The sequence below is a fragment of the Mesorhizobium sp. WSM3868 genome, assembly GCF_002294785.1.
GTDB lineage: Bacteria > Pseudomonadota > Alphaproteobacteria > Rhizobiales > Rhizobiaceae > Mesorhizobium.
In genome coordinates, this window is sequence record NZ_NSGB01000017.1 from 1 (window position 1) to 57,671 (window position 57,671).

A 57,671-nucleotide genomic window follows, 5' to 3' on the forward strand; every position below is an offset into this window, starting at 1 on the left:
TTGATGGTGAGGTTCGGAGCCGCGCCATCCTTGGCGAAAGCGATCGTGCCGTTGATATCGCCGGTCGCCGTCTGGCCACCTAGCGCCGCCAGCGGACCGACATCGGGAACGGCCAGCGTTAGCGTGCCAACCGGCAGGAACGCTTCGTCAAGCGCGAGGTCGCCCGAAACCTTGTTGTCGCCGAGTGCAAGGCTAAGCCCCCTGATCGCGCGCTTGCCGGCGGCAGTCACCAACGACGCCTCGATGTCGAGCGGCTGTTCCTCGACGCTGCCCGTCAGCGAGATATCGGCCGAGGGGTTGGCGATGTCCGCTTTGCCCTTCGCCGAGAGCTTGATGTCCTTCACCGTGCGGCCGGCCGCCGTCAGGCTCGCGCTGTCGGCCGACACCGAGAAATCCGGCGCCCAGCGCGGACCGCTGGCGGTCAGCGCGAAATTGACCCCGCCGGCAAGCGGCGTGCCCGCCAGCGACGACAGCGCCGATACATCGCCCAGCGTTCCCTTTACGTTTGCCTGGATGTCCGAGCCTTGCGCGCTGGCCGTGCCGCTGGCGCTGAGCGAGCCCGAGGTGAGCTCCAGCTCGTTGGCCGCGAAAGCGCCTTCCGGATCCCGGGTCGCGGTAGCCGAGAATTTCACCCGGTCGCCAAGCAGCGAGCTGATCTGCGGCGGCAGCGCCTTCGATACGGCGTCGGCGTTCATTTTCAGCGTCATCGACAGATCGGCGAGCGAGACGCCGGCGGTCAGCGCGGCATTGAGCGCATCGCTGCGCAACGTGCCCTGGTCGACGGTTACGGTGTCTCGGCTGATCGAACCGGCGAGATCGGCGGCTAGCTTGCCCGTCACCAGCGGCGCCAGGGTCGCCACGTCGGTCTTCAGACCGGCGGCCGCGAGCTTGACATTGACCGGCCCGGTGCGGGTCGCGACGTCGAAGCCGTCGGAATGGACCTGTCCCGTCACATTGTTGAGCTGCGTGCCGCCGACGGCGATCGAGGCCAAGGAGGTGCCGATGTCGACTATCGGCGCCTTGCCGTCGCCAAAGGCGCGTGCGGTCGCCTTCTCGACCGCGACCAGGATCGGCACCGCGCTGGTGCCGACGTCGATGGTGACGGGCTTGTCCTTGGCGGAGAGCTCGACGGCAAGATCGCTGGCGCCCTTCGGGTCGACATTGCCGATGGCCGTGCCGTGCACGGCGCCGCTCTCTACAATTGCGCGCTCGATATCGATCCCGCCTGTCGCGGTCGCCGTCCCGGCCACGTCGAAATTCGTCTTGCCGGCAAACAGCGACTTGAACTTCTCCGGCAGGAAGCGCTCGAATTCGCCGTCGCCTTTGGCCTCGATATAGTGGCCCCTGTCGCTCAACTGATGGCGGCCGGTGAGCTGGGCGACGATCTGACGGTCGACAACGAACGTGCCGATGCCGTTCCAATTGGCGAGCGGCCCCGTGCCGGAGACGACGATATCGACGGGGGGCGCATCGGGGAGCTTGAGCAAATTGGCGATGATGCCGCCGGCCGGCTCCGACGCCTTGAGATCGAGGTCGAGCTTGTTGTCGGCCGGCGCGAAACGGACCTTGGCGTCGACATTGCCCTGCTTGCCGTCGCGGCGGGCGACTTTGAGCACCGTGTCGATCGCCAGCGGCGATGGATCGGCCTTGAGCGAACCCTTGGCGGCAAGTTCGGCAATGCCGCTGCCGGCGAGCTCTTGCCCGAGCGCGATCTCCGGCAGCTCGATCTCTTTGACGTCGATCGAGACCGGCAGACTGTTCGATGCGCCTTGCGACGGCTGTTGGCCGGCTCGTGGCAGCCGCGCCAACTCGATGCGCTCGGCTTCGATGCGATCGGCGCTGAAGTTGCGCGACAAAAGCGCCGTCGGCGACCAGTCGAGCGCCACCTTGCGCGCCACCAGCCAGGGCCCGGTACGATCCTCCAGCACGACATGATCGAGCCTGAGCTGACCGGACCAGATGCCTTCGATACCGCTGACGGTGATCTTGCGGTCCTCGGTCGAGGCCAGCTTCGAGATCAGACCGGCGAGATTCTGACGGCCACCTTCGGTGCCGGTCAGCACGGCGAGCGCGCCGATCGCCACCACCAGCAGCAGGAGCAGCGTGTAAAGGCAGATACGAAGGATGCGCCAGAATATCCTCATCATCAGAACGCCTGACCGATGCCGGCATAGAGGCCGAAATGCGGATCGCCCGGATCGCGGTTGAGCGGCACGGCGGCGTCGATGCGCAGCGGCCCGAATGGCGTAAGATAGCGCAGACCGACGCCGGCGCCGACCTTGACGTCGGAGAAATCGGGGAAGGATTTGGTCGAGACCGTGCCGGCATCGACGAACGGAACGATGCCGATCGTGTCGGTGACGGCCATGCGCATCTCGACCGAGGTCTCGAACAGGGACAGGCCGCCGATCGGCTGGCCGTCGATGTCCTTCGGGCCGATACCTTGATAGGCATAGCCGCGCACCGAGCCGCCGCCGCCGGAATAGAAGCGCCTGTCGGCCGGAACATTCTGCAGCCCGGTGCCAACGATCGAGCCGAGCGTGGCGCGTTCGGCGAGGACGAATTTGCTCGCCGTATCGAGCGACTGGTAAGCCGAGCCTTCGCCCTTCAACTTAAGGAAGGTCGCGCCGTTCAAAATGTCGTAGCTCGGCTCGGCATAGGCGAGCGCCCGGAAACCCCTGGTCGGGTTGAGCTTGTTGTCGCGGCTGTCATAGACATATTGCAGCGGAATGCTGGCGATCAGATAGGTGTGCTTGCCGAAGGCGTCGGTGATCCTCGAGTAGTCGAGGTCGAATTCGGCCGAGACCCGCTGCCTCTTGTCGAGGTCGTAGGAGACTCCAACGTCGCCCTTGACCGAGAAATGGTCATAGGCGTCGGGGTGCTCCAACACGGTCTTGACGCCGGTGAAGAACTTCGATGTCGGCCCGAGCACCCCCGGCTTCTCGAACATGATGCCGGCATTGTAGTTGAGCGCGGAAATGCTGTTGCTGCCGATGCCGCTGATGGAGCCGTCGATGCGCAGCTTCTCTGCCTGGCCGAACAGGTTGCGGTGGCCCCAATAGCCTTCGAGCCCCAGTCCTTCCGTGTTCGAAAACGTGCCGCCGACGCCGAAAAAGCGCGGCTTGCGCTCGCTCACCTGGACGTCGATCGGAATGTTACCTTGGGCGTCGAGGCTCTCGCCCTCCTTGATGGTCACGCTGTTGAAGACTTCGAGCCCGAGCAGCCGATCGCGGGCATCGTCAATCTCTTGCGGCGAATATTGCTGGCCCCGCTTTAGGTCGGTCATGTATTCGGTGAAGTCGCGATCGACCTTTTCGGTGCCCTCGACGGTGGTGTCGCCATAGCCGGCGACCGGGCCGGCCGCGACCGTCAGTGTCACGTCGAGCGTCGAGGTGTCATGGTTTGCGACGATCTCGCGATCCGTCACCTTGGCTAGCGGCCTGCCCTCCTCCTTGAGCGCTCGCACGATCGCCGCTTCGGCCTTGAGCACGGCACCCGAACTGGCGTCGCCGCCCGCGATCAGGCCGAAATCGGCGCTCGCCAGGCCGGCCGCGTCGCCTTTCAGTCTGATGTCGCCGAGGGTGAATTTCGGCCCGGCGGCAATGCTGACGACCACCGGAATGGGCTGCGGCCCCTTGAATTCGGCGTCCGGCGGCAGTTCGTCGATGGACTTGCCCTCTATGGTGATGGTGACCACGCCCTCGTAGCGGGCGTCGGCATAAAGGGCGGCAACGAGTTGCTCGCGGTCGCTGCGCGCCTTGGCCATCAAGCCGAGCGACCCCGATACCGGATGCTCCTCGTCATTTTTGAGCGCCGAGGCATCTTCCAGCTTCTTGACCAGATCCTTGTCGGCATCGGGAGCGTCAATGGTCACCGAATAGCGCAGCGGATCGACGATGTCGGCATCCTCGTCCTTGGACGAGCCCCAAAGCTTGATGCCGAAAATCTCGAAAGCAGCCGCCGGCCGCGCTTCGCCGGCGAGCATGGCCGCGCAGACGAGCGCCAAAAGCAGGGCGCGCGGAAGCCCGCGCCCTGGCGCGATCCCTCCTGACATCTGCGTTTCATACGCCGGCATTACGCTAACCTAGACGACAAAACTAAAATTGGAATGAAGTTCTGAAACGCTCGTAAAGGGGCCACAATCCAATTGTCTGAAATAGACCGGGCTTGGAATTCACACCTTTTGCGCCTTCGCAAGAAAGCGTGAACCCTTGTCCCATGGAGGTTCTGTCGAAATACCGGCCTGTGGCCGGCATGGAAACCGTTGGCGGGTTGAAAACCTGCCGCGTTCGGCGTTGACAAGCCTATTTGATGCTTGATCATGGCCGGACGCTGCAATGTCGGGAGGGTGATATGGCAATGCGCGCGGCTCGTGGTCTCTCTTTCCTCGTTCTTCTGTTCTTTGCCTTGAGCGGGGCCGCGCAAGCGGCCGAAGCCCGGCGAATCGTGACGACCGACAACTCCGACTATTTCGGTTTCGACCTCAGGTCCGACCAGAATGTCAGCCTCGACCAATGCAAGACCACGTGCCTCGGCGATCCCGCCTGCCGCGCCTTCACCTACAACACCAAGGCCAAATGGTGCTTTCTCAAATCCGACTACAATCAGCTGAAACCCTTCAGCGGCGCAGTCGCCGGCAAAGTCGCAAACGTCGATGGCGACCCCGATATCGGCGCGCCGCCTCCACTTGCCTTCTTCCCCAACTGGATGGCCGATCAGGCCCAGCAGTTCCGCAACAAGCTGACCGATCCGGCCTATGACAAGCCGACCGAAGGGCTGGCCGCACTTCAAGCCGCGGCCGAGCAGGCAGCGCTGACCGGCGACCATCGCCTGGCCATGCAGAAATACCAGGCGGCGCTGTCTGTCCTGCCCGACGACGGCGCGCTCTGGCTGGCGCTGGCGCGCGAGACGCTCGGCGTGCAGCCGGCTTCCAACACCTCCGAACCCTCTACCCTGCCGGCAAACGTCACCTCGGCGGCCTTCAACGCCTATAAGCTGGTGCGCACGGCAAAGACCCGCGCCGAGGCGCTGGCGCTGCTTGCCGCCGGCCTCGACAAGCGCGACCTTTTCCGGCCGGCCATTCAGGCCTATGAGGCGAGCCTTGCGCTGGTGAACTCGCCAGCCGTGCAGGCCGACTACGCCGACCTCAAGGCACGCAAGGGTTTCCGCGTCATCGACCATTCCGTCGATGCCGATTCCTCTTCGCCGCGCATCTGCGCCCAGTTCTCCGAGGACTTGGTGAAGACCGGCGTCGACTATTCGCAGTTCGTCACCGTCGACAATGCCGCTCCCAAGGCTGTCGAAGCCAAGGACAAGCAGATCTGCGTCGAAGGGCTTGAACATGGCCAGCACTATGACGTGACCTTCCGCGCCGGTCTGCCGGCCGCGATCGGCGAGACGATTGCCGCTCCGGTCGTGCTGTCGATCTATGTCCAGGACCGCGCCCCGTCCGCCCGCTTCACCGGCGACAGCTTCGTGCTGCCGGCCGGCGCCCGCCGCGGCATTCCGGTCGTCACCGTCAACATGAGCGCCGCCAAGATGAAGCTCTACCGCATCGGCGACCGATCGCTGGCGCAGCTTCTGTCCGGCTACCAGTTCCTGCATCAGCTCGACGGCTACGACATTTCCACCATTTCCGACCAGATGGGCGAGCCGGTCTGGGAAGGCACGCTCGACATCGCCAACGACCTCAACAAGGAGGTCACCACCTCCTTCCCGGTCGACGAAGCGATCCCGCAGCGCAAGCCCGGCGTCTATGTGCTGACCGCCCAGCCGGTCGACGACAAGAGCGACGATTATGGTTCGCGCGCCACCCAGTGGTTCGTCGTTTCCGACATCGGTCTGTCCACTTATACCGGCCAGGACGGTCTCAACGTCTTTGCCCGCTCGCTGGGCTCTGCCAAGCCGATTGCCGGCGCCGAACTGACGCTGCTTGCCAAGAACAATGAAATCCTCGGCACGGCGACGTCCGACGCCGAGGGCCATGCCGTTTTCAACCCCGGCCTGACGCGCGGCGAAGGCGGCATGGTGCCGGCGGTGCTGATGGCCAAGCAGGGCGACAACGACTTCGTCTTCCTCGACATGGGCCGCGCCGGTTTCGATCTGTCGGACCGCGGCGTTGCCGGGCGTGCCGCGCCCGGCGCGCTCGACGTCTATGCCTGGACCGAGCGCGGCATCTACCGCGCCGGCGAAGACGTCCATGTCGCCGCCCTTGCGCGCGACGGCGCCGCCAAGGCGGTCGAGAACCTGCCGCTGACCTTCATCTTCACCCGACCCGATGGCGTCGAGAACCGCCGTATCGTCAGCGACGGCGCTTCCGCCGGCGCCCATGCCGTCGATCTGTCGCTCGAGCCTAACGCCATGCGCGGCACCTGGTCGGTGTCGATCTACACCGATCCCAAGCAGGCACCGGTCGCCAGCCATATGTTCCTGGTCGAAGACTTCGTGCCGGATCGCATCGAGTTCGACTTGACGGCCGACAAGAAGGAAATCGCGCAGGGCGAGACAGCCAATGTCAGCGTCGACGGCCGCTTCCTCTATGGCGCGCCGGCCGCCGGCCTCGCGCTCGAAGGCGAGATGACGCTGTCGACCACGGACAGCTGGGATCGGTTCAAGGACTTCACCTTCGGTCTCGCCGACGAGCAGTCGGCCGAACCTTCGGTGACGCCTTTGGCCAACCTTCCCCTCGTCGGCGACGACGGCAAGGCGACCTTCCCGGTCTCGATCGACCAACTGCCCTCCACGACCAAGCTGATCAACGCCAAGGTCACAGTCCGCATGCGCGAAGCCGGCGGCCGTGCCGTCGAGCGCTCGCTCGACATCGCCGTCCAGCCGGAAAAGGAGATGATCGGCATCCGCCCGGATTTCGAAGGCGGCGAGGTGCCGCAAGGCGGAACGGCGAAATTCAGCATCATCGCCGTCGATCCGAACGGCAAACGCGAGGAGCTGAAGGGCGCGCAGTGGTCGCTGGTCAAGGTCGAGCGCAATTACCAGTGGTACCGTTCGAACAATTCCTGGAACTATGAAGCGGTGAACCTCACCAAGGCCGTCGCCAACGGCCAGATCGACCTGAAAGCCGACGGCGAGGCGACCGTGTCGCTTCCTGTCGACTGGGGCCGCTACCGGCTCGAGGTCGAGACGGCCGACCCCGATGGCCCGGCGACCAGCTATGAGTTCGACGCCGGCTGGTACGTCGCCTCGACCACCACCGAAACACCGGACGGCCTGGAGATCGCTCTCGACAAGGACACTTACGCCGCCGGCGAGGTGGCCAAGCTCAAGGTGTCGCCGCATTTTGCCGGCGAACTCCTGGTCACCGTCGGCGCCGAGAAGCTGTTGAAGACCGTCACCGCTTCGGTGCCGACCGGCGGCAGCACCGTCGACATCCCGGTCGGCAACGACTGGGGCGCCGGCGCCTATGTCACGGCGACTTTGTTCCGGCCCGGCGATGCGCAGGAATCGCGCATGCCGGCCCGCGCAATCGGCGTCAAATGGCTGACCGTCGATCCGGGTTCGAAAAAGCTCACTGTTGCGCTTACGCCGCCTGAAAAGACGGCCCCGCGCCAGCAGCTGTCGATCCCGGTCGCCGTCAGCGGCGCGCAAGCCGGCAGCAGGGCCTATGTGATGGTCGCGGCCGTCGATGTCGGCATCCTCAATCTCACCAACTACAAGGCGCCAGATCCGGAGGACTGGTTCTTCGGCCAGCGCATGCTGGGTCTGGAAATCCGCGACCTCTATGGCCGCCTGATCGACGGTTCGCTCGGCACCACCGGCAAATTGCGGACCGGCGGCGACGGCGCCAACATGCAGTCGCAGGGCAGCCCGCCGACCGAGAAGCTGGTCGCCTTCTTCTCCGGCCCGGTCGAGCTCGATGCCAACGGCAAGGCGCGGATCGATTTCGACATCCCGCAGTTCAACGGCACCGTGCGCGTCATGGCCGTCGCCTGGACCAAAGAGGCCGTCGGCCATGCTCAAACCGACGTCATCGTGCGCGATCCGGTGGTGATCACCGCCGGCCTGCCGCGCTTCCTGGCGCCTGGCGATGCCGCGACGATGCGTCTCGACATCGCCGACACCGACGGCCCTGCCGGCGACTACAAGCTGTCGGTCACCACGACCGGCGATCTCTCGACCGGCGACAAGCCCCTGCCCGAGAAGCTGACGCTTAGCCAGGGCAAGCGGCAAGCGCTCTCATTTCCGCTGATCGCGCAGACGGCGGGCGACGCTTCGATCACCGTCAAGCTCGCGCATGACGGCGGAACGGAGGTCGAGCAGACGCTCTACCTGCCGGTGCGCCCGGCGCAGCTCCCGGTCACCAACCGCATGGTGGTCGACCTGAAGCCCAATGGCGGAGCCTTGCGCGTCGACAAGGAGCTGCTCGCCGCAAGCGTGCTCGACGGTGCTTCGGTCAGCATCGGCGTCTCGCAGGCAGCCGCCTTCGACGTCCCTTCGCTTTTGATGACGCTCGATCGCTACCCCTATGGCTGCGCCGAACAGACAACCAGCCGCGCCTTGCCGCTGCTCTATGTCAACGACATGGCCAAAAGCATCGGCATGGAGAGCGATCCGGACCTGCATGGGCGCATCCAAGATGCCGTCTACAAGGTGCTGAGCTACCAGGCATCAAGCGGCAGCTTCGGCCTCTGGGGCCCGGGGTCCGGCGATCTCTGGCTCGATGCTTATGTCACGGAGTTCCTGACCCGGGCACGCGAGCAGAAATACGACGTGCCGGCTCAGGCGATGAACCAGGCGCTGAACAACCTGCAGAACTCGCTTGGTTATGACCAGGACGTCCAGGATCGCGGCAGCGAGATCGCCTACGCGCTCTATGTGCTCGCCCGCAACAAGAAGGCCTCGATCGGCGATCTGCGCTACTATTCGGACACGCAGCTCGAGTCCTTCTCCAGCCCGATGGCTGTCGCCCAACTGGCCGCGAGCCTGGCGCTCTATGGCGACACCCAGCGTTCGGAGGCGACTTTCCAGACGGCCTTGCGGCTGGCGCAGGCAAGCACCGAATACGACTACTATCGCTCCGATTATGGCTCGCCCCTTCGTGACGGCGCGGCGATGCTTGCGCTGGCCGCGGAATCGAAGCCGGTGCCGAGCATCGTGCCGCAGCTGATCAGGCTGGTGGCGCGTGAACGCGCCGACGCCCGCTGGACGAGCACGCAGGACGAATCCTGGATGCTCCTTGCGGCAAGGGCGCTGAAGGAAGGCAACAATTCGATCACGCTTTCCGTCAACGGCGCGCCGCATACCGGCGGCTATTCCGATCGGGTTGCCGGCAACGACCTTGTCGACAGCCCGCTCGCCATCGCCAACACCGGCACGACGGCGCTGCAGGCGGTGGTCACCGCGGTGGCCGCACCCGTCGAGCCGCTGCCGGCCGGCGGCGACGGCTTCACCATCGATCGTACCTACTACAGGCTCGACGGCACTAAGGCCAACATCACCGAGGCCAGGCAGAACGAACGCTATGTGGTCGTGCTCAAGGTCTATGAGCAGAACAAATGGCCCTCGCGCCTGCTGATCACCGATCTGTTGCCGGCCGGCTTCGAGATCGACAATCCGAGCCTGGTGTCCAGCGCTCAGTTGTCGAACTTCTCCTGGCTGGCGCAGACCGACGCCGCGCATCTGGAGTTCCGCGACGACCGCTTCGTCGCCGCCTTCAATCCCAACGAAGGCGACGGCGACCGCAACATCACGCTGGCCTATGTCGTGCGCGCCGTGACGCCCGGCACCTATGCCCATCCGGCGGCGACGGTGGAGGACATGTACCGGCCGCAATATTCGGCCCGCACCGCCTCCGGCATGATGGAGGTCAAGGCGGAGTAAGTATTCCGACGCTGGCGATCACAAACATGTCGATAGCGCTGCCCATCATCCAACTGCCAGCACCTTATCCTCGTGAAAGACGGGGAGAAGGGACAAGCTCCAGCGCTGACGCCCTCCTCTCCCCGTCGTTCACGGGGAGAGGGTAAGGGTGAGGGGCAGCGCCATGCTCTCCAAAAAATTGTTGCGCCGCGCTGCCATAACGGCAGCGTCCTCCGCCGCCTGTCTTGCCCTTTCCGTCGCCGCTCTCTGGGAGCTCGACCGCGCCTTCCCGCCGCCGCTCCCGGCGCCGCTGACGGTCTCCACCGAAGTGCAGGACCGCGACGGCGAACTCTTGCGCGCCTTCGCCACACCGGACGGTTATTGGCGGCTGGAAACTCGGCTCGACCAGGTCGACAAGCAGTTCGTCGACATGCTGGTCGCCTATGAAGACAAGCGCTTCTGGGACCACCGCGGCGTCGACATGCTGGCGCTTTGTCGCGCCGCCGGGCAGTTCGCCACCAGCGGCCACATCGTTTCCGGCGGCTCGACGCTCTCGATGCAGCTTGCCCGTCTGATCGAGCCGCGCGACAGCCGCAGCCTCGCCTCCAAGGCCAGGCAAATCCTGCGCGCCATCCAGATCGAGCGGCGTTTGTCCAAGCGCGAAATCCTCGAGCGCTACCTGACGCTGGCGCCCTATGGCGGCAACCTGGAAGGTGTGCGCGCCGCCTCGCTCGCCTATTTCGGCAAGGAGCCGAAGCGGCTGACCGTATCGGAAGCAGCACTTTTGGTCGCGCTGCCGCAGTTGCCGGAAAAGCGCCGGCCAGACCGCAACCTCGACATCGCGCATGCCGCGCGCGACCGCGTGCTCACCCGCATGGTCTCGGCCGGTCTGCTCAACGAACGAGAGGCAGCGCGCGCCGCGCTCGAGGACGTCTCCGGCCTGCGCCGCAAGCTGCCGGCATTGGCCGCGCATGCGTCCTACGCCATGCTGCCCAAGGCTCAACCCGGCAAGCCGCTGCAACTCACCATCCGCCGCAGTGTTCAGCAAGGGCTGGAACAGGTGGCGAAAGAGGCCGCCAGGAAGCTCGGCCCAAAGCTTTCCGTCGCCATGGTGATGGCCGATGCCCGCACCGGCGACATTCTTGGCGAAGTCGGTTCAGCCGATTTCTTCGACGCCAGCCGATCCGGCTGGATCGACATGACCAAAGTAGTGCGCTCGCCCGGCTCGACGCTGAAGCCGTTCATCTATGGGCTTGCCTTCGAGCAAGGCCTGGTGGCGCAGGAGACGATCATCGAGGACAGCCCCGCCGACTTTGGCGGCTACCGGCCGAAGAATTTCGACATGGGCTACCAAGGCGACGTCAGCATCAGGCAGGCGCTGCAGCTGTCGCTCAACGTGCCGGCGATCCGGGTGCTGGACGCAGTTGGTCCCGCGCGGCTCACGGCGCGCTTCCGCCAGGCCGGCGTCAACCTGGTCCTGCCGCTCAACGAGGCGCCCGGGCTGGCGATCGGCCTCGGCGGCGCCGGCGTGACTTTGCGCGACCTGGTGCAGCTGTATACCGGCCTCGCCAATGGCGGCAAGATGCACACGCTGCATGACGGCACCGAGCCGGCCAATGCCGGGCGCGTCACCGCCACCATCCTCGACGACCAGGCCGCCTGGCAGATCGACGACATCCTGTCCGGCGTGAAGCCGCCCGAAGGTGCGGCCCAGCGCGGCATCGCCTACAAGACCGGCACATCTTACGGCTATCGCGATGCCTGGTCGGTTGGCTTCGACGGCCGCTATGTGCTTGGCGTCTGGGTCGGCCGTGCCGACGCCGGCCCGGTACCTGGCCTCTCCGGCTATGTCTCGGCCGCGCCCATCCTGTTCGAAGGCTTTGTCCGCTCGGGTTTGGCGAGCGTGCCGCTGCCCGGCCGGCCGCCGGGTCTCTTCAATCCCAAACGCGAAGAGTTGCCGGTGACGCTCGCCCGCTTCGGCGCCGGCTCCGACGGGCTGGTGCAGGCAACGCCGACCGAGCCGGCGCCCACCATCGTCTTCCCGCCGGACGGGGCTCGCGTCGACCTCGGCACCAACTCTGCGGACGCTTCGCCGCTTGTGCTGAAGCTGCAAGGCGGCCGCGCGCCGTTCCGCTGGCTTGCCAACGGCAAGCCGCTCGCCGGCATCGACCGCCGCCGCACCGCGACCTGGCAGCCCGACGGCACCGGCTATTCGACTCTCACCGTTATCGACGCCGCCGGGCGCGCGGCGAGCGTGAAGGTTTTCGTTGAATAGAATCCGGCAAGCGATTCGGCGCGTTGCGCCTTTCAAGGATCGAAAGGCACTTCTCTCGAGGCTTATCGCGAAGCACACCCGTCCTTCAGCGGGAGCAGCTATAATCCTCCCGGCACTGGCTCTCCTGGCTGCCTTCTCCGCCCACGCCGACCCCCTGCCCGCCGGATTCGTCCGGCTCGCCAATGTCGATCCGACCATTCGCCAGGACATCCGCTATGCCGGGCTGGTAAACTTCCTGCAGCGCAAGGTCGACGGCTACGAAGCGCCGGTCTGCATCCTGACCGCGCCGGCGGCGAAGGCGCTGTCCGTCGTCCAGAAAGCAACAACGGCCAAGGGCCTGACGCTGATACTCTTCGACTGTTACCGCCCGGCACGCGCCGTCGCCGACATGGGCAGATGGACATGGCAAGGCGGCCCGCCCGACCCGCAGTGGTATCCGAAGGTCGACCGCGGCGACCTCATCTCCGAGGCTATGTCGGCGAACTGTCCAGCCACTCGCGCGGCTCGACCGTTGACCTCGCCGTCGCTGAGCTTGACGAGACAACCGCGGCTCATCGCGCCTGCGGCGCGACTGACCCCGGCACCCTCGACTTCGGCACCGGATTCGACTGTTTCGATTCGGCGAGCGAGACGGCCCACCGCCCGCTGCCCCTCCAAGCGACGGCAAACCGCACGATGCTGCTTTCGGCCATGCGCGCCGCCGGCTTCGGCAACTATGCGCGCGAATGGTGGCATTTCACCCTTGCCGACGAGCCGTTCCCAAGCAGCGCTTCGATTTTCCGGTGACCGCCGACTAGGGCCACACGGCTTGCCGTGACCGCGACCGCTTCTAATTAGGCCCGCTGACGAGGATCCATGTTGCCGCCACGTGAGGAAGATATTTCCTCGACTGGCCACCCCTCAGCGAAAAATTGCTGCAAGGAGATGAAAAAGGCAACATTCAGTGCATCTAATTTCTATAAATTCGCTAGAGTTCGGGCCGTTCAACGGAGGCGGAAATGACCAACCCTCATTTCGGGAAACTGCTCGGCGCGCTGGTCGCCACATCTGTCCAGTTCGGCACCCTCGGTTTCGCGTTTGCCGATACGACCATTCTCAATGTGTCCTACGACCCGACCCGTGAGCTCTACAAAGCCTATGACGAGGCCTTCGCCGCGCACTGGAAGGCGGAGACCGGGGAAACCGTTACCATCCAACAGTCGCATGGCGGATCCGGCGCCCAGGCGCGAGCCGTCATCGACGGTCTCGACGCCGATGTCGTGACGCTCGCGCTCGAGGGCGACATCAACGCCATTGCCGCAAAGACGAAGAAGATCAATCCGGACTGGCGCACGAAGTTCGAGAACAACTCGGCCCCCTACACCTCGACCATCATCTTCCTGGTGCGCAAGGGCAATCCCAAGGGCATCCATGACTGGAGCGATCTGGTGAAGGACGGCGTCCAGGTAATCACGCCGAACCCCAAGACCTCGGGCGGCGCGCGCTGGAACTACCTCGCCGCCTGGGCCTATGCCAATGCCAATGACGGCAATGACGAAGCCAAGACCAAGGAGTTCGTCGGCAAGCTCTATGCGAATGTCCCGGTCCTCGATACCGGTGCCCGCGGCTCGACCGTGACCTTTGCGCAGAAGGGGCTGGGCGACGTGCTGATCGCCTGGGAGAACGAAGCCTATCTCGCGCTCGATGAATTCGGCGCCGACAATTTCGACATCGTCTACCCGCCGACCTCGATCCTGGCCGAGCCGCCGGTCGCCGTCGTCGACGGCAATGTCGACGCCAAGGGCACCCGCAAGGTCGCCGAGGCTTATCTGAGCTGGCTCTATTCGAAGGAAGCCCAGACCATCATCGCCAAGAACCACTATCGTCCGGCCAAGCCCGACCTGGTGCCTGCCGAGGATCTCGCCAAGCTACCGGCAATCAAGCTCGTCACCATCGACGATCCGCAATTCGGCGGTTGGAAGAAGGCGCAGCCTTATCATTTCGGCGACGGTGGTATATTCGACCAGATTTACAAGCCCGCCCAATGAAGCATGGCGGCCATGGGCCGGATGAAACCTGATTGGGTCTATTGTACGAGTGCCCGAGCCGAGGCGAAGGGCACTCTGGTCTGAGTAAGAAGGGACGATCCAGAACAGCATGAACACAGCACCCGCCAAGGCGGGGTGGCGGTTCAGACAGCCGAGTGTCATTCCGGGCTTCGGATTGACGCTCGGCTTCTCGCTTGCCTACCTGACGCTTATCATCCTCATCCCGCTTTCGGGGCTGGTCTGGCGTTCGGCCGCGCTCGGCTGGACCGACTTCTGGGCGATCGCCGTCGACCGGCGCACCCTCAATGCGCTGAAGATCAGCTTCGGCACCGCCTTCCTGGCCGCCGCGATCAACGTCGTCTTCGGCACCATCGTCGCCTGGGTGCTGGTCCGCTACCGGTTCCCCGGCCGCCGCATCGCCGATGCGATGGTCGACCTGCCCTTCGCCTTGCCCACCGCAGTCGCCGGTATCGCGCTCACCACGCTCTATGCGCCGAATGGCTGGATTGGCCAGCTTCTGATGCCACTCGGCATCAAGGTCGCCTACACCCCGCTCGGCATCGTCATCGCCTTGGTGTTCATCGGCCTGCCCTTCGTGGTGCGCACCGTCCAGCCGATCATGGAGGAGCTCGACAGGGAGGTCGAGGAAGCTGCCGCCACGCTTGGCGCCAACCGCTTCCAGACCATCACCCGCGTGCTCTTCCCGGGACTGGCGCCGGCCATCGTCACCGGCTTCTCGCTCGCCTTCGCGCGCGGTGTCGGCGAATACGGCTCGGTCATCTTCATCGCCGGCAACCTGCCCTTCAAGTCGGAGATCGCGCCGCTCCTCATCGTCATCCGGCTCGAGGAATACAATTACGAGGCGGCGACCGCGATCGCCGCGATCATGCTGGCGCTGTCCTTCGTGATGCTTTTGGTCGTCAACCTCGTCCAGACATGGAGCCGCAAGCGCTATGGCTGATCCCGAGATCAAATCCTACGAACCGCACCACGAAAGCCAATCGGCCGCGGTGACCGAAAGCCGGCCGGTGCGCTGGGTGGCGATGGGAATAGCCTTCTCCTTCCTCGCCGTCTTCCTGCTTCTGCCGCTGATCGTTGTCTTCCACGAGGCGCTTAGCAAAGGCATCGGCGCTTACACGGAGGCGCTTGCCAGCCCCGACACGCGCTCGGCGATCCGCCTGACGCTGCTGGTGGCGGCGATCTCCGTGCCGCTCAACCTCATTTTCGGCATCTCGGCTGCCTGGGCGATCGCCAAGTTCGAGTTCAAGGGCAAGGCCTTTCTGACCACCCTCATCGACCTGCCGTTCTCGGTGTCGCCCGTCATTTCCGGCCTGGTTTATGTGCTCCTCTTCGGGGCGCAAGGCCTGCTCGGCGCGTGGCTGAAGGCGCATGGCATCGTCATCCTGTTCGCCGTGCCGGGCATTGTGCTCGCAACCATCTTCGTCACCTTCCCCTTCGTCGCCCGCGAGCTGATCCCGCTGATGCAGGAACAGGGCAATGGCGACGAGGAGGCGGCCCTGTCACTCGGCGCCAATGGCTGGCAGGCCTTCTGGTATGTGACGCTGCCCAACGTCAAATGGGGCCTGCTCTACGGCGTGCTACTCTGCAACGCGCGCGCCATGGGCGAGTTCGGCGCCGTGTCGGTGGTCTCAGGTCACATTCGCGGCCTCACCAACACCATGCCGCTGCATGTGGAAATTCTCTACAATGAGTATAACGCCGTCGGCGCCTTCGCAGTCGCTTCGCTGCTTGCCGGCCTGGCGTTGGTGACGCTGGTCTTGAAAACACTTCTGGAGATGCGCTACGGCGCCGAGATTGCCGCGACGCGCGGACATTAGATGCATGCCGCCCGAAACCGCATAGCATGCATCAGTTGATTGAGGGATCTGTATGGAAGTTCGCGTTGTCAACGTGCGCAAGGAGTTCGAGCGGTTTCCGGCGCTCCACGACGTTTCGCTCGACATCAGGTCGGGCGAGCTTATCGCGCTGCTCGGGCCATCCGGTTCCGGCAAGACGACGCTCCTCCGCCTGATCGCCGGCCTGGAGCGGCCCACCAAGGGCGCCATCTTCTTCGGCGAAGAGGATGCCTCGCAGAAGTCGATCCAGGAGCGCAATGTCGGCTTCGTGTTCCAGCATTACGCTCTGTTCCGCCACATGACGGTTGCCGACAATATCGGCTTCGGCCTCAAGGTCCGGCATGGCGCCGCGCGTCCCTCGGCGCAGGAGATCCGCCGCCGTGCCTCGGAACTCCTCGACCTCGTCCAGCTGTCGGGGCTGGAAAAGCGCTATCCGGCACAGCTTTCCGGCGGCCAGCGCCAGCGCGTCGCGCTCGCCCGCGCCATGGCCATCGAGCCCAAGGTGCTTTTGCTCGACGAGCCGTTCGGCGCGCTTGACGCGCAGGTGCGCCGCGAGCTGCGCCGCTGGCTGCGCGAAATCCACGACGCCACCGGCCACACCACCGTCTTCGTTACCCACGACCAGGAGGAGGCGCTCGAACTCGCCGACCGCGTTGTCGTCATGAGCCAAGGTCGCATCGAGCAGGTCGGCTCGGCCGACGAGATCTACGACACGCCGAACTCGCCTTTCGTCTACAGCTTCATCGGCGAATCGAGCTCGCTGCCGGTCAAGGTCGACAATGGCGAGATCTGGCTCGCCGACCGACCGGTCGGCCTGCAGGCGCCGCATGCGCCGTCCGGGGAGGCCCTGCTCTACTTTCGTCCGCACGATGTCGAGCTGCTCGACGGCTGCAGCGGCTGCATTGCCGGGACGGTCGCCGCAAGCCGCCGCGTCGCCGGCACAAGGCGGGTCGAGCTCGAGATCGGCGGCGAGCGTCAGCGCGTCGAGATCGAGCTGCCGGTCGATCATCCGGCGGCACAGAAGAGCCGGGTGGCTTTCAGGCCGAGGCGCTGGAAGCTTTTCCCGGCCTCCTGACCTGTTTGCCGCCTGCCGCTTCCGGGCGCGCGGCAGTGGCCCCGATGAATCAGGTTGGAAGAAAATCCTAGCAAGCGGCTGTTCGGGCGGGAGATTTTCCCGCTGCTCGTGCGTCCCCCGGACCGCGTGCCTCGCGCAGCCAGGCTTTCCTTTTTATGGTCACACCATAGTTCTGATTGTCTGGAGGAGGACCGTTTTCATGAAGCGCTTATTGCTGGGTATTGCCACGCTTGCCGGCTTCGTCGTCCTCGCGTCCTCCCAAGCCTGGTCGGCCGACAAGCTGCTCAATGCCTCCTACGACGTCGGCCGCGAATTGTTTGCCGACATCAACAAGGCTTTCATCGCTCAGCATCCCGGCGTGACCGTCGATCAGTCCCACGCCGGAACCTCGGCGCAGGCTCGTGCCATCGCGGAAGGTTTGGCAGCCGACGTCGTCACCTTCAACCAGGTCACCGACGTCGATTTCCTGGTCAAGAGGGGTCTGATCTCCGCGGACTGGCAGAAGGATTTCCCAGACAACGCATCGCCTTTCTATTCGCTGCCGTCCTTCCTTGTTCGTGCTGGCAATCCCAAGCACATCAAGGACTGGAACGATCTGGTGCGTGACGACGTGCAGGTGATCTTCCCCAACCCGAAGACATCAGGCAATGCGCGCTATACCTATCTCGCTGCCACCGCTTACGCCAAGGAGGCCTTCAAGGGCGACGACGCCAAGGTGAAGGAGTTCATCGCCAAGCTGTTCGCCAACGTGCCGATCTTCGACACCGGCGGCCGCGCCGCCACCACCACCTTCGTGCAGCGCGAGATCGGCGACGTGCTGATCACCTTCGAATCCGAAACGCGCGGCATCCGCAGGGAATATGGCGACGACAAGTTCGAGCAGGTCACGCCTTCAGTCAGCCTGCTGGCCGAATTCCCGGTGGCGATCGTCGATAAGATCGCCGACGAGCACGGTAGCCGCGATCTCGCCAAGACCTATCTCGAATTCCTCTATTCGCCCGAGGGCCAGGACATTGCCGCCCGCAACGGCCTGCGGGCCCGCGACGCAGCAGTGGCCGCCAAATACAAGGCCGAGTTTCCCGACGTGCGCCTGTTGACGGTAGACGAGGTCTTCGGCGGCTGGGACAGGGTGCAGAAAGAGCATTTCGCGGCAGGCGGCTTGCTCGATCAGGCCTATGGCAGCCGGTAGCGCTTACAATCAAAAGAAGTGGCAAGCCGTCATCGCCGTCGCCATCGCCGGCTTTTTTCAATCTGGAGCCGGCATCACTTTGCCGACGAAATCAACGCGGCCAATGTGAAAAACGTTACGAAGAATCAAGGCGTTTGTGCCTAAACCTGTGTCGAAGAATTGTTGTGCCAAACCGCGTAGCGCGGCCAAACTGTCATGATTTGCACACAAACAACCGCCAGATGCAGGCGATTGGGGTTTGATAAACTGAATCGGGCATGCTGACCAAAAAAGGCAAATACGGCCTCAAGGCCCTCGTGCATCTTTCCGGCCTGCCGGCTGGCCAGCTTGCATTCGTCAACGACATAGCGGTCGCAAACAACATCCCGAAGAAGTTCCTGGACGCCATCCTGGGCGAATTGCGCAATGCCGGCTTCGTCCAGAGCCGCAAGGGCAAGGAAGGCGGCTATCGCCTCGCCAGGCCCGCTTCCGAGATCAAGATCGGCCATGTCGTGCGCGTGCTCGACGGGCCGTTGGCGCCGATCCCTTGCGCCAGCCGCACGCAATATCAGCGCTGCGAGGACTGCGACGAGGCGACGTGCCAGGTCCGTCACATGATGCTGGAAGTGCGCCAGGCGATCGCCGAGGTGCTCGACAACCGCAGCCTTGCCGCCATGCGCGACGCCGACAACGACGATTTCCCGGTCGAACTCACGTCGCAGATCTGATCGCTCAGCCGCGCCGCCTCGCCGTTGGTTGTCTGTCCGCGACAGACGCTGTAAATCGGCTGACGGATGTATGAAGGTTTGGGGGTATCTGACGCATGAGGCTGCCTCGGCTTGGCAAGTCCCGCAGGGCCAACCGGCAACCGTCATCCGCCAGCGTCTATCATACCGAGATCATCGCCGACGTTGCAGTGCCGGAGCGCGGCGAGACCGTCCGCTTCTTCAGCCGCAAGCTCCTCCGCCCCGGCAAGTTGCGCAGCGTCTCCAACAAGGATCTGCGCGAAAGCCTGCTTTCCTTGTTCTATCTCGGCGTGGCGGCGGTGTTGCCGGTAGCCTGGTGGGCGCCGATCTGCGATTGGGTTTCGACGCTTCGACGCAAGCGTCATTTTCGCAAGGATTTCGCGCGCTATGACGTGGCGATCAAAGCGGTGCTTGGCGATGATGCCGACACGCGAAGCCTTTTCAGGGGACATCTCGCCGCCGCGCATCGCCGCCGTCTGATGCTTGCCGCTCATCTGGCGCCTGGCAGGCGCTGGTCGCCGGCAATCCGGCTGGAAGGCATCGACGGCTTGCGCGAGGCCTTGCAGCGCGGCCGCGGCGCCATCGTCTGGTGCGATCAGTTCATCGCCCAGACCATCATGGGCAAGCGCGCCCTCTTCGAAGCCGGCATCGAAGCGCACCAGGTGAGCGTCAACTTTCACGGCTTTTCGGAAAGCAAATTCGGCCTGCATGTGATCAACAGGCCGCTGATCGAGGTCGAAAACCGGTTTCTGAAGAGCCGCATCGTATTCGAGCGCGCCGACGCCTACCAGGTTACGGCGCGCATCCAGAAGACGCTGAAGGAGAACGGAGTCGTGCTGATGACCAACACCATCCACGCGGGATCTACCTTCACCGAGAGCGCCATGGGCGAGCGTGGCTGGACCCACCTCGCCTCGGCGCCGGCGAATTTTGCGGCGCGCGCCGGCGCTGCGCTGTTTGGCATGTCGACCCTTGAGACTGTGCCCTTTCGCGAATACCGGGCGATCGTCAGTCCCGAACTGAAGCCCAACGCTGCCCAGCCTGCATCCCGGCCGGCAAAGGACGTGGCGGCAAAGAACTTCGTTCTGCAAGCGGCTTATATCCTGCTCAAGCGCGACCGGCTGCTGGAAGCGGTCAAATCGTATCCCGAGCAGATGATGGCCTGGTCCAGCGCCAACCGGCTCACCGGACAACAGGATCAAGCCGCGATCGGCGGCGACGCCGCATAATGCATTTCCCCCAGACTCGCAGCGGTTTTGCGTCAACGACATGCATCAGAACGAAGCCTGAAAACTGCGTCGCCTGAACCTGTTCAGCTCGAGGGGCTTGAGCTCAGTGCTTGCTTTAGGATGGCGGCGACGCTCCGCGCGCCATCCGCCGTCACCGCCGCTTCGTCCGGCTCCGGTTCTTCCAAGGTCGCGAACTGGCTGTCGACCAGGCTCGCCGGCATGAAATGGCCTTTGCGCCCCGACACCCGTCGCCAGGCAGTCTCGCGATCGATCTTCAGATAGAGGAAGACGATGCCGGGGCAAAAGCTGAGCAGCCGGTTCCGGTAGCTGCGCTTCAGCGCCGAACAGGCCGCCACCGGCTTGTGTCCCTCGCCGACGGAAGCTGCGATGCGCTCGCCGATGGCATCGAGCCAACCCTCGCGCAACGCATCCGTCAGCGGCGCGCCGCGCGCCATGCGCGCCACGTTTTCTGGTGGATGCAATAGGTCGCCCTCGATGAAGACCGCGCCCAGCGCCTCGGCCAGCGCTTCGCCGATCACCGACTTGCCGCAGCCGGCGACCCCCATCACGACTACGGCCGGCGCTGACCGGATGTCGTTCAATGGAAACCTCCGACGGCTGTGGCCTTGCGATCCTTCATCCACAATCAGCGGCTTGCCGGCGCACGGCCATAGAGCAAAAGCATGGCCACGATCACGACGCCGTAAATGATCTGCCGCCCCGCCTCCGGCATCTGCATGACCGAGAGGATCGATTGCAGCAGCGTGATCAGGATCACGCCGGCGACGGTGCCGAGATATGAGCCGCGGCCGCCGAGGATCGAAGTGCCGCCCAGCACCACGGCGGCGATCGACGGCAACAGATAGGCGTCGCCCATCGACTGCGCCGCCTTCGATGCGTAGCCCGCGAGCAGGACGCCCCCGAAGGCCGAGAGCCCGCCGGAGACGGCAAAGGCAATCAGCACGACGCGGCGCGTGTCGATGCCGGAAAGATAGGCGGCGCGCTCGCGGTTGCCTATGCCGTAAACGACGCGGCCGAAGGAGGTGCGGGTCAGCACGAAAACCATTGCCGCCCCTATCAGCGCCCAGATGATCACCGCGTTCGGCACCCCCGGAATGGTAAAGCCGGTCGCAAGGTAGCGCATCGCCGCCGTCGCCGAATCCTGCGGCGAGAACCCGCCCGTGTAGACCACCATCAATCCTTGCGCGACGGCGTTGGTGGCTAGAGTGATGATCATCGACGGAATGCGCAGATAAGCCACGCCGACGCCGTTGACGATGCCGATCGCGACCCCGCACAGAACGCCGAACGGGATGGCGATCACGACGCCGACTGGACCGTAGGCTGCAGCGGCACAGGCCATCATCGCGCCGGTCGCTACCGACCACGGCACCGAAAGGTCGATCTGGCCGAGCAGGATCACCAGCATCATGCCGGTGGCGATCACGCCGAGGAACGACGCGACCTTCAGCTGCTGCAGGAGATATTCCGGCGAGAGAAAACTGCGCGAATAGAGGCTACCGAGCAGAAGCAGGATAACGATGCAGGCAAAGGCGGTCGCCACCGCCGGATCGGCGCGGCGGATGAATTTCGGCATGCGGCTGGCGATGCCGCCAAGCGTCGTTTCGCTCACAGGAACCACTCCAGCCGGTTGCGCACCCGAAACAGCGCGAAGGCGCCGAGGCTGACCGCGATCAACAGGATGATGCCCTGGAACAGCGGCTGCCAGAGCGGGTCGAAATCGAAGACGAACAGCAGGTCGCCGATGGTGCGGAAGGCGAGCGCTCCGAAGATCGCGCCAATAGCGCTGCCTTTGCCCCCGAACAGCGAGACGCCGCCGAGCACAACTGCCGCGATCGAGAACAACGTATAGGCATTGCCGCTCGCATAGGCAGCCTCGCCCGTATAGGTAAAGAAGGTGAGGAACAGGCCGCCAATCGCGGCAAGCAGTCCGGCCAGCGTGTAGGCAAGGAACTTGCCCCTGCGGATCGGCACACCTGACATATAGGCGGCCGTCTCGGACGAGCCCGCAGCGTAAGCGGCGCGGCCGAGCTCGGAGCGGCGGAACGGCACCCACACGACAAGCACGACGACGAACAGCGCCATCAGGCTTGCCGGCACGACGCCGAAGAAGCGCCCTGTCAGGAAATCGGCGACGTCCTCGTTGACCGATCCGCCGGGAACCGGTCGCAAAAGCAGCGCGAGACCGAAATAGACGGCGCCCGTGGCTATCGTAGCGACGATCGGCTGCAGGCGCCCGTAGATCACGATGGCGCCGTTGATCGCCCCGCAGACGAGCCCGGTGCCAAGCACAGCCACCAATCCGAACGCCGTCTCGAGACCCGTGCCGATGACGAGCCAGGAAGCCATGCAATTGGTCAGCGTGAAGATCATGCCGACCGAGAGATCGATGCCGGCGGTGATCACAACCAGCGTTTGCGCCATCGCCACGAAGGCAAGCAGAACGCCCTTGTTCGCCGCCGTCTGCACGACATTGGCCGTGAAGCCGGCTGGATGATTGCCGCTGTAGATCGCGAACATGACGATGAAGATGGCGAACGCCAGCAGCGTTCCGCGCTGTTCGGCCAGCCAATAGCGCCAATCCTTCACGCGCCCTCTCCTTGTTCTGCCCGCCCGCTGCCGCCGTGGATATTCAGCGCGCTGGCGATCAGCGCGTGCTCGGTGATATCGGCGCCAACCAGCTCGCGCTTGATGGCCCCGTCATAAAGCACGAGCACGCGGTCGCAGCAGCCGATCAGCTCGTCATAGTCGGTCGAATAAAACAATATCGCGGCGCCGGCGTCGGCGAGCTTACGCATCAGCTGATAGAGCTCCTGCTTGGTGCCGACATCGATGCCGCGCGTCGGATCGTTGAGCAGAATGATGCGCGGCTGCCGCATCAGCCATTTGGCGATCACCACCTTCTGCTGGTTGCCGCCGGACAGCGCGCCGACTGGGATATCGAGCCCCGCCGTCTTGATGGCCAGCAATTCAACCATGTCATCGATCAGCCGCTGCTCGGCGGCACGGTCGATGACGCCGGCCTTTGACAGCCTGTCGAGTGCTGCGAAGGAAAGGTTCTCGCGCACCGTCATGGGCAGCATCAGCCCTTCCGTCTTGCGGTCTTCCGGGATCAGCGCCATGCCGATACGGTCATCGCTGGCGGCTGCCGGGCTGGCAATCGAAACCGGCTTGCCGTCGACCAGGATCTGCCCGGAAAGACCTCGCAGAACGCCGAAGAACGCCAGCAGCAGCTCACGCTGACCCTGGCCGTCGAGCCCGCCCAATCCTACGACCTCGCCGGCCGCAACCGAGAGCGAGATATTGTCCAGCCTATCGCTCCAGGACAGGTTGCGCGCCTCCAGCACAGGAGCCGCAACCGTCTGGGGCCTGGTCGGCTTCGGCGGAAAGATGTGGCTGTATTCCCGGCCGATCATCAGCTCGACGACTTCGTTGTCGCTCTTCGATCCAGCCCGATAGCTGGCGACATTGCGGCCGTTACGAAACACCGTGCACTGGTCGGCAAGCTCGGAGATCTCGTTCATTCGGTGGGAGATATAGAGCAGCGCCAGCCCTTCCTGGCGCAGCCGCTTCAGCACCTCGAAGACCTTCGCGACATCGGCGGCCGTCAGCGCCGACGTCGCTTCGTCGAGGATCAGGATGCGCGGCTTCCTGGCCAACGCCTTGGCGATCTCGACCATCTGTCGTCGCGAGAGCGGCAGGTCCTTGATCAGCGCCAGGGGGTGAATATCGGCGGCACCCGCGCGGCCAAGCGCCTGTTCCGCGAGGCGCCGTTGCGCCTTGCGGTCGATCATGCCGAAGCGTTTCGGCGGGTCGGATATGACGATGTTGTCGGCGACGCTCAGCTCCGGAATGAGCGACAGCTCCTGGAAGATGCAGACGATGCCGGCCTGGTTTGCCGCGGCGGGCGAAGCAAATGTCACCTCGCGGCCGTCCAGGGTCATGGTACCTTCATCCGGCGCGACGACACCGGCCATGACCTTGATCAAAGTCGATTTGCCGGCGCCGTTCTCACCGAGAATGGCGTGGATGCTGCCGGCCGTGACGGTGAGATCGGCCTTTTCCAGGGCGCGCACGCCGCCATAGCGCTTGGATATGCCTTCCATGCGGAAGAGCGGAGCCGCGCCGTTCATCAGCCCTCCCCAGGCCAGTTCGTGATTGGCATCAAGCGGCCGGCGTCGCGGCTTCCGCGACGCCGGTCCGTCAGACTATTTGTTTTCCTTGGTCTGGCCCATGATTTCCTGCGCGGTGAAATTGATGCCGCAGGTCGGGAAGGAATTGCCGACGAAGAAATTGTCGGACTGATCGGGGAAGTAGTCCTGCCCTGCCTTGAAGTTCGGATCCTCGACGATGGCCAAAGGCAGCTTGACCGACTGCGGCACGACATTGCCTTCGAGCGCGGCAATCGCCGTCTTGATGGCAACGGCAACCTGCGCCGGGCCGGTACCGGCCGACGAACATTTCAGCCCGTCCGCCGCATGCGCCGCGCAGAATTTGCGGAAGCCGTTTTCCGTCTCGCCGCCGAACGGCACGAACGGATGCTTGGCGTCGATCATCGCCTGCACGATGCCGGTATCGCCGCCTTGCCCTGTGATGCCGTCGAACGGTCCGCTGGTGGCGATCGCGTCGGCCGTGGCTTTCTGCGCCACGCCGTCGTCCCACTTGCCGACGACCTCGGTGACATCCCATTTCTTGCCCGACGCGTTGAGAACCTCGTGAATGCCATTGTGCCGGTCGGTATCGACGGAGGTACCCGCGACGCCGCGCACCTCAAGCACTTTGCCGCCGTTCGGAACGTGCGAGACCAGCCATTTGCCCCACAATTCGCCGAGCCCCTTCTGGTCGACATTGACGTTGATGGCGTCCTTGGTGTCGAGGATGTTGTCGAAGGCAACCAGGATGACACCGGCTTCCTTGGCGCGCTTGATCACGGGTCCGAACGCGGTCGGGTTCTGGGCGTTGACGACGATCGCGTCGAAGCCGGAATCGATGAAGTTATTGATCGCCGAGATCTGCGCCGGCACATCCTCGCCGGTCGATACGACCTTGAATTCCTTCAGCTTCTTGGCGACGTCCGGCTGCGCGGCATAGGCTTTGGCCGTCTGGATCATCTGGATGCGCCAGGTATTGGCGATATAGCCGTTCGCGAGCGCGATACGATAGGGCCCTTCCTTCTTCGGATATTTGAAGAATTGTGTGTCGGCCGCCCAGGGCGCGAAGCAGTCGGGCTCGGCCGAGGGCCCTTTGACGATTTCCGGATCGGCGATCGCCGACGAGCTCAGCATGACAAATGCAGTGGCGGCAACCACACCGCCAACAAGTGACTTGATCATCAGTATTCCTCCCAGTTGCAGTTCTGCTTGTTGATTAAGTCCTGGCGTCTTGGCCGGCACCTCCTGCCGCATCCAATCGCCTGCCGGCCGGCCTTTGCCGCCCGCTGCCTCCTCTTGCCTCGCCTGAGGGCAATTCAGCAAACTATCATATTATACATAATAAACAAGTACGGACTGTTTGCTTATGTATAATAAACAGCGCCTCGCGTCTGCCATCTTATTGCTCGACGCAGAAGATGGTAGCGCTACCATGCAAGGTAGTAAACCGGCATTTGCACAGTCGTCTTTGCGTGTTTCAACGTGCGGTGCTCTCGCGGCGAATGAGCTCGAAACCGAGATCGACAACCCTCTGCTGGGGCCTCCGGCCCGCGATCGCCGCCAGCGCCATCGCCACTGCCTGCCGTCCGATTTCATAACGATGCGTGCGAACGCTGGTGACCGACGGGAACGCCGCCTGCATCATGTCGAGGTCGTTGAAGCCGACGATGCCGATGGCCTTCGGTACCGCGATGGCGGCGCGGCGGCATTCGAACAAGACGCCAAGCGCGATGTCGTCATTGTTGCAGAAGACGCCGTCGAGCGACGGCATCTTGGCCAGAGCATCGCGCAAAAGCTCGCGGCCGAGCGTCACGCTGGACAGTAGCGGCGTGGTGGTGACCAGGCGGGGATCGAACAGGCCGGCCGACTCCATGGCCGCGCGATAGCCGGCAAGGCGCCGCTGCGAGCGCGGGTCCATGCGCGCGCCGATGAAACCGATGCGCCGATAACCTGCCTCGATCAGGTGCTCGGTGGCAGCGCGGCCACCGTCGAAATGCGAGAAGCCGACCAGCATATCGACCGGATCGTGTCCGGTTTCCATCACTTGCACCACCGGGCAGCCGGCCGTCTCCAGCAGCTTTCGCGACTGCGGCGTCTGGTCGATGCCGGCGACGATAAGCGCCGCCGGGCGCTGCGAGGCGAACAGCTGCAGCAGCCGCTCCTCTTCCAGGCCCGAATAGTGGGTATTGCCCATCTGGATGCGGAAAGGGCTGTCCGAAAGACTGTCATAGATGCCGCGCACCACTTCGGCAAAGACATTGTTGGTGAGCGACGGCACCAGCACGCCGAAGACCTCCGCGCGCGCCGAAGCCAATGCGCGCGCATTGGGGTCCGGGATGTAACCGAGCTCGTCGACGGCGACCTGTATCTGCCGGCGCAGATCTTCCGAGACCCGCCCAGGCTCGCGCAGCGCACGCGACACGGTGATCGCGCCGACGCCCGCCTTGCGCGCCACGTCGGCGATGGTCGGGCGGCCGCCGCCGCGCCGCGAGCGCGGCCTTGTCACCGCCTTGTCCTTTTTGCACGAAAGGAGCGCAGCGGCGAGTTGACGATCAACAGTTTAGCCACAGCAACCATGTTTCGCAGCCCGTCCCATTCCGGTTGGGTCGCGCAGGCCATGGCCGTTGTCAAGCCGACGAATTTTGGTTCAGCCGACCCCCGGCAGAGGCGATAAACCCCGGGGTCAATGCCTCGGCGGTCAGACCGCCCTCGCCTGATCGGCCGTAAGCGCCTGCTCCCGCGTGCCGGAGACGATGATCTCAAGGACCTCGTGCTCGTCGGTGTTCCTGACATGACGGTCGCCGACATTCTCGCCGCGCTTGAGCACCATGACACGGTCGCCTACGGCGAAAATGTCGACCAGCCGATGCGAGATGATGATCTGGGCAACACCCTGCCTTTTCAGTTCCAGCATGGTCTCGAGGAGCCTCGCGGTCGCCATCACCGAGAGATTGGCGGTCGGTTCGTCGAGGATCACGACGCGTGGCTCGAACGAAATCGCGCGGGCGATCGCCACGGATTGCTGGCGACCGCCCGACAGGCTCTCGACCTTCTGGAAAACGGAGTTCACGTCCACCTTGAGCCGCTTCAGCACGCTATCGGCTTCCGCGTACATCTTGCGGCGATTGACGAAAGGGCCTTTGCGCGGCCAGCGGCCGAGAAAGATGTTCTGGCCGACATCCATGTTTCCGCAAAGGGCGAAATCCTGGTAGATCATCTCGATGCCCGCATCGCGGCTCTCATGCGGACTCTTGAAGTGCACCGGTTGACCGGCGACGAGGATTTCGCCGGCGTCGCGCTGATAGGCGCCGGTCAGGATCTTCATGAGCGTCGACTTGCCGGCCGAGTTGTCGCCGACCAGTCCAAGGATCTCTCCGGGATAGAGCACAAGATCGACTTTCCGAAGCGCCTGAACGGCACCGAAGGCTTTTTCGATGCTTCGCATTTCCACGATCGGTTGAGGCAACGCAGCATCAGGCATGAATGGTTTCCCGGGTTCGTGCGCCTCGCGCGAGGCGGGCTCGCAGGCGACCGAAGACATTGGCCTGGCGCACCCAGATGTCGATCAGCACCGCGACAATGAGAATGACGCCGATGAAGACATTGATCCAATGCTGCGGCATGCTGAAGCCCTGGACATTGAGCTGCAGGAGCGCCCGAACGAGGGTGATCACGGCTGCACCGGCCAGAGAACCCAGCATGGTGCCGTAGCCGCCGAAGATCGACCCGCCGCCGATGATCACCGACGCGATGGCGTCGAGTTCGCGGAACTGGCCTGCAACGGGGTTGAAGCTTCGGAAATAGGCGACGTTGATGATCCCGGCCATCGTCGCGCAGAAAGCCGCCAGCATGAGCGAGATGAAGCGCGCCCGGTTGGTGTTGATGCCGGCATAGGCGGCGGCGCGGATGTTGCCGCCGGTTGCATAGACCTTTTGCCCGAACGGCGTGTAGGCGAGCACGACGCCGGCAATCACGGCGACGAAGATCATCCAGATGGTCTGCACGCTGACCACCTCGGCCAGTGTTCTGAGGATGCCATCCGGAAGCACGATGCTGAAGTGAAGGAGGATGTCATTCACCTTGCGGCCGAGCAAATTGTAGCCCTCCGGCCAGCCGGTAAGCTGCTGCCCGGCGACGAACCAGGCCGCGAGGCCGCGGGCGATGTAGAACATGCCAAGCGTTGCGATGAAGGCCGGCAGTTTCAAGCCAACGGCGACGACGGCGTTGACAAGGCCGGCAAGCATCCCCGCCAGCAGGCCCATCGCGACAGCGGTGACGGGGTCGGCGCCCAGGACCTTCAGGAAATAGGCCGCCGCACTGCCGGCGAGCGCCAGGACGGCTCCGACGGAGAGGTCGATATCGCCGGCCGCGATGACGTAGGTAAGCCCGACCGTGATCAGCGCCAGTTCCGTATAGTTGAGCAGGATCGCGAAAGTGTTGGACAGGTTCCACCAGTAATCCGGCCTGAGGAAAAGACCCGTGAGCCACAGCACCACTGTCAGGATGACGGCGAGGGCATCGCGCCGGGCGAGGAACTTGCCGAACCCGGTCGCCGACAATGCGATGTCGGTCGCCATCGCACCCTTGGTCACCACGCCCTCGAGCGCGACGCCGCCGATCTCGAAGGCCGGCGGCGGCGGCCTGCCGCGCAGCCATGCCCAGAGGCGCGCCGCGACCTGGCGGCGGATGAGATAGGGTTCGATCAGCACTGCGATGACAAGCAGCAGTCCGAGGAAGACCGGCACCGCGCCTACTGGCAGGGAGTAGACGGCGTTGACCGTCACCTCCTCCTCGCCGATCTTGATGGTGCGCGTGATCGGCAAACCCTCGCGCAGCACCTTGTCGAGCAGAACGACCAGCATGGCGCCGAGGCAGGATCCTGCGACGCGGCCGCGACCGCCTAGAATGGAAGCGCCGCCGATGATCACCGCGGCGATGACGGTCAGTTCGCCGCTGACGCCGTAAAGCGGGGTCACGCCCTTGTCCTGAGCGGCCGACAGGAGGCCGGCAACGGCGGCACAGAGCGACGAGAGCAGATAGGCACGGATGCGCACCCAGTTCGTCGGTATGCCAGCATAGACTGCTGCCTGCTCGTTGCCGCCCGTCGCAAAGGTTTCGTAGCCCCAGCGAGTGTTGGCGAGCACGTAGGCGCCGATCACGGCAACGACCGCGAAGATTGCGATCTGGTTGTTGAAGCCGAAGACGTTCGTCTCGCCGAGATGGAAGAAGAGCGGGGCCTCCTTCGCTTTGCCTGGATAGTAGATCGCCTGACCGTGCGTCAGGGCGAGGACGAAGCCGCGGCCGATTAAAAGCGTGGTCAAGGTGGCGATGAACGACGGCACTTTTAGAATGGTAACGAGCACGCCGTTGACGAGGCCGATCACCATGCCAAGAAGGACGCAGACGGTCACCGACATGACGATGCCGAGATCGGCGAAGCTTGGCGCGAACAGCCTCGCAAAAACGACGGCCACAAGGCCGTAGATGGAACCGACCGACAGGTCGAGGTCCTTGTTGATGATGACGAAGGTCATTCCGACGGCGATGATGGCGACCCGCGAGGTATCGCGAAGCAGTGCATGGAACGCCTCCGGCGAGCCGAAAAACGTCGGATTGACGGCAGCGCCGCCGAGATAGATCAGCGCCAGCAGGGCAAGCAATCCCATTTCCCAGCCGCCGACGAGCTGGGGTGGAAGGCGACGAGCGAGAGCTTCAGCGGGCATTCTTCGATAAAGGGTTCCGAAGGCCAAATGCGCGGGAGGATACCAGTTCTCCCGCGCCGGGTTCAGTGTCGCTTTGACATTCAGTTCTCGAAACGCTTGCCGACCTTTCCAACGGTCTCCTGGGTCACGAGTTGGGCGCGCGTGTCGAGATTGGCGGCCGCGATGCCGCGATCGATCTGCAGATAGAGTTGCATGACCGGATAGAAGCCCTGCAGGAAGGGCTGCTGCCCGAGCGCGCCGGTCAGGTCGCCGCTCTTCAACGCATCCTGCTGCGCCGGACCGAGGTCGAACCCATAGGCGCAGATCTTGCCGGTCTTTCCGGTTTGGGCGACGGCCTTGGCCAGCGCTGGCGTGAACACGTTGTTGCCGGCGAAGGCGCCGACAACATCACCGCGCGACTCGAACAGCGTCACGATGCCGTTCACCGGATCGTTCGGATTGGTGTCGATGCCGGTGTTCTCGGGACCTGCGTCGACCTTGAAGGCCTCGAGCTTGCCGGCATCCTTCAGGCCTTTGACGATCGCGTTGAAGGCCGCGGTGACGCGATTGTTCACCTCGATGTTGCCCATCGCGGTCGATGACGGCAGAACGATCGAGCCCTTCTCGATACCCTTGTCCGCCAGGCACTTGACGAGTGCCTCGCCGGCGATCGCCGCGGCGGAGGCGTCCTGACCGGTGTGGCTGATGCCGCTGCGGTCGAGGATCGTGCCGTCGAAGGAATTGGTCGTTGCTACCGGTATGCCCTTGGCTCCGGCGGCCTTGACGATGTCGTTATAGGCGCCGACCTGGGGCGTTGTCATGATCAGCCCGTCGATCGTCGGATCCTGCACGATCTGATTCAGGATTTCGATCTCGCGGGCCGGGTCGTCGGTCGGAGATTCCGAGCCGAGCAGCAGTATCTTGGCGCCGATCAGATTGCCGGCGGCGGTTGCGCCGACATAGACCGGATCGAAGAAGCCGTTGCCGGCCGTATGTGTGACGATGGCGAAGGTGAGATGGCCATCGGCCGAATGGAAATCCTTGGTGGTGGGGGCTTCCTTTGCGGCTTCCTCGAAGCTGTAGCCGCCGACTGCTTTCTCGACGCCGCCGGACTGCGCGAAGGCGGAGGGCACGCCGAGCAACAACGCCGCGGCGGATGCCGCGAGCGGGAAAGTACGTCTCATGATTATCCTCCCTTGCATTCAACGGGCGGAAGCCGTTCGAGCGCATTTATTCAGGAGATTTTCCGACTGCTTCCTCCCACTTTCGCAATATTCCGCCTAAAGCCTTTCCAAGTAAATAGCCTGCTGCACCCAGTATTCGGGCGCGACGTCATGCGAAAGAGCACGGACGAGTACCCACCCGACCCCTCCCTTTGCGCCGGTAGACAAGCTGCAATGGCCAGAGTTGCCGGCGGAAATCAGGCCGGCGCTTCCGCGCCTCGCCTCGCCTTCCACACAAGCAGCAAAATCGCCGCGAGATTGACCAGGTTCCAGGCGATGCCGTTGAGGAAGGCGGCGGCATAGGAGCCGGTTAGATCGTAGATCCAGCCCGACATCCAGCCGCCGGCGGCCATGCCGAAGATCGTCGCCATCAGGACGATGCCGACGCGCCGGCCGGCTTCCTTGGCCGGCATGTAGTCGCGCACGATGATCGCATAGCAGGGAACGATGCCGCCTTGCGAGAGGCCGAACACCAGCGACACCACATAGAGCGAAGCCAGCCCGTCGAAGGGAATATAGAACAGCAGTGACAGGCATTGCAGCGCCGAGCCGATGATCAAGGTTTTCACCGCGCCGATGCGATCGGCGAGGAAACCTGAGCCAATGCGGCTGACAACGCCCGCCGCCAGCATGATCGACAACATGTCGGCGCCGCGCGCGACGCCGTAGCCGAGATCCATGCAATAGGCGACGATATGCACTTGCGGCATCGACATCGCCATGCAGCAGCCGAAGCCGGCAATCACCAGCAGCATCTGCAACGCCGCCGGCGACAGCGAGATTGGCTGCGTCGGCCGGCTTCCCGGCGAGCCATGGGTAGCTTCGCGCGGCGCGCCGCGGCGCAGCATCAGCACCAGCGGCACCATGGTGGCGAGGCAGAAGATGCCGATCGCGGCATAGGTGAACCGCCAGCCTTCGCCTTGCATGACATAGGGCATCACCGTCGGCCAGACTGCTCCGGCAAGATAGCTGCCGGATGCGGCCGCGGTCACCGCGACGCCGCGGCGCCGGTTGAACCAGTGCGAGATGTCGGCGATCAACGGGCCGAAGATCGCCGATGTGCCGAGTCCGATCAGAAGCCCCTGGACAAGGGTGAACGCAAGGATCGAGCTGGTCAGCGAGGCGAGCAGGAAGCCCGCGCCGAGCGCAATCGCAGAGACGAGCGCCGGGATCCAGTAACCCATGCGGTCGATGGCGCGTCCGACCAGCATATTGCCGGCGGCGAAGCCGACCATGGTCGCGGTATAAGGCATCGAAGCCGCGGCCCTGTCGACGCCGAATTCGGCCTGCACGGCGGGCAGAACGACGACCACCGCCCACATGCCGGCGCCGCCGATCGTCGACAAAAGCATCGAGACGCCGAGCCGTATCCATGCATAGGCGCTGTCGATGCTGGGGCCATCTGCCCGGCTGGAGACGGTTGTCGTCACACCTTTCCTGTCCGCGCTTGTTGGTGATCGGGCGGTTTCCACCCCAAGTATCGGCGCATTCCCGGTGCCGAGCAGCGCCACAAGGGACAAATCCGTGGCTCCAGAAATCGGGAACCGGCCTTGCCGCCCAGAGTTCTTGCCCCAGGAGAGCGTTATGCCCAAGGGAGAGTTGTGCCCCAGGAAGGAGGTTCGCCATGACCGCCAGGAAAAAATGGTCGGCCGAAGTCACCGCGCACAGCGATGCACTGGATCTCGAGGAGCACATTTTCGAATCCGACGATGCCAAGAGGATCGCCGCGTCGCTGAAGCGCTCGGCTGAGCACAGCCATCGCCGCAAGGCAGAGCCGTTCCGGTCGGCGATGTCGATGTTGAATTTCTACATCAACCGCGCCGGCAGGAACCTGCCGGAGAAGCGCAAGCGGGTACTGGAAAAGGCCAAGGACGAGTTGCGCGTCGCTTTCGGGCGCGAAAAGGAAGACTAAGGACTTGTCGAGGTCGGACCGGGCCTCACCCGGGTATCGGTAGGCCCTAACGCGAGCGGATGACGTCGTCGGTATTCGCGAGCAGCTTGCGCACGGCGTTGCGCGCCGCATCCGGCCGCTGCAGCCGGATGTTCCTCTCGATCGCTTCGTGCAGTTTCTGGGCGTGCTGCAGATCGTCCAGCTCGCGTGTCGTATAGGCGAAGAGATGATTGAAGGCGGATTCGATCAGGACGCCCAGGGGCACTAGGAGATCGTTGCCGGAGGCCCGGAGAATGGCCAGGTGGAAGCGGGTGTCGGCGCGCGTCCGCTCCTGCAGATTGGTCGCCTCGCCCATCTCGCGGCAGGCCTGGCTGATCTCGGCCATCTGCTCATCGGTGCGCCGCATTGCGGCAAAAGCCGTCGCCTCGGGCTCGATGATGTGGCGGAATTCCTGCACCGTCTTCAGGAACACCTCGCGATCCGGCGACGTCGCGTACCAGGAAAGCACGTCGCGGTCGAGCAGGTTCCAGCGCTCCTTCGGCTCAACCCAGCTGCCGATCTTCGGACGTGATGCCAGAAGGCTCTTGGCCATCAGCATCTTGATCGCCTCGCGCACCGCCGAGCGGCTGACGTCGAAAGTCTCCGACCATTTGGCTTCGTTGGGCAGGATGGTGCCCGGCGGATAGTCGCCGCGCACGATCCGAAGGCCGATTTCGCTGGCCAGCGAGGTATGCACGCTGGCGCCAGGGATGCGCGGCGCGTCCGGCCGGCGAACGCCAGCCATACGCTCGGCGGATGCCGCTTTCGTCGGCCTCTTTTCGTTGTTCGGCTTTGCGTCCCGCATATGCCCAGAAAGTCCGGTTTTCAGAAGCTGTCAAGCGCGGCAAGGCCGGCTTTGCCGCCAGACGCCGCGCTGTGCACAGCTCAACCTATGTTTGTCGGCCCTCACGCTGTTTTGACGTATTTGCGCCAGCTGTGTTCGGGGCGGAAGCCGAGCACGTCCCGCGCCTTGCGGTTGGACAGCAGCGTCTCGAATTCACCGAGCTCGGCTTTCACCGGCACGCCTGGATAGAAACGCTTCAGGAGCTCGGCCGTCGGCAGATCGGACGAGGTCTCGTCATTGGCGGCGTTGAACACCTGATAGCCCAGCCCATCCTTCTCGATGGCGCGCAAGGCGATCTGGCCGAGATCGCGGGCGTCGATATAGCTCCAGGCAATGCGCTTGCGGAACCCGGGATCGGCAAACCATTTCGGGAACAGCGCATATTCATGCGGCTCGATGACGTTGCCGATGCGCAGCGCATAGATGTCGAAACCGCTGCGCAGCGCGAAGGCGCGCGCCGTCTTTTCGTTGACGATCTTGGACAGGGCGTAGCTGTCCATCGGATCGACGTCATAGTCCTCGTCGAGCGGGAAATGCGTCGGGTTGCGCGGCTCGTTGGCGAAGACCAGGCCGTAGGTCGTCTCGCTGGAGGCGATGATCACCTTGCGGATGCCGAGTTTCACCGCCGCTTCGATGACGTTGTAGGTGCCCATCGCGTTGATGCGGAACACCTCGTTGTCCGGGGTGATCATGATCCGCGGGATGGCGGCAAAATGCACCACGGCGTCGACCGGCTGTGCGCGCAGCGATGGATCGAATTCATGCAGCCCGGCATAGCTCGACAGCGCGTTGAACACCTGGCCGCTGTCGGTAATGTCGGTGATCAGCGTGCGCACCTTCGCGTTGTCGAGCGGCTTGGTGTCGATGTTGAGCACCTGGCAGCCATGCTCGACCAGATACTGCACGACATGGCGGCCGGCCTTGCCGCTGCCGCCGGTGAACATGATCCGCTTCGTCATTTTGCTCTCCACATTTCTCAAGGATTGTGTGTATTGTCAGACAATATGGCATTCAGCAACGGCCTGCCAACCGCGATCCGCGAAAACCTTCTCCAGCAAAGCTCGCCGGCCGGTCGCGCCGGCGCCGACCATCAGGAAAGACAGGGACGAAACGACATGACCACCACCGCTGCCCGCGAAAACATCGGTTTCATCGGCCTCGGCCTGATGGGGCATGGCATCGCCAAGAACATCGTCGACAAGGGTTATCCGCTCACCTTCCTCGGCCGCAAGAACCGCAAGCCGGCGGATGACCTGCTCGGCCGCGGCGCAAAGGAAGTGGCCACGTCCAAAGAAGTGGCAGCGGCCTCCGACATCGTCTTCATCTGCGTCACCGGCTCGCGTGAGGTCGAGGCGATCATCCGCGGTCCCGGCGGGCTGAAGGAAGGTCTGAAGCAAGGCTGCGTGGTCGTGGATTGCTCGACATCCGATCCCGTCTCCACCGTCGCGCTGGCAGCCGAACTCAGGGCGCTGGGCGTCGACTATGTCGACGCGCCGCTCAGTCGCACGCCGAAGGAGGCCTGGGAAGGCACGCTCGACGCCATGGTCGGCGCGCCCGACGCGGTGTTCGCACGGTTGAAGCCGGTGATCGACACCTGGGCCGGCCGCATCGTCCATATCGGTGACACCGGCGACGGCCACCGCATGAAGCTGCTCAACAACTTCATCTCGCTCGGCTACGCGGCCATCTATTCGGAAGCCTTGGCGCTGGCGCAGAAGGTCGGCATCTCGCCGCCCCGCTTCGACAGCGTGATCCGCAACGGCCGCATGGATTGCGGCTTCTACCAGACCTTCATGCGCTGGACGCTGGAAGGCGACCGCGACGCCCACAAATTCTCCATCGCCAATGCCTTCAAGGATTTGACCTATCTGGAATCGATGGCCGGCGCTGCCGGCATCGCCAATCCGCTTGGCAACGCCACCAAGAATTCGTTCGCGACCGCCTTCGCGGCGGGGCCGGCCGAGCAGTATGTGCCGATGCTGGCCACCCATATCGGCAGGCTCAACGGCGTCGACCTGATGCCGTCGAAGGACGGCAAAAAGCAGACGATCTGAAAGCCGCGGCCAAGCCTGTCAGCGTCTCGAGAGCTCGATCACCTCGTCGGTATTGGCCAGAAGCCTGTGCACCGCGCTTCTCGCCGCGGCCGGGCGCTGCAGGCGGATGTTCCGCTCGATCGCCTCGTGCAGCGACTGGGCCCGCCGCTGGTCGCTGTGCTCGCGCGTGACGAAGACGAACAGATGATCGAGCGCCGATTCGATCAGCACGCCAAGCGGCACCAGCAGCTCATTGCCCGAGGCGCGCAGGATGGCGAGATGGAACCGGGTATCGGCGCGCGTGCGCTCCTGGATATGCGCCGCCTCTCCCATTTCGCGGCACGCCTGGCTGATTTCGACCATCTGCTCGTCGGAGCGCCGCAGCGCCGCGAAGGCGGCCGCCTCAGGCTCGATGATATGGCGGAACTCCTGCACCGTTCTGAGAAACACCTCGCGGTCAGGCGAGGTCGCGTACCAGGCGAGCACGTCGCGGTCGAGCAGGTTCCAGCGCTCCCTCGGCTCGACCCAACTGCCGATCTTGGGGCGGGACGCGAGCAGGCTCTTGGCCATCAGCATTTTGATGGCCTCGCGCACCGCCGAGCGGCTGACATTGAACGTTTCCGACCATTTGGCTTCGTTGGGCAGGACAGTTCCGGGCGGATAGTCGCCGCGCACGATCCTGAGGCCGATCTCGCCGGCGAGCGATGCGTGCACGCTGAGGCCGGCGATCCGCGTCGCCTCGGGTCGCCGTATCGTGGCCGGCTGTGCAGGCTCGGCTAAGCGCTTTCCAGACTTTTCCCGTGGCATCCGCGTTCCGGTGCCTCCTTGTCGCGGGCTCCAAGACGCCCGCAAAAACTCTGCCGCATAAGAAGATTCTGGGCGCAAAACTCTTGGCTCCGCCGCCCCGGCAAGGCCGCGTCCATAGTCCTGGCGAAAGGTGGAGGGGCGCCCTTCGAAGGGCGCCCCGGGATCGAAGCCTACTTCTGGATGCAGGTGTCGACCGTATCCTTGGTGCATTCGTCGAGCCCGGTGAAGACCGGATCGTCGACCTTCTTGCCCTGGATGAGGTCGAGCATCACCGACGGCGCCTTGTAGCCCATTTCGAACGGCCGCTGGCCGACCAGTGCGGTCACAAGGCCTTCCCTGGCGATCGCCACCTCGTCGCCGATCGTGTCGGCGGCGCCGATGACGAACTCGTTCTTGGCGATCTTGTCGGCCATCGGCTTGAACAGGTCGCGATAGGGTTGCGGAGCGCCGAACAGCGGCCAGCCGCCCATGATGCCGAAAGCGTCGAGCTTCGGATTGGCGGCCAGGATGTCGGTCATCGCCTGCACGCCTTTGGCGCCGTCGTCATTGGTGAACACCGGGCAGCCCGCCACTTCCGTCCAGCCGCCTTCGCCGGCGAGCGCCGGCAGGCCTTCCTTGCCCGACAGCGCATCGCGCATGCCCTGCGCGCGGCGCAGGATGTTGTCGGCGGCCGGATTGCCCTCGATCGTGCAGATCGTGCCGCCATTCGGCTTGGCCTTCTTGATGTATTCGCCGATCCGCTTGCCCATCAGATAATTGTCGGTGCCGAGATAGGTCTTGCGAAGCGCGGCGTCTTCTTTGGCGAGATCGGCATCGACCGTCATGATCGGGATCGACGGATTGGCGCTCTTGATCGTCTGCGCGATCAGCGGCGCGTTGGACGGCGAGATCGCCATTGCGGCCGTGTCCGGCTTGCTCAGCATGTCCTGCACGATCTGGGCTTCGCCGGCCTCGTCCGAGGTCGATGCCGGGCCGGTGTAGAAACATTCATATTCGGAGCTTGCGTTCTCCTTGTTCCACTTCTCGCAGCCCTGATGGATGGCTTCGAAGAACGGGTTGTCGAGGCCCTTTACGACAATGACGAGCTGTTTCTTGGCCAAAGCCGGCCCGGCGCCCAGCGCCATGGCGGCGACGGCGGCGAGCAAAAGTGATTTCCTCATATCAGTCCTCCCTTGAAAACAGACGGACACGACGTGCCCGCCACACCGATCGGCCCGGATGCAAGCAACACGCGGAATAGGCTCGAAAGTTCGTGTCTCAAGCCAGGCCGACAAGCATTTGCCGATCCGTTCCAGCTCGAATGGGCGCCGGCCGGATCCTGAATCTTGCCCATCGCGTCACGCCGAGCAGCGATTTCGCGACGGAAAAATTCTTCCTCCAATGCTAGCTAATAACGGCTCGCTGCCAACGTCAATTGCTATTTGTCCTACAAAACCGATTTTTCGACGGGACTCGAAATTAATCGCCCGACAATTGATTGACGCCCATGGCCGCATTTGCCTAAATGAGTCTATCGCACCTGCTCGGGAGGAGTTGGAGGCGCGAGGCCCCTGCGGCGCCGGCAATTATGGCAAGGCAGTCGAGGGACGAAAACGGGGAGGCTTAAGGCTGGTGTCGGTTCTCGAACTTGCCAACATCTCGAAGCATTTCGGCGCCATCCAGGCGGTGAACGACGTCTCGTTCACGCTCGAGGCCGGCGAGGTCGTCGGCCTGATGGGCGACAACGGCGCCGGCAAGTCGACGCTGGTCAAGATGATCGCCGGCAATTTCCGCCCCAGTCACGGCACGATGCACATGGACGGCAAGGAGCTGATCCTGCACAAGCCGGCCGAGGCCCGCCAGCACGGCATCGAGATCGTTCATCAGGACCTGGCGCTTTGCAACAATCTGACGGCCGCCGCCAATGTCTATCTCGGCCGGGAACTGCGCCGCGGCATCGGCCCCTTCCGCATTCTCGACTACGCCGCGATGTACAAGCGCGCCGGCCAGCTCTTTGCCGAACTGAAATCCGAGACGCGGCCGCGCGACCTCGTCAAGCAGATGTCCGGCGGCCAGCGCCAGGCGGTGGCGATCGCCCGCACCATGCTGTCGCAAGCCAAGATCGTGCTGATGGACGAGCCGACGGCGGCGATCTCGGTGAGACAGGTCGCGGAGGTGCTGAACCTGATCCGCCATCTGCGTGACCAGGGCATCGCCGTGGTGCTGATCAGCCACCGCATGCCCGACGTCTTCGATGTCGCCGACCGCGTCATCGTCATGCGGCGCGGCAGGAAAGTCGCCGACAAGAAGATCGCCTCGAGCTCGCCCGAGGAAGTCACCGGGCTGATCACCGGCGCCATCGAACAGGTTGCGTAATCGCGTGGATCGGGCGTCCAACGCCTCAGGAAAGGTCGATAATGGCAGTCACCCTTGACCAGACGATCGCGCAGAAGCAGCACACATTCTTCTCACGGCTCTTTGCCAACCAGACCTTCTGGGTGGTGATCGCGGTTATCCTCGCCTGCCTGTTCCTGTCCTTCGCGACCGACGCTTTCGCCACGCAGAAGAACCTCTTCAACATCACCCGCAACATCACCTTCGTCGCTATCGTGGCGCTCGGCATGACTTTCGTCATCATCACCGGCGGCATCGACCTGTCGGTCGGCTCGGTGCTGTGCCTGTGCTCGATGGTGCTGGCCGTCACCATGCATGCCGGCTATTCGATCGAAATCGGCATCCTGGCCTCGATCGTCACCGCTTTAGCCATCGGCGCCTTCAACGGGGTGCTCATCGCCTATCTCGGTTTCCCACCCTTCGTGGTGACGCTCGGCATGCTGTCGGTGGCGCGCAGCCTCGCCATGGTCGCCTCCAACAACACCGTCGTCTTCCAGTTCGGGCCGGACCACGACAAGCTTCTGGCGCTGGGCGGCGGCGCCTGGGTGTTCGGCATTGCCAATCCGGTGCTTTACATGATCCTTTTGGCGTTGATCACCGGCTTCATCCTGCGCTGGACCAAGTTCGGCCGGCATATCTTCGCCATCGGCGGCAATGAGCATGCGGCCACGCTGACCGGTGTTCCGGTGCGCCAGATCAAGGTCGCAGTCTACATGATCTCGGCGCTCTCGGCCGGTCTCGCCGGCATCATCCAGACCGGCTGGCTCGGCGCCGTCACCACCAATCTCGGCAACGGCATGGAGCTGCAGGTGATTGCCGCGACCGTCATCGGAGGCGCCGACCTCGCCGGCGGCGTCGGCACCGCGTTCGGCGCCATCGTCGGCGCCGCCCTGATCGAGGTCATCCGCAACAGCCTCGGCCTGCTCGGCATCAACGCCTTTTGGCAAGGCACTTTCATCGGGGGCGCGATCATCCTGGCGGTGCTGTTCGACCGCATCCGTAATTTTAGGCGCAGCGATTAGAGAGCAACCTTCCCTTCTCCCTTCTTGTGGAGAAGGGGAGACCCCTGCTCAGTCTGAAAATCCGCCCAGCTGGTCGGTGCGGAGCGGCCGTCATTCCTCCACGCCTTGACGGGGCCAGAGGCGATGAGCTCCGGGTCATTGCGATGCACAAAAGTGCCGAGCCCCGACAGTTTGCCGTAGAAGTTCGGTGCCGCCGCGGGCGTGCGCAGGCCGGCCTTCCAAGCCCATTTCAGTCCCGCCCGGTATGGCCTGAGACCTCTGCACCCGCACTGGCCGGCAGGGTCAGGAAACGCATCGCTGCCACCAGCCCGAGCAGGCCGATCGCGAAAAAGGCGATCCTGAAGTCTATTAGGTTGGGCGCCGCGCCGCTGCGCACGATCTGCGACAGGTTGAGGATCGCCGCGGCCACGGCCACGCCAAACAGCATCGCCACCTGCTGCAGCATGCTGGACAAAGTCGCGGCCGAGCTGCGCTGCGGCGCGCCGATATCCGCAAAGGCAAGCGTGTTGAGCGCCGTGAACTGCATCGAGCGCGTCAGACCGGCGACCAGCATCAACGCCACGACAAGTGCCAGCGGTGTCTGCGGCGAAATCACGCCGCACGCCGCGATTGCAAGCGAGGCAATCACCCCGTTGACCACCAGCACCCGGCGGAAGCCAAAGAGTCTGAGCGTCGGCGTGGTCACCGCTTTCATCGCGAGGTTGCCGAGGAAGTAGGCCAGGATCAGAAGGCCGGCGTCCACCGGCCGCATGCCGAAGCCGACCTGGAAGAGCAGCGGCAGCAGGAACGGCGTGGCGTTGATGGCGACGCGAAAGATCGTGCCCGCCGAGAGCGTGGAGATGGCGAAGGTCGGCACTTTGAAGGGGGACAGGTCGAGCAGCGGATGCGTCACCCGCCGCAAGTGCCGCACGGCGAACCAGCCGACCGCGACGCCGGCGGCAACCAGGCCCACTGTCGGCAGCATGCCATCCTCGGGATGCGCAAGCCGTTCCAGCCCATAGAGCATCGCGGCGAGGCCGAGCGCGGTGAGGAAGAATCCCGGCCAGTCGAGCGGCCTGGTCTCGGATTCGCGATCGCCCGGAACGAAGCGCGCGACAAGCAGCAGCCCGGCGAGGCCGAGCGGAACGTTGATGAAGAAGTTCCAGTGCCAGGACAGATAGGTGGTGATGAAGCCGCCGAGCATCGGCCCGATCACCGGCGCGAACAAGGCCGGCCAGGTGATCAGCGCCGTGGCGGCGAGCAATTCGGACTTGGCGGCGTTGCGCAGCACCAGGATGCGGCCGACCGGCGTCATCAAGGCGCTGCCGAGGCCCTGAACGATGCGGGCGGCAACGAATTGCGTCAGGCTCTGTGAGTAGCCGCAGGCGATCGACGCCAGCGTGAACAGCCCGATCGCGACCAGGAAAATGTTGCGCGCGCCAAACCGGTCGGCAAGCCAGGCCGACAACGGCACGAACACCGCCATGGTCAACATGTAAGCGGTGATCCCGATGCTCATCGCCACTGCCGGCACGCCGAAAGACTGCCCCATCTGCGGTAGCGACGTCGAGATGATCGTCGAATCCAGCAACTGCATGAAGAAGGCGACGGCAACGATCAGCGCGACGCGCCGCGCCTGGCGCGCCGCCGTCGGCACGAGCTGGGATACGGCTTCATTGTCGGGGATGCTGGTCATGACGCGCCGGTTGAACAGCATAAGGCTGAACCAGTCCAGAGCTTATCCAACAAACTTTCGTGTCGGCCCGCCGCCTGTTATGGATGAGCGCGGGCCGGACGAGGGAAATGCATGAAGCCGATCTATATCGACTACCTCAATGCTCTCGACATTGAAGCCCTTGGCCTGAGCGATGCCGAGATCATCGGCGCCGTTGAAGCCGGGCTCGTCGCCCAGGGCAAGGGCCAGACGGTGATCGAGCCGCGCGTCCATCTCGAGCCGGATCCGTCCTTCCGCGGTCATTTCAACGTGCTGCGCGGCTATGTGGCGCCGCTCGATGCGGCCGGCGTCAAGATCGTCGGCGATTATGTCGACAACTACCTGCACTCCCTGCCGTCCGAATTCGGCATACTCAACCTGTTCGACCCGCGCACCGGCGCGCCACGCGCCATCCTCGACGCCACCGTCATCACCGATATGCGCACCGGCGCGGTCACCGCCATCGGCGCCAAGCATCTGGCGAAGAAATCATCCAGGGTGCTCGGTCATATCGGCGCGCGCGGCACCGCCTATTGGAACGTGCGACTGCTCGATCACCTGTTCGACTTCGACGAGATCCGCGTCCATTCGCGCCGCCCCGAAAGCCGCGACGCTTTCGCCGCGAAGCTTGCCGCCGACCTCGGCAAGCCGGTTATCGCCGTTGCCGACTGGAAGAGCTGCGTGGAAGGCGCCGACATCGTTGTCGAGGCCTCGCGGCTGCCGGAACCGCAACCCCTGCTCAAGACCGCCTGGATCAAGCGCGGCGCGCTGGTCGTGCCCTACGGCACAATGAGCGCGGTGGAGCTTTCGCTTACCGACATCATGCAAAAGATCGTCGTCGACGACTGGGGTCAGTGCAAGGGCGGCAAGTTCGGCTCGCTACGCGCCCATGTCGAGACGGGACGGCTGAGCGAGGCGACGCTGCATGCCGAGCTCGGCCAGATCGCTGCCGGGCACAAAGCGGGCCGGCAAAGCGACGGCGAGACGATCCTGTTCTGGCATCGGGGTCTGTCGCTCTCCGACATCGCGCTCGGCAAGGCGATGCTAGCCAAAGCCGCGGAACAAGGCATCGGCCAGAGGCTGCGTTTCGCATGACCCCGCTCGTTCTCACCGGCGCCGGCGTCAGCATCGAGGACGTGGCCGCCGTGGCGCGCAGTGCAGGCAAGGTCGAGATCACGCCGGCGGTCATCGAGAAACTCGGCAAGGCCCGCCAGGTCCTCGATGACGCCGCTGCCGGCGGCCAGCAGATCTATGGGCTGAACACCGGGCTGGGCGCCAATCTCGGCACGGCTATCGAAGGCGATGCCGGTGCCTTCCAGCGCCAGCTTCTCGACGGACGCGGCGCTGCGGTGGGAAACCCATTGCCTGCCCAGCTCGTGCGCGCCGCAATGTTTGCCCGCATCGCCATGCTTTCCGCCGGCGGCTCCGGCCTGTCGCCGCATGTCCTCACCGCGCTTGTCGATCTGCTCAACGCCGGCATCCATCCGGTGATGCCGTCGCTGGGCTCGATCGGCGCCGGCGACCTGGTGCTGATGACCGCGATAGCCCACACGCTGATCGGCGAAGGCGATGCAGACTATCAGGGCAGGCGCATGCCTTCGGCAAAGGCGCTGATGATGGCGCGGCTTGCGCCGGTCAGCCTGGCACCGAAGGATGGTCTGTCGCTGATCAACGCTTCCGCGGTTTCCACCGGCGCCGGCGCGCTGGCGCTCGTCGACGCGCTGTCGGCACTCGAACAGCAGGAGCAGGCCGGCGCGCTCACCATGGAAGCGTTCGGGGCCAACCACACCATCCTTGACCCGCGCCTGCATCTGGCGCGGCCGGCCGCCTGCCAGCAGGTAGCGGCAAAGGCGTTGCGCGACCTGCTCACCCGCGACGGGACGCCCGCGCCGACCACCCTTCAGGATCCGCTGTCGATCCGCTGCATGCCCTCGATCCATGGCGCGCTCATCCAGGCGATCGACCATGCCCGGCTCGCGGTCGAGATCGAGCTCAACGCGTCCGCCGACAACCCGCTGGTGCTCGCCAACGACTCACTCGTGCTGTCGACCGGCAATTTCCACACCGCCTCGCTGTCGCTGGCCTTCGAGACGCTAGGTCTGGCGGTTGCGCAATGCGCGGCGGCGTCGGCCGCGCGCTTCATCCAGCTCACCGGCTCAACCCGCCACGGCTTGCCGAAATACCTGTCGCCAATCGGCGGCGCGTCCGCCGGCTTCGTGCCGCTGCAGAAGACGGTGACGGCGATCCTGGCCGCCATCCGCCACAAGGCCAATCCGGTGATGCTCGACTTCCTGCCCGTGTCCGAAGGTGTTGAGGATCATGCGACGCAGACTCCCCTCGCCGTCGCCAAATGCGTCGAGATGATCGTATTGTGGCGGCGGCTGATCGCCCTGGAGCTTATGGCCGCCGCACAGGCCGTCGATCTTCGCGAAGGTCTGACACTTGCGCCGGCCACCAGCGCGATCCACGCGGCCGTCCGCGCCCATGTGCCGACGCTTAAGGAAGACCGGCCGCTCGGATCCCATGCCGATGCGCTCCATGCGGTGCTCGCCGACGGGTATTCGCTCCCTGCGGTGCACCAAATACTGCTCGACTAAACGAGATCAAGGCACCGCATCGTTGCGGACCACCAACGACAGATCGAGATCACCACCCATCAAGCCAACCCTCAAGCCAACTGGCTGCGCGCCCGGATCGGATGGCCGGGCTCCGCCGCTTATGGGCCCGCCGGCCGCGCCCCTCTCGGCACCCTCTTGGGTTGCACGATGAGTTCGGATATGAAGAGCCAAGGGCATATAAGGGGTGGCTCAATTGCATCGTTCCTGCTTCGTCTTGGCGGCAGACGCAAAAAATTTCCCATACGCCGTTCTGGGCGCGCGGCGCATACTGGACGTATCTGCGCCTATCGACGGTTTCATCCTTCATATCGGCGCCGGAACTGAGGATTTGCCGGTCGCGGACCGATTGCTCGGCGCTGCCGTCAAGATCGTCTACGTGTCCGATCTCATGAAGGAATTCGATTTCGATCCCGGTCACCTCAGCGTAGCAACCTACATTCGCCTGCTTGCCGACAAGCTGGCGGTATTCGAGCCTTACGACAGGCTCGTCTATGTGGACACCGACGTTATCTTCAACCGGTCGATCACCGACTTGGCCGATGTTGAACTGAATGCCCCACTCTTGGCGGCCCATGACGAACAGACCTATTTCGATCCGAGCTGCCGTGTGTCTCTTGAGATGGAGCCCGGCTCATCGCATTTCAACGCCGGCATACTGGTGCTGAACATGCCAATGATCCGCGCCGAGGGGCTCTTGGAGCGGGCGCGCGAACTGGCGCTGCGGCGCGTACCGAAGCTCGATCAGGGAGCGCTCAACATAGCGTTTGCCGGACGCTGGCAAACGATGCATCCGCTCTGGAATCTGCAGACCAACTATTCCAGCCAGATACCCTTCAGTAGAGCCTTCGCACGTCATTTCACCTTTGGAAAGCCGTGGTGGCCAAGCCCTGAAGGAGTGGAACTCGCCGCGATGGCGATCTATCGCAACCTGGCGAAAGATACGCCCTGGCTCGATCGGTTCAAGCGTCCGCTCTGGACGAGAGGTCTGCGCAAGCGATTGCTCCGCAAATTCGACGGCCTCTCCGGGATTATTCTCAATAAGGAAAAATACAGACGCCGTTTCCGCTTCAACGCCGAACGGTGCACCGCCATCTTTGCCGCGCAGGCCGACCAGGGGATGATGGCCGCAACCTATCCGGAGGTCCTGATGGGCGTGGTCAAGGCACGGAAATAGGCGCCGATCTCTCGACGAAAGCTTACCGGCTCGGGCCGCGAGGCCGGCCCAATACCTGCCGCACTTGGCGGCGAACCAGGCAGACCCATCGCAGTGCCCGTTCAGACTCTTGCGTCCACTTTCTTCATGAAACGCCTGAGCTCGTCTGGATCCATATGCACGATGTGCCGGTCTTCCGGATAGGCGCCGCTGTTGACGTCGCCGACATTTTCCGAGAACGCCGCGATGCGCTCCGCTTGCCTTCAGCCGATATCGATCATCACCTTGCCGGCCTCGACCTTGACTGGATAGGTTTTGAGGTTGACGCAGACCGGCGCGCCCTTGGCCTGGCCGGTCTTATAGTTGAAGCGGCCATTGTGCTTCGGGCATTCGATGATGTCGTCCATCACCAGCCCGTCGGCCAAATGCGCCTTTTCATGCGTGCAGAACCCGTCGGTGGCGAAGAACTCGTCGTCAGGCGAGCGGTAGATCGCGAAGGTGCGGCCGCCATGGTCGAAGCGGATCACGTCCTCCTCGTCCACGTCGCCCACCGCGCACGCTTCGACCCACTCCGGCATCTTGTGTTCTCCTGATTGGGTTCGCGCAACTGCCGCGCGCACCGACCTTATTCGGCAGCCGCAGCCGTTATGTCGAGATCGTGGAATTCGCCGCGATAGGGCTTGGCCGTCGGCGGCAATTCGCGCTTGAGGAAGTAGTCCTCGTATTTCAGCTGCCTGAGCAGCACCGGCCAGACCTCGCGATAGGCATGCCACATCGACGGGTTCGGCTCCGGCAAATCGTGCTTGACCAGCTCATGCAGCCTGGGCAGCGCGTGGTAGGGCACCATCGGAAACATGTGATGCTCCACATGGTAGTTCATGTTCCAGTAGATGAACCGGCTGATCGGGTTCATGTAGACGGTGCGCGTGTTGAGCCGATGGTCGGTGACGTTGTCGGCCAGCCCGATATGCTGCAGCAGGCCGGTCGTTACCATGTGCCAGGTGCCGTAGAGCCGCGGCAGGCCGATCAGCATCAGCGGTATCCATGACCCAAGCGCGATCGCGACAGCGATCGTCGCGACGTATACCGCGATGTGCCAGCGCGCCGCGATCACCGCCTTGTGCTGCTCCATCTCCGGAATGTAGCTCTTCTCGTCGTCCGACAGCTTGCCGAAGGCCTGGCGCACCAGCGTGGGCAGCGAATAGCGGAAGTCGAGAATGCCCGTGAAGGCGAGCGCAGCTTTGATGAGGTCCGGGGGCCGCATAACGGCGATCTCGGCATCGCGGCCGACAATGATGGTGTCGGTGTGGTGACGGGCATGGCTCCAGCGCCACTGCACCGGGTTGCGCATCAGCATGAACGAGGCGATGTGATAAACGACATCGTTCATCCAGCGCGTGCGAAACGCGGTGCCGTGCCCGCATTCGTGCCAGCGCGAGTCGCTCGACGAGCCATAGAGCACGCCATAGACGAACATGAATGGCACGACCCACCACGTGCCCCAGAACCAGATAATGCCGGCGGCTGAGCCCAGGATCGCCGAGATCCAGATGACGCTATCGCGGATCGCCGGCCCGTCGCAACGCTGCATCAGCTCCTTCATCACCTTGCGCGGCACGTCGGTGTGGTACCACTCGGCCGATGCAAGTCCGGTCTCTATCGCAAGCCGCGTGCTCTCGCCGACAAGGCTGTAGTCGCGCTTCGTACCGGTGGTCGTCATCGTCATTAAAGCCCGTTGGCGCGGAATTTCCCGTCGAGGAATTTCTTGGCGCGCGGCACGTCCTCCTCGTCGAGATGCTCGATGATTACCGGGATGTTCGGGTGCTTTTCGCTGAGACGCTTGAGATAGAGATCGTAATTCAGCGCGCCGAGCCCCGGCGCCGGCAGTTCGATCTCGCCGACGCCGCGGAAGGTCAGCCCCTCATGCGCCTCCGCGTCCCCGATATCGGCATGCTTCTCCGTCTTGTCGCCGCCCGAACGCTTCACGTCCTTGGCATGCGCGATTTCGATCTTGTCCGTCAGCGTGTCGAACACCTGGTTCAGCACCTGATCCATGCGGTCGATGTTGTGCGCCTCGAAATAGTTCGTCGGGTCCATCAACAGGCCGAGGCCGGGATGATCGACCTGAGCGAACATCCTGACCGTCTCCTCGACCGAGCCGACAACGTTGTTGACGTAGGTTTCAAGCAGGAACACCGCGCCGTGGTCGTAGGCGGTTTGGGCAAGATCCGAGATCACCTTGCGGCACTCCTCAAAACCCTCCTCGGTCTTGTTCTTCGGATGATGCACCCAGTCGGATTCGGTGTTGTAGGTGCCGGTTTCCGAGATCACGTAAGGCGAGCCGAAATCGCGTGCGTTCCGGATGAGCTCCTTCAGGTAGGCAAGCCGCCGCTCGCGCTCGGCCCTGTCCGGGTGGATGATGTTCGTGTAGCCGGACACGCAGCAAACCGGGAGGTTGTGGTCGCGGAACGTATCGCGCACCCGCCTCGCCTTGTCCCTGGTGATCTGTCCGGCCGAGAGGTCGATATCCTTGAAATGCAGGTCGAGCTGCACGGTGTTGAAATCGAGCGCTCGGATGCGCCTGGCGACCTCCTCGAGCTCATACGGAAAATAGCCTGTGAAGATACCTGCCTGCATCATGAAGTGAAGTCCTCCCGATAAGCGATTCAATTGCCCTGTTTCTTAGTCGCCTGGTCGACAGGGATTTCGGACAGCCTGATGGTGCGGCCCTCCGCCATCGACCGGTAACCGGCCTCCACCAGCGCCATGGTGTTGACGTTGTCGGCAACGGAAAGCGCCGGCGGCGTGCCGGTCTTGAGCGCATATTGCAGCTGCTCCATGACGCCGATGAAGGCATGCGGAAACCACATCGTCTCCCAGCTCGGGCTGACCCATCCGCCGCCGGTCGTCTCGGTCGAGGCGTAGGTCAGCGTCGAGGCGACGCCCTTCGGCCAACCGATCGTGCCCTTGGCGACACCCTTGGTGCCATCGACGCGCCAGTCGATGTGCTGGTCGTCGGAATAGCCTTCCTGACGCGGGCCGGACCAGACGTCCTCCAGCGACACCGCGAGCACGCCGGAGGGAAAGCGCAGCGTCGAGACGGTGATGCCGTCGGAATGTTCGAACTTGGTGCGCGGATCCTTGCGCGTCAGCGTCGTGATTTCGTCAGGGTCGCCGAACAGGAAGCGCAGCACGTCGAGGTGGTGCACACTCATATTGGCGAGCGTCAGCCGGTCATATCCGGCGAGGAAGGTCTGCCAGTGCGGGATGGCATGCATGTCGATCTCGGCGAAGACGATCTCGCCCAGCGCGCCGCTATCGATGATCTGCTTCAAGACGCGCATCGACTGGTCGTAGCGCATGTTCTGGTTGACCGAGAGGATCTTGCCGGAGGCCGCCGCCTCGTCGCGCAGCTTCACCGCTTCCTCGACCGAGAGCGCCAGCGGCTTCTGCGCAAGGATCGCTTTGATATGCGGCTGCTTCAGTGCATGGCGGATCAGCGCGGGCTGCTGGTCCGGCGGGAAGGCAAGGTCGACGATCTCGAGGCGGCTGTCTTCGATCAGCCGCTCCGGCGTATCGCAGACGGTCGGAATGCCCCAGCGGCCGGCGACCTTTTCGGCATTCGTCCTGGTTCGTGAGGCGATCGCCACCACCGGAAAGCCGGCTTGCGCGTAGGCGGCGAGATGGCACTCGGCCATGATCATGCCGGCGCCGATGCAGCCGATCCGATAGTCCTTGACCCGGACTTTCACGTCCGGCTCGAAATCCATGCTCGCCATCCATTCCTCCCGTCGAGGACTGGATATAACGCCAGGATCAGGCGGTCAGCCAAGGGCCGCGCCATCATTTCCCATCAGGGACCGGGGATCCGGCTTACGCGGCGATCAGCACCGTGCTCTCCGGCGACCAGCTGAGCATCACTTCTTGGCCTTCGGTCAGCCGCTCGGCGCCGGTGTTCTGGACAATGACCTTCACCGTCTGTCCATCGCGGTCGACGAAATAGGTGCTGTTGTTGCCGGCGAAGATGCGTTTTGAAACCTGGCCCCTGACCGTGTTGGCATATCCCGCCTCGGACGTTGCAGAGCCGGTTGAAATCTGGATGCGCTCGGGCCGCACGGCGCAGCTCGCCTTGGCGCCGGCCGAGAGAGACGCACCCGACGCAGCGGCGATTGCTGTACCGTCGGGCAGCCTGATGCCGTTGCCGGTCGCATCGCCGCGAAAGATGTTGGCGTCGCCGAGGAAGGTCGCGGCGAACTCGCTTTGCGGCCGGTCGTAGATCTCCTCCGGCGGCCCTTCCTGCACCAGCCTGCCGTCGCGCAATATGCCGATGCGGTCGCTCATCGTCAGCGCCTCTTCCTGGTCGTGAGTGACGAAGATGGTGGTGATGCCGATCTCGCGCTGGATGCGCTTCAGTTCGATCTGCATGTCGACGCGCAGCGCCTTGTCGAGCGCGCCGAGCGGCTCGTCGAGCAAAAGCACGCGCGGCCTGGTGACAATGGCGCGCGCCAGCGCCACACGCTGCCGCTGGCCGCCCGAGAGCTGGTGCGGCCGCCGGCCGCCGAGCTTGCCGAGCTGAACGAGATCCAGCGCCCGTTGCACTTCCGTAGCGATCGTCGCCTTCGGCTCGCCGCGCACCGACAGCCCGAAGGCGACATTGTCGGCGACGCTCATATTGGGAAACAGCGCGTAGTTCTGGAACACCATGCCGATGCGGCGCTTTTCCACCGGCACGCGCTCGACGCTTTCGCCGCCGATGGCGATGCGGCCGGTATCGGGAAAGTCGAAGCCGGCGATCTGCCTGAGCAGCGTGGTCTTGCCGCTGCCCGAAGGCCCGAGCAGCGCATAGAAGCCACCGTCGGGAAAGTCGATCGAGACATGGTCCAGCGCCTTGTGCGCGCCGAAACTGCGGGAGACGTTCGATACCTGGACGCCGGCCATTATTTCTCTCCGCCGAATTTGAAGAAGCGCGCCGTCAGCAGCATGAGCGCCATCGACACCACGATGATGATGGTCGACACCGCGTTGATCTCGGGCGTGAATCCCTTGCGGATCGCGGCGTAGATTTCGACCGGCAGCGTCGTCTGGCCTGGCGTCGACAGGAAATACGAGACCACGAACTGGTCGAAGGAGACAGCGAATGCGAACAGTCCGCCGGCGATCACGCCAGGCATGATCCAGGGCAAAGTTACGCGCACGGTAACCTGCCACTGATTGGCGCCGAGCGAACGCGCCGCTTCTTCCAGCTCCGGCGCGAAGGTTTGCAGGCGGGCGGACACGACGACGATGACGTAGGGCAGCGCCAGCGCGACATGGCCGAGCAGGATGGCGATGAGCCCGCGGCCGATGCCGATGCCGAAGAAGAAGATCAGCATCGCGGTGCCGGTAATCAGCCACGGGATGGCGATCGGCGGAAACAGCAGCGCCTGCAGGAATTTCTTGCCGCGGAATTCGTAGCGATAGAGCGCCAGCGACGCCATCGAACCAAGCAGCGTTGAAAGAATGGTCGTGATGATCGCGATCTCGATGCTGTTCCAGGTCGCCGCGATCAGCTGGTCGTTTTGCGCGAGCGAAGCATACCAGTCCGTCGTCCACTCGAACGGCAGCTGGTAAAAAGGCGAGGCGTTGAACGACATCAGCGCCATGATGATGATCGGCAGATAAAGGAAGCCGAGCAACAGGAAGATGTAAAAGCGCCCGACCCACTCCAGAATGCGCGTCGTCGCCATCAGCCGGCCCTCCGCAAGACCGGTGCCGCGAGCGCCAGGATGACCAGCACGACGGCAAGCAGGATGAAGGAGAGTGCCGCGCCCAGCGGCCAGTTGAAGACGGCAACAAACTGGTCCTCGATGACGGTGCCGTAGAAAGTGCCGGTGCGGCCGCCGAGGATGCGCGGCTCCATGAAGGAGCCCACCACCGGCACGAAGATCAACGCCGCACCCGCGATCAGGCCCGGCATCGACAGCGGGATGATCACCCGCTTGAGCACCTGCAGCCGCGAAGCCCCGAGCGAGCGGCCGGCCTCGATCAGCGAGTCGTCGATCGCCTGCAGCGTGAGGTAACAGGTGAGCACCATATAGGGCACGTAGGAGTGCACCAGGCCGATGATGACCGCCGGGTAGGAATACATGAGATCGATATTGATCTTGAACGGCAAGACGGCATTGAGCGTGGTGTCGAGAATGCCGCCCTCACGCAGCACCATGGCCCAGGAGAAGATGCGCACCAGCCCGTTCGACCAGAAAGGCAGGATGACCAGCAGGAAGATCGCCTCGCGGCTGCGGCCTTTAAGAACCTTCGCCAGCACGTAAGCCGCCGGATAGCCGATGACGACGCACCAAAGCGTGACCTCGAGCCCGAGCCGCAGCGAGGCCAGAAGAAGCGTCAGATAAAGGCTTTGCGAGAAGAAGGCGGCGTAGTTGCCAAGCGTGAACGACCATTCCTTCCCGGCGAGCGGCAGGTCGGTCATGAAGGAGAAGAACACCATGGCCGACAGCGGCAGAAAGATCGCTACCGTCAGCCACAGATAAGCGGGAAGCAGAAGCGGCAGGGCTGGCCGCAGTCCGCGGCGCGAACCGGTCGCGAGCTGCTCAGCCATGATGCCTCTCCTCCCCGTAAGACGCCAACTATTTCACGTTGACCTTCAGCTCCTGCCAAAGTGCCAGGTATTTCTCGCGCTGCTCATCGGTGACCGGCGCCTGGAACTGGATACGTTTGGCGACCTCTGGGCTGCCCATGACCTTTCGGTTGAATGCGTCCTCGGGCAGCGCCTCGACCGCCTTGGTGTTGGCCGAAACCGGCGCGCCGACCTTTGTGACCCATTCGACATAGAATTTTGGGTCGATCATGTAGTTGATGAAGGCCTCGGCGCCGGCGACATTCTTGGAACCAGCCGGGATGGAGAAGGCGTCGAGCCAGGCGACGGCGCCTTCCTGCGGAATGACCAGTGAGACCGGCAGCTTGAAATGAGTCTTGGCGCGGTCGGCGGAGCCGCTCCAGTAGGTGCCGATATCGATTTGGTTGGAGGCAACCATCTGGTTCCAGTCGTTCTCCGAACTCCAGAAGGTCTTGATCTGCGGCATCAGCGAGGTGAGCTTCGCCTTGACCGCGCCCATATCCTTGATGTCGTTGATGTTCTGCCCCGATGCGATCGCTCCGAACTGCACCGCCTCGACGGCGTCGTCGCGGATGATGACGCGGCCCTTATGGGCCGGATCCCACATCTCGGCGATGCTCGTCGGCGGCTTGTCGAACGACTTCTCGTTGATGGCTAGAGCGGTCAGGCCCCATACCCACGGCACGCCATAGACCTTGCCGTCATGGTTCAGCATCGGCGAGCCGGCCTTGTCCTTGGCGATATCGGCATAGTTGGAGAGCTTCGACGTATCGATCGGCTGGATCAGCTTGCCGGCCATCGCCTGATCGTTGAAGGCGGCATTGATCATGACGACGTCGTAGAGGCCGGGATTGGTCCTCAGCTTGGTCAGCATCTCCTGTTCGGAGTTGAAGAAGTCATTGACGACCTTGTAGCCGGTCGCCTTCTCGAAGTTGGCGACCGCCCATGGCTCGTCGGCGCCGTAGCCCTTCCAGTTGAGCACATGCACTTCTTCGGCGGCCTGGGCGGCAAACGTGAATGCTGAGACGAAGACGGCGGTCGCCGTCAGAAAAGCGGTCAGTCTGGGCATGCGCATGTTTTTTCCTCTCATTGTTGGCCCGGTTGATGGGCTTGTTAAGTTGCAGTCGCGTCCTCCCGGCCATGCGCTATCGTTCCTTGAGCGTGATGGCTTAGGAATTCCTGGATCTCACTGTCGGTCGGCGCGGACGAGCCGCCATGACGGGTGACGGAAACGGCCGCCGCGGCGTTCGCGTAGCGCGCCGCTTCGCAGGGCGACAGGCCGCGCGACAATGCGCTGACGAAGGCGCCGATATGCGTATCGCCGGCACCATTGGTGTCGACGGCGCTGACCGCGAAGCCGGGGATCGCGTGCGTGCCGCCTTCTGCCAGCCGCACAAGGCAGCCATGCGCGCCGGCGCGGATCACGACGCCCGCGGCTTTTGGGCAGTGTTCGGCCAGAAGCCGGATCGCGACGGTCTGCGCGTCGCCACGGCCGGCTATTGCGGCGGCCTCGTCGGCGTTGCAGCTCAGCCAGTCGGTGCGGGCAAGCACCCTTTCCAGGATCGGGCGCGGAATCTCCCCGATCACAGGCGTCGGATCGAAGACTACGGGAACTTCCTCCGGCAGCGCCTCGATCCAGTCGACGAGCGCTTCGCGGCTGCCAGGGTAGCTCAACGTATAGCCGGAGGTGAAAACCCAATCGCCCGGAATGACTTGGACGGGCACCATCATGTCCGGTGTCAGCACGCTCTCCGCGCCCGGCCATGAGACGAAGGTGCGTTCCGCATCGCTGCTGATCATGGCGACGCAATTGCCGCTGTCCATCAAGGGTGACGGCGGCGTCAGCGTCTCGATGCCTTCAGCGGCGAAAGCCGCGCGCAGGAAGTCGCCGTCTGCCCCGATGCCAAGCTGTCCGCCGAACACCACCTTCATGCCGGTGCGGCTCGCCGCGACCATCATGTTGAAGCCGCCGCCGGCGACGCGCGAATAGCTCGTCGCGGTCTTTTCGCTGCCCGCCGCCGGGAGAGCGTCGATGCGATATACATAGTCGACCACCGCGCTGCCGACATGAACGAGGCGCCCGCTCATGCGGCGTCCTCCTTGCCGCCACGGGCCTTCGCCATGCGCGCCGCGACGAGATCATTGGCCAACGGCTCGACCTCCGCGAGATCGATGCCCTTCAGTCCCGCGATTTGATCTTGCGGCAGGCCCGACAGGCCCGAACAGGCGCCCGCCATGCCCGCGGCGATGGCGCCTATGGTGTCGGTGTCGCCGCCGAGATTGGCGCTGATCACTGCCGCTCGCCACGCATCCCCGTTGGCAACCTCCAGCACGGCGAATGCTGCAGGAATCGACTCCTGGCTGGCGACCCCCGTGCCGATCAGGTCAACGATCAACCGGATCGCCTCTTTGTCGCCCTTCCCGCGCACAAGTTCCTGCGCCCAGAGGATGCGTTCGGCGATGTCGCCGCCGGTGACCCAGTGACCGAGCGCGGCACCAAGCTTTGCCGCCGCGACGGCATGGCCGGAAGCAGCGCGCCAGTCGGCGCCCGAAACACCGAGACTGACCGCGGCAGCAACCGCGGCAGCGGAGGCAATCGCAATCGACGTATTGTGCGTAGCCCGGCAGGTTTCCGCGACTTTCGCAACCAGGGCATCGAGCGGCTCCGGGCGGATCATAATGCCGACCGGCGCAATCCGCATCGCGGCGCCGTTGGTGTCGCCAGTTCGCCCCGCTTCTTCCGCCGGCACGCCGTTATTGATGGCGTCGATGGCCCGCTTGGTCGACGGTCCAAGCAGGTCGTAACTGCCACGCGCCTTGACGTCGCGCTCCCAGTCGAGCAGCGCGTTGACCCATCGCGCATGGTCGAAGCGATTGCCGGAGCTGACCAGGATGCGGCCGAGCAGCAGGGCCTGCTCGGTGTCGTCGGTGATGGCACCTGCCGGCAGCCCCTTCGACACCGGATGGTCGACGGCGGGCGCGACGAAACCCTCGACATGGCCATAGAGCTCGGCGATGCGGGCGGGCGACAGAAGCTGTGTGGGCATGCCCAGCGCATCGCCAAGCGCGCCGCCGATCAGCGCGCCCATCGCCCGGTCGATCGCGTCGGCCGCCATGCTCAGAACTCCAGATGCAGCGCGAAATGCGCCGGGTTGAGCAGGCTGGTGACGAATTCGATGGCGCGGCCGTCGGCGGCGCGCGTCAGCCGCCGCGCCCTGAGGAACGGGGTGCCCGGCGCGCAATCGAGGATGGCGGCATCAGCAGCGCTGAGCATCTCGATGTCGACCCACTCCTCGCCATGGTCGGACACCAGCCCTGCCCCGCGCAGCGTCTGGTGCAGCGAGCCTTCGCGAAGCCCGCGCAGCGGCACGTCTTCCAGCTCGGGCGACAGCGGCAGGCGGCTGCGTTCGATCGAGATCGCATGGCCGTCATCGGCATTGGTACGGACGCGATCGACGGCGATGAAAGACGAGCTCTCGACACCGAGCTTTGCCGCGAGCTCGGCATCCTCGATGATCTCGAGCCTAAGCGTCCGGGTTTCGGCATTGGCGCCCGCATTGGCGAGCGCGCGCGACCAGCCGATCGCGTCATCGACCGGCATGCCGTCGAAAGTGACGAAGGACCCGATGCCGACCTTGGTGGTGATGAGGCCGCGGCTTGAAAGCTCTTCCAGCCCTTTGCGAACCGTGTTGCGGCTGACCGAGAAGCGCTGGACGAGCTCGTTCTCGCTCTGCAGGCGATCGCCGAAGCCGAGCACGCCTGAGCGGATCTCGTGCTCCAGAACCGTCGCGATCTGCTCGGGCTTGCCCGTGCCGGGAGTGAGTTGCGTCGCGCGACGGGCCATATAGATACCTGTTCAATGAACCTGTATAATCCTGTTCATTAGCGTATCTGAGACGAAGCGTCAACGGCCAAGTCCCGCATGTCCCGATTGTTTTGCGCTGCACCTCGTTTGCCTGCAGGCATCCTCATAGTGACGCGAGAGGGGCGCTCTCATATGCTCCGATATGAACCTTGATCTCCGGAGCAATGGACGATGGTCAACTTCCTGCCGCTGAAAAAGACCGTTGCGGAGACTCTGCACGATGGCGATACGGTCGCCTTCGAGGGCTTCACCCATTTGATCCCGACCGCCGCGGCCCATGAGGCAATCCGCCAGGGCTTTCGCGACCTGACGCTGATCCGCATGACGCCCGACCTGATCTACGATCAGATGATCGGCATGGGCATGGCCAAGAAGATCGTCTTCTCCTATCTCGGCAATCCCGGCGTCGGCCTGCTCAGGCGCGTTCGCGACGCCATCGAGAACGGCTTTCCGCGGCCGATCGAGGTCGAGGAGCACAGCCACGCCGGCATGGCCAACGCCTATGAGGCGGGGGCCGCCGGCCTGCCCTGCGCGGTGTTCCGCGGCTATCGCGGCGCAGGCCTTGCCGCCGTCAATGCAAACATCAAGTCCATAACCTGCCCGTTTACCGGCGAGGTGCTGGCCGCCGTTCCGGCGATCCGGCCCGACGTCACCTTCATCCACGCGCAGAAGGCCGACCGCAAAGGCAATGTGCTGGTCGAAGGCATCATCGGCATCCAGAAAGAGGCCGTGCTCGCCGCCAAACGCGCGGTGGTGACGGTCGAGGAAGTGGTCGACAGTTTCGACGATCTCCACCCCAATCTCACCGTGCTGCCGAATTGGACGATCGCGGCAATCTCGATCGTGCCGGGCGGCTCCCATCCCTCCTACACGCATGGCTATTACGAGCGCGACAACGCCGCCTATCTCGAATGGGACGAGATCGCCGCCGACCGCGACCGCTTTCAGGCATGGATGCAGAAGAACGTCATCGAGAGCAGCGCAGACGACTTCGCTGCTCGCGTCGAGCATCTGAGGAAAGCCGCATGAACGAGAATGATCTGGGCTTCACTCCCAACGAGATGATGACGATTGCCGCCAGCCGTGCGCTGAAGAACGACGATGTCTGCTTTGTCGGCATCGGCGCGCCGTCGGCCGCCTGCAATGTCGCGCGGCTGACCCATGCGCCGGACATCACGCTGATCTACGAGAGCGGCACCATCGGCACCGCGCCCCACATTTTGCCGCTGTCGATCGGCGACGGCGAATTGTGCGAGACGGCGGTCACCACGGTCGCGGTGCCGGAGATGTTCCGCTACTGGCTGCAGGGCGGCCGCATCTCGATAGGCTTCCTTGGCGCCGCCCAGCTCGACAAATTCGGCAACATCAACACTACAGTCATCGGCGACTATGCGCATCCCAAGACGCGGCTGCCCGGCGGCGGCGGCGCGCCGG

General features: G+C 64.0%; 46 protein-coding genes and 4 pseudogenes (1 of these 50 running past the window's edge). 20 read left to right on the plus strand and 30 right to left on the minus strand.

What is annotated here, in order from left to right; all coding sequences use genetic code 11:
* Both CK221_RS23120 and CK221_RS23125 read right to left on the minus strand, forming a co-directional pair.
* Positions 1–2,147 (minus strand): annotated as a pseudogene (locus tag CK221_RS23120) (translocation/assembly module TamB); the annotation flags it as partial.
* Positions 2,147–4,075 carry an autotransporter assembly complex family protein gene (locus tag CK221_RS23125; protein ID WP_095779391.1) on the minus strand — a complete coding sequence of 643 codons (1,929 nt, stop codon included), beginning with the start codon at positions 4,073–4,075 and terminating at the stop codon, positions 2,147–2,149. The gene CK221_RS23125 and the pseudogene CK221_RS23120, both read right to left, overlap by 1 nt.
* Positions 4,076–4,353: 278 nt before the next feature.
* Here CK221_RS23125 and CK221_RS23130 point away from each other — a divergent pair, with 278 nt between their 5' ends.
* The 11 genes and pseudogenes from CK221_RS23130 (at position 4,354) to CK221_RS23175 (ending at position 20,189) form a co-directional block, all read left to right on the plus strand.
* On the plus strand, positions 4,354–9,834 hold the full coding sequence (locus tag CK221_RS23130; protein ID WP_095779392.1) for an alpha-2-macroglobulin family protein: 5,481 nt from the start codon (positions 4,354–4,356) through the stop codon (positions 9,832–9,834).
* A gap of 163 nt (positions 9,835–9,997) precedes the next feature.
* Positions 9,998–12,088 carry a penicillin-binding protein 1C gene (pbpC, locus tag CK221_RS23135; protein WP_095779393.1) on the plus strand — a complete coding sequence of 697 codons (2,091 nt, stop codon included), beginning with the start codon at positions 9,998–10,000 and terminating at the stop codon, positions 12,086–12,088.
* Positions 12,081–12,500, plus strand: a pseudogene (locus CK221_RS31275) (M15 family metallopeptidase); the annotation flags it as partial. The gene pbpC and the pseudogene CK221_RS31275, both read left to right, overlap by 8 nt.
* A complete protein-coding gene (locus CK221_RS31280) occupies positions 12,491–12,874 on the plus strand; it encodes a M15 family metallopeptidase (RefSeq protein WP_245499158.1) in 384 nt (127 codons plus the stop codon). The pseudogene CK221_RS31275 and the gene CK221_RS31280, both read left to right, overlap by 10 nt.
* Positions 12,875–13,086: 212 nt before the next feature.
* Complete coding sequence (locus CK221_RS23145) at positions 13,087–14,115, plus strand: sulfate ABC transporter substrate-binding protein (RefSeq protein ID WP_095779394.1); 1,029 nt, start codon at positions 13,087–13,089, stop codon at positions 14,113–14,115.
* 109 nt (positions 14,116–14,224) lie between these two features.
* Positions 14,225–15,076, plus strand: a complete 852-nt coding sequence (gene cysT / locus CK221_RS23150; protein WP_095779395.1) for a sulfate ABC transporter permease subunit CysT — start codon at positions 14,225–14,227, stop codon at positions 15,074–15,076.
* The gene (gene cysW / locus CK221_RS23155) at positions 15,069–15,953 is read left to right on the plus strand and encodes a sulfate ABC transporter permease subunit CysW (protein WP_066990548.1); all 885 of its coding nucleotides are present in this window, start codon (positions 15,069–15,071) and stop codon (positions 15,951–15,953) included. The genes cysT and cysW overlap by 8 nt, the downstream gene beginning before the upstream one ends.
* 52 nt (positions 15,954–16,005) lie before the next feature.
* Complete coding sequence (locus CK221_RS23160; RefSeq protein WP_066990546.1) at positions 16,006–17,046, plus strand: sulfate/molybdate ABC transporter ATP-binding protein; 1,041 nt, start codon at positions 16,006–16,008, stop codon at positions 17,044–17,046.
* 199 nt (positions 17,047–17,245) lie between these two features.
* Complete coding sequence (locus tag CK221_RS23165; RefSeq protein ID WP_066990543.1) at positions 17,246–18,235, plus strand: sulfate ABC transporter substrate-binding protein; 990 nt, start codon at positions 17,246–17,248, stop codon at positions 18,233–18,235.
* Between the two features lie 257 nt (positions 18,236–18,492).
* Positions 18,493–18,942, plus strand: a complete 450-nt coding sequence (locus CK221_RS23170; protein WP_013530871.1) for an Rrf2 family transcriptional regulator — start codon at positions 18,493–18,495, stop codon at positions 18,940–18,942.
* A 95-nt stretch (positions 18,943–19,037) separates the two neighbouring features.
* On the plus strand, positions 19,038–20,189 hold the full coding sequence (locus CK221_RS23175) for a hypothetical protein (protein WP_095779396.1): 1,152 nt from the start codon (positions 19,038–19,040) through the stop codon (positions 20,187–20,189).
* A gap of 83 nt (positions 20,190–20,272) precedes the next feature.
* On the opposite strand, the gene CK221_RS23180 is transcribed toward CK221_RS23175, so the two are convergent.
* From CK221_RS23180 to CK221_RS23225, 10 genes are all read right to left on the minus strand, one after another.
* Positions 20,273–20,755, minus strand: coding sequence for a gluconokinase (locus CK221_RS23180; RefSeq protein ID WP_095779397.1), 483 nt, complete (start codon positions 20,753–20,755; stop codon positions 20,273–20,275).
* Between the two features lie 80 nt (positions 20,756–20,835).
* On the minus strand, positions 20,836–21,822 hold the full coding sequence (locus tag CK221_RS23185; RefSeq protein ID WP_095779398.1) for an ABC transporter permease: 987 nt from the start codon (positions 21,820–21,822) through the stop codon (positions 20,836–20,838).
* Complete coding sequence (locus CK221_RS23190) at positions 21,819–22,799, minus strand: ABC transporter permease (RefSeq protein WP_066990536.1); 981 nt, start codon at positions 22,797–22,799, stop codon at positions 21,819–21,821. The genes CK221_RS23185 and CK221_RS23190 overlap by 4 nt, the downstream gene beginning before the upstream one ends.
* Entirely contained in the window at positions 22,796–24,343 is a 1,548-nt protein-coding gene (locus CK221_RS23195) for a sugar ABC transporter ATP-binding protein (protein WP_066990533.1), read from the minus strand. Before CK221_RS23195 ends, CK221_RS23190 begins: the two co-directional genes overlap by 4 nt.
* A gap of 75 nt (positions 24,344–24,418) precedes the next feature.
* Positions 24,419–25,543, minus strand: coding sequence for a sugar ABC transporter substrate-binding protein (locus CK221_RS23200; RefSeq protein WP_066990529.1), 1,125 nt, complete (start codon positions 25,541–25,543; stop codon positions 24,419–24,421).
* Positions 25,544–25,838: 295 nt separating this feature from the next.
* On the minus strand, positions 25,839–26,867 hold the full coding sequence (locus tag CK221_RS23205) for a LacI family DNA-binding transcriptional regulator (protein ID WP_067328901.1): 1,029 nt from the start codon (positions 26,865–26,867) through the stop codon (positions 25,839–25,841).
* Between the two features lie 192 nt (positions 26,868–27,059).
* Positions 27,060–27,842, minus strand: coding sequence for an ATP-binding cassette domain-containing protein (locus CK221_RS23210; RefSeq protein WP_066990523.1), 783 nt, complete (start codon positions 27,840–27,842; stop codon positions 27,060–27,062).
* A complete protein-coding gene (locus tag CK221_RS23215; RefSeq protein WP_095779399.1) occupies positions 27,835–30,084 on the minus strand; it encodes an ABC transporter permease in 2,250 nt (749 codons plus the stop codon). The genes CK221_RS23210 and CK221_RS23215 overlap by 8 nt, the downstream gene beginning before the upstream one ends.
* 80 nt (positions 30,085–30,164) lie before the next feature.
* Entirely contained in the window at positions 30,165–31,247 is a 1,083-nt protein-coding gene (locus CK221_RS23220) for a substrate-binding domain-containing protein (protein WP_066990516.1), read from the minus strand.
* Positions 31,248–31,483: 236 nt separating this feature from the next.
* A complete protein-coding gene (locus tag CK221_RS23225) occupies positions 31,484–32,716 on the minus strand; it encodes an MFS transporter (protein WP_066992282.1) in 1,233 nt (410 codons plus the stop codon).
* A 194-nt stretch (positions 32,717–32,910) separates the two neighbouring features.
* Here CK221_RS23225 and CK221_RS23230 point away from each other — a divergent pair, with 194 nt between their 5' ends.
* A complete protein-coding gene (locus CK221_RS23230) occupies positions 32,911–33,198 on the plus strand; it encodes a DUF3175 domain-containing protein (RefSeq protein ID WP_095779400.1) in 288 nt (95 codons plus the stop codon).
* A 46-nt stretch (positions 33,199–33,244) separates the two neighbouring features.
* Here CK221_RS23230 and CK221_RS23235 read toward each other — a convergent pair whose 3' ends face one another.
* Together CK221_RS23235 and CK221_RS23240 are read right to left on the minus strand one after the other, a co-directional pair.
* Positions 33,245–34,021, minus strand: coding sequence for a FadR/GntR family transcriptional regulator (locus tag CK221_RS23235; RefSeq protein ID WP_095779401.1), 777 nt, complete (start codon positions 34,019–34,021; stop codon positions 33,245–33,247).
* A 101-nt stretch (positions 34,022–34,122) separates the two neighbouring features.
* Positions 34,123–35,019, minus strand: coding sequence for an NAD(P)-dependent oxidoreductase (locus CK221_RS23240; RefSeq protein ID WP_095779454.1), 897 nt, complete (start codon positions 35,017–35,019; stop codon positions 34,123–34,125).
* A gap of 156 nt (positions 35,020–35,175) precedes the next feature.
* Between CK221_RS23240 and CK221_RS23245 the strand changes: the two genes are divergently transcribed.
* Positions 35,176–36,114 carry an NAD(P)-dependent oxidoreductase gene (locus tag CK221_RS23245; protein WP_095779455.1) on the plus strand — a complete coding sequence of 313 codons (939 nt, stop codon included), beginning with the start codon at positions 35,176–35,178 and terminating at the stop codon, positions 36,112–36,114.
* Between the two features lie 18 nt (positions 36,115–36,132).
* Here CK221_RS23245 and CK221_RS23250 read toward each other — a convergent pair whose 3' ends face one another.
* Both CK221_RS23250 and CK221_RS23255 read right to left on the minus strand, forming a co-directional pair.
* Positions 36,133–36,900 (minus strand): FadR/GntR family transcriptional regulator, encoded by a 768-nt coding sequence (locus CK221_RS23250; RefSeq protein WP_095779402.1) that lies wholly within the window; start codon positions 36,898–36,900, stop codon positions 36,133–36,135.
* A gap of 170 nt (positions 36,901–37,070) precedes the next feature.
* Entirely contained in the window at positions 37,071–38,060 is a 990-nt protein-coding gene (locus CK221_RS23255; RefSeq protein ID WP_066992270.1) for a sugar-binding protein, read from the minus strand.
* 451 nt (positions 38,061–38,511) lie between these two features.
* On the opposite strand from CK221_RS23255, the gene CK221_RS23260 reads away from it, so the two are divergent.
* Positions 38,512–39,255 (plus strand): ATP-binding cassette domain-containing protein, encoded by a 744-nt coding sequence (locus tag CK221_RS23260; protein WP_066992363.1) that lies wholly within the window; start codon positions 38,512–38,514, stop codon positions 39,253–39,255.
* Between the two features lie 41 nt (positions 39,256–39,296).
* Positions 39,297–40,295 (plus strand): ABC transporter permease, encoded by a 999-nt coding sequence (locus tag CK221_RS23265; RefSeq protein ID WP_066992267.1) that lies wholly within the window; start codon positions 39,297–39,299, stop codon positions 40,293–40,295.
* Between the two features lie 119 nt (positions 40,296–40,414).
* Here CK221_RS23265 and CK221_RS30840 read toward each other — a convergent pair.
* Positions 40,415–40,519 (minus strand): annotated as a pseudogene (locus CK221_RS30840) (amidohydrolase); the annotation flags it as partial.
* Positions 40,520–40,524: 5 nt separating this feature from the next.
* A complete protein-coding gene (locus CK221_RS23275; RefSeq protein ID WP_095779456.1) occupies positions 40,525–41,970 on the minus strand; it encodes a DHA2 family efflux MFS transporter permease subunit in 1,446 nt (481 codons plus the stop codon).
* 111 nt (positions 41,971–42,081) lie between these two features.
* Between CK221_RS23275 and CK221_RS23280 the strand changes: the two genes are divergently transcribed.
* From CK221_RS23280 to CK221_RS23290, 3 genes are all read left to right on the plus strand, one after another.
* Positions 42,082–43,083, plus strand: coding sequence for an ornithine cyclodeaminase family protein (locus CK221_RS23280; RefSeq protein WP_095779403.1), 1,002 nt, complete (start codon positions 42,082–42,084; stop codon positions 43,081–43,083).
* Positions 43,080–44,585, plus strand: coding sequence for a histidine ammonia-lyase (gene hutH, locus CK221_RS23285; RefSeq protein WP_095779404.1), 1,506 nt, complete (start codon positions 43,080–43,082; stop codon positions 44,583–44,585). The genes CK221_RS23280 and hutH overlap by 4 nt, the downstream gene beginning before the upstream one ends.
* A 214-nt stretch (positions 44,586–44,799) precedes the next feature.
* Positions 44,800–45,780, plus strand: coding sequence for a glycosyltransferase (locus CK221_RS23290; protein ID WP_143749090.1), 981 nt, complete (start codon positions 44,800–44,802; stop codon positions 45,778–45,780).
* Positions 45,781–45,881: 101 nt separating this feature from the next.
* Here CK221_RS23290 and CK221_RS31285 read toward each other — a convergent pair.
* From CK221_RS31285 to CK221_RS23350, 12 genes and pseudogenes are all read right to left on the minus strand, one after another.
* Positions 45,882–46,019 (minus strand): annotated as a pseudogene (locus CK221_RS31285) (3-methyl-2-oxobutanoate hydroxymethyltransferase); the annotation flags it as partial.
* A 3-nt stretch (positions 46,020–46,022) separates the two neighbouring features.
* The gene (locus tag CK221_RS23300; protein WP_067328880.1) at positions 46,023–46,337 is read right to left on the minus strand and encodes a MocE family 2Fe-2S type ferredoxin; all 315 of its coding nucleotides are present in this window, start codon (positions 46,335–46,337) and stop codon (positions 46,023–46,025) included.
* A 47-nt stretch (positions 46,338–46,384) separates the two neighbouring features.
* Entirely contained in the window at positions 46,385–47,479 is a 1,095-nt protein-coding gene (locus CK221_RS23305) for a fatty acid desaturase family protein (RefSeq protein ID WP_176478040.1), read from the minus strand.
* Between the two features lie 5 nt (positions 47,480–47,484).
* Entirely contained in the window at positions 47,485–48,399 is a 915-nt protein-coding gene (locus tag CK221_RS23310; protein WP_095779407.1) for a sugar phosphate isomerase/epimerase, read from the minus strand.
* 26 nt (positions 48,400–48,425) lie between these two features.
* Complete coding sequence (locus CK221_RS23315) at positions 48,426–49,538, minus strand: Gfo/Idh/MocA family oxidoreductase (protein ID WP_095779408.1); 1,113 nt, start codon at positions 49,536–49,538, stop codon at positions 48,426–48,428.
* A 94-nt stretch (positions 49,539–49,632) separates the two neighbouring features.
* The gene (locus CK221_RS23320) at positions 49,633–50,697 is read right to left on the minus strand and encodes an ABC transporter ATP-binding protein (protein WP_095779409.1); all 1,065 of its coding nucleotides are present in this window, start codon (positions 50,695–50,697) and stop codon (positions 49,633–49,635) included.
* The gene (locus CK221_RS23325) at positions 50,697–51,485 is read right to left on the minus strand and encodes an ABC transporter permease (RefSeq protein WP_095779410.1); all 789 of its coding nucleotides are present in this window, start codon (positions 51,483–51,485) and stop codon (positions 50,697–50,699) included. The genes CK221_RS23320 and CK221_RS23325 overlap by 1 nt, the downstream gene beginning before the upstream one ends.
* Complete coding sequence (locus CK221_RS23330; protein WP_066992233.1) at positions 51,485–52,354, minus strand: ABC transporter permease; 870 nt, start codon at positions 52,352–52,354, stop codon at positions 51,485–51,487. Before CK221_RS23330 ends, CK221_RS23325 begins: the two co-directional genes overlap by 1 nt.
* A gap of 28 nt (positions 52,355–52,382) precedes the next feature.
* Complete coding sequence (locus CK221_RS23335) at positions 52,383–53,447, minus strand: ABC transporter substrate-binding protein (RefSeq protein ID WP_066992230.1); 1,065 nt, start codon at positions 53,445–53,447, stop codon at positions 52,383–52,385.
* 38 nt (positions 53,448–53,485) lie between these two features.
* Positions 53,486–54,460, minus strand: a complete 975-nt coding sequence (locus CK221_RS23340; RefSeq protein ID WP_095779411.1) for a PfkB family carbohydrate kinase — start codon at positions 54,458–54,460, stop codon at positions 53,486–53,488.
* Positions 54,457–55,488, minus strand: coding sequence for an ADP-ribosylglycohydrolase family protein (locus CK221_RS23345; protein ID WP_095779412.1), 1,032 nt, complete (start codon positions 55,486–55,488; stop codon positions 54,457–54,459). Before CK221_RS23345 ends, CK221_RS23340 begins: the two co-directional genes overlap by 4 nt.
* 2 nt (positions 55,489–55,490) lie before the next feature.
* Positions 55,491–56,216: a GntR family transcriptional regulator gene (locus tag CK221_RS23350; RefSeq protein ID WP_095779413.1), complete on the minus strand. Its 726-nt coding sequence runs from the start codon at positions 56,214–56,216 to the stop codon at positions 55,491–55,493.
* A 192-nt stretch (positions 56,217–56,408) separates the two neighbouring features.
* On the opposite strand from CK221_RS23350, the gene CK221_RS23355 reads away from it, so the two are divergent.
* Together CK221_RS23355 and CK221_RS23360 are read left to right on the plus strand one after the other, a co-directional pair.
* Positions 56,409–57,266, plus strand: a complete 858-nt coding sequence (locus tag CK221_RS23355) for a CoA transferase subunit A (protein ID WP_095779414.1) — start codon at positions 56,409–56,411, stop codon at positions 57,264–57,266.
* Positions 57,263–57,671: the 5' portion of a CoA-transferase subunit beta gene (locus CK221_RS23360; RefSeq protein WP_095779415.1), read on the plus strand. It continues 392 nt past the right edge of the window; 409 of the gene's 801 nt are visible here — the first part of the coding sequence; it begins with the start codon at positions 57,263–57,265; its stop codon lies off the right edge, out of view. Before CK221_RS23355 ends, CK221_RS23360 begins: the two co-directional genes overlap by 4 nt.

Excerpts from the sequence above, each read along its gene's own strand:
- CK221_RS23180 (WP_095779397.1), bottom strand. The coding sequence starts at position 20,755 with ATGGGGGTCGCCGGCTGCGGCAAGTCGGTGATCGGCGAAGCGCTGGCC.
- CK221_RS23325 (WP_095779410.1), bottom strand. The coding sequence starts at position 51,485 with ATGGCGACGACGCGCATTCTGGAGTGGGTCGGGCGCTTTTACATCTTC.
- CK221_RS23275 (WP_095779456.1), bottom strand. The coding sequence starts at position 41,970 with ATGACCAGCATCCCCGACAATGAAGCCGTATCCCAGCTCGTGCCGACG.
- CK221_RS23250 (WP_095779402.1), bottom strand. The coding sequence starts at position 36,900 with ATGCCACGGGAAAAGTCTGGAAAGCGCTTAGCCGAGCCTGCACAGCCG.
- CK221_RS23240 (WP_095779454.1), bottom strand. The coding sequence starts at position 35,019 with ATGACGAAGCGGATCATGTTCACCGGCGGCAGCGGCAAGGCCGGCCGC.
- cysW (WP_066990548.1), top strand. The coding sequence starts at position 15,069 with ATGGCTGATCCCGAGATCAAATCCTACGAACCGCACCACGAAAGCCAA.
- CK221_RS23230 (WP_095779400.1), top strand. The coding sequence starts at position 32,911 with ATGACCGCCAGGAAAAAATGGTCGGCCGAAGTCACCGCGCACAGCGAT.
- CK221_RS23255 (WP_066992270.1), bottom strand. The coding sequence starts at position 38,060 with ATGAGGAAATCACTTTTGCTCGCCGCCGTCGCCGCCATGGCGCTGGGC.
- CK221_RS23335 (WP_066992230.1), bottom strand. The coding sequence starts at position 53,447 with ATGCGCATGCCCAGACTGACCGCTTTTCTGACGGCGACCGCCGTCTTC.
- CK221_RS23340 (WP_095779411.1), bottom strand. The coding sequence starts at position 54,460 with ATGAGCGGGCGCCTCGTTCATGTCGGCAGCGCGGTGGTCGACTATGTA.
- CK221_RS23315 (WP_095779408.1), bottom strand. The coding sequence starts at position 49,538 with ATGGCGAGCATGGATTTCGAGCCGGACGTGAAAGTCCGGGTCAAGGAC.
- pbpC (WP_095779393.1), top strand. The coding sequence starts at position 9,998 with ATGCTCTCCAAAAAATTGTTGCGCCGCGCTGCCATAACGGCAGCGTCC.
- CK221_RS23265 (WP_066992267.1), top strand. The coding sequence starts at position 39,297 with ATGGCAGTCACCCTTGACCAGACGATCGCGCAGAAGCAGCACACATTC.
- CK221_RS23145 (WP_095779394.1), top strand. The coding sequence starts at position 13,087 with ATGACCAACCCTCATTTCGGGAAACTGCTCGGCGCGCTGGTCGCCACA.
- CK221_RS23350 (WP_095779413.1), bottom strand. The coding sequence starts at position 56,216 with ATGGCCCGTCGCGCGACGCAACTCACTCCCGGCACGGGCAAGCCCGAG.
- CK221_RS23300 (WP_067328880.1), bottom strand. The coding sequence starts at position 46,337 with ATGCCGGAGTGGGTCGAAGCGTGCGCGGTGGGCGACGTGGACGAGGAG.
- CK221_RS23195 (WP_066990533.1), bottom strand. The coding sequence starts at position 24,343 with ATGAACGGCGCGGCTCCGCTCTTCCGCATGGAAGGCATATCCAAGCGC.
- CK221_RS23215 (WP_095779399.1), bottom strand. The coding sequence starts at position 30,084 with ATGCCCGCTGAAGCTCTCGCTCGTCGCCTTCCACCCCAGCTCGTCGGC.
- CK221_RS23235 (WP_095779401.1), bottom strand. The coding sequence starts at position 34,021 with ATGCGGGACGCAAAGCCGAACAACGAAAAGAGGCCGACGAAAGCGGCA.
- CK221_RS23160 (WP_066990546.1), top strand. The coding sequence starts at position 16,006 with ATGGAAGTTCGCGTTGTCAACGTGCGCAAGGAGTTCGAGCGGTTTCCG.
- CK221_RS23220 (WP_066990516.1), bottom strand. The coding sequence starts at position 31,247 with ATGAGACGTACTTTCCCGCTCGCGGCATCCGCCGCGGCGTTGTTGCTC.
- CK221_RS23280 (WP_095779403.1), top strand. The coding sequence starts at position 42,082 with ATGAAGCCGATCTATATCGACTACCTCAATGCTCTCGACATTGAAGCC.
- CK221_RS23330 (WP_066992233.1), bottom strand. The coding sequence starts at position 52,354 with ATGGCTGAGCAGCTCGCGACCGGTTCGCGCCGCGGACTGCGGCCAGCC.
- CK221_RS23200 (WP_066990529.1), bottom strand. The coding sequence starts at position 25,543 with ATGATCAAGTCACTTGTTGGCGGTGTGGTTGCCGCCACTGCATTTGTC.
- hutH (WP_095779404.1), top strand. The coding sequence starts at position 43,080 with ATGACCCCGCTCGTTCTCACCGGCGCCGGCGTCAGCATCGAGGACGTG.
- CK221_RS23345 (WP_095779412.1), bottom strand. The coding sequence starts at position 55,488 with ATGGCGGCCGACGCGATCGACCGGGCGATGGGCGCGCTGATCGGCGGC.
- CK221_RS23310 (WP_095779407.1), bottom strand. The coding sequence starts at position 48,399 with ATGATGCAGGCAGGTATCTTCACAGGCTATTTTCCGTATGAGCTCGAG.
- CK221_RS23175 (WP_095779396.1), top strand. The coding sequence starts at position 19,038 with ATGAGGCTGCCTCGGCTTGGCAAGTCCCGCAGGGCCAACCGGCAACCG.
- CK221_RS23210 (WP_066990523.1), bottom strand. The coding sequence starts at position 27,842 with ATGCCTGATGCTGCGTTGCCTCAACCGATCGTGGAAATGCGAAGCATC.
- CK221_RS31280 (WP_245499158.1), top strand. The coding sequence starts at position 12,491 with ATGGCAAGGCGGCCCGCCCGACCCGCAGTGGTATCCGAAGGTCGACCG.
- CK221_RS23165 (WP_066990543.1), top strand. The coding sequence starts at position 17,246 with ATGAAGCGCTTATTGCTGGGTATTGCCACGCTTGCCGGCTTCGTCGTC.
- CK221_RS23170 (WP_013530871.1), top strand. The coding sequence starts at position 18,493 with ATGCTGACCAAAAAAGGCAAATACGGCCTCAAGGCCCTCGTGCATCTT.
- CK221_RS23125 (WP_095779391.1), bottom strand. The coding sequence starts at position 4,075 with ATGCCGGCGTATGAAACGCAGATGTCAGGAGGGATCGCGCCAGGGCGC.
- CK221_RS23320 (WP_095779409.1), bottom strand. The coding sequence starts at position 50,697 with ATGGCCGGCGTCCAGGTATCGAACGTCTCCCGCAGTTTCGGCGCGCAC.
- CK221_RS23355 (WP_095779414.1), top strand. The coding sequence starts at position 56,409 with ATGGTCAACTTCCTGCCGCTGAAAAAGACCGTTGCGGAGACTCTGCAC.
- CK221_RS23245 (WP_095779455.1), top strand. The coding sequence starts at position 35,176 with ATGACCACCACCGCTGCCCGCGAAAACATCGGTTTCATCGGCCTCGGC.
- cysT (WP_095779395.1), top strand. The coding sequence starts at position 14,225 with ATGAACACAGCACCCGCCAAGGCGGGGTGGCGGTTCAGACAGCCGAGT.
- CK221_RS23305 (WP_176478040.1), bottom strand. The coding sequence starts at position 47,479 with ATGACGACCACCGGTACGAAGCGCGACTACAGCCTTGTCGGCGAGAGC.
- CK221_RS23130 (WP_095779392.1), top strand. The coding sequence starts at position 4,354 with ATGGCAATGCGCGCGGCTCGTGGTCTCTCTTTCCTCGTTCTTCTGTTC.